A 57,671-nucleotide genomic window follows, 5' to 3' on the forward strand; every position below is an offset into this window, starting at 1 on the left:
TGAAGGTGCAGTATCTGCACTCTGACGTTGACACGTTGCGCCGTGTGGAGCTTCTGCGTGAGCTGCGCCTGGGTACCTTTGATGTGCTGGTTGGTATTAACCTGCTGCGTGAGGGCCTGGATCTGCCCGAGGTGTCCCTGGTTGCGATTCTGGATGCCGATAAGGAAGGCTTCCTGCGTTCGACCACTTCGCTGATTCAGACCATTGGTCGTGCGGCGCGTAATGTGTCCGGTCAGGTGCACATGTACGCCGATAAGATTACGGATTCTATGCGCGTGGCGATTGATGAGACGAACCGCCGCCGCGAGATTCAGCAGGCGTACAACCGTGAGCACGGCATTGACCCGCAGCCTCTGCGGAAGAAGATTGCCGATATTACGGATGTTCTCGCCCGCGAGGAAGAGGACACCCGCGAGCTTCTGCAGCAGCGTAAGAGCGGTAAGAAGGGCGCCCGCACGGTGAGCGCGGGTGCGAAGACCGGTTCTGCGACCTCGTCGAAGATTGCCACGAGCACCCCGGAGTCGGAGGAGCTTCTCGCCCGTGCGGAGGCGCGCGTTCGTGCGGACGGCCTGGCGGCGGCACCCGCTGAGGACCTGCTGGATTTGATTGAGCAGATGAACGAGCAGATGCGTGTGGCGGCGGAGAACCTGCAGTTTGAGTTGGCGGCGCGTCTGCGTGATGAGCTTGCCGATTTGAAGAAGGAGCTGCGCCTGATGAAGGAGGCGGGTCACGCCTAAGCCCGGTGTTCTAAGCCCGGCGTTTAGGGGCCGACGTGGGTTTTTCGCCATGAGGTAACTCATTGTTCATGAAGTTCTACTGAGTGCAGATACATGCTGTACACTATCAAGGTGTTTTACGTGTCAAATAACACCTTGATGCTTCCGAACGATAAAGAAAAATCTGTGACTATTTCGAATAACTCTTCAGACGCACACACCATGGGAGCTCGTTCCGTTACCCGCCGCAACCTCACCCGCGGTGCGCTCTGGGCTCTGCCCGCTATTGCCGCCTCCACGGCGGTACCCGCATTCGCTGCCTCGGCTGATGATTGCAAGACGGTACACGGCCCGGACTTCACCCAGGTCGGCGGCTGGATGATCACCAACCCTGCCAGTGGCGCCCTGCAGTCGCGCACCAAGAACAAGCCCGTGACTGCGCCGGAGACCGGTCAGGCGTGGTGGTCCATGGAGAATGCAACCTCCCCGAATCCCGCAACGATTCGCCTCATGTCCGTGTACGAGGCGACTCACGGCCCCGAGGGCGACCTCAACCTGAACTGCGGTGAGTTCGTGATGACCTACAACGTCTCCGCCCTGGAGGCGACGACCGGCACCACGCACCTGCACCCGTCCATGGACATTTACCTTTTCTCGCCCGAGGGTGAAATCATTGACCGTCAGGTCTTCACGACTGACCCGACCGGCAAGGCAACCGTCATGACCCGCAACGGCAAGACTCAGACCGTTCAGGGTCAGGTCATTCCCTTCGCGTCGAGCGTGAATGATAAGGCGACCGGCATCTCCGCGCGTTTTGCGTTGCGTGGCAATACGCTCATGGAAGGCATGTACCAGTTCGAGGTGGTTATTACCGTCCCGACGATTCGTGAGAACGGCACGCTTGATACGAACAAGCAGGTCAACGCGATTGCTTTCACCCCGCCGACCTTCAACATGGTCTCCTAATTGAATGAAAAGTAGCCCTCCCCGTAATAGTTCACGGGGAGGGCTACTTTGATGTGGGCTTGCTGCGCGGTGTTGATCTGTGCGGTGCCGATCTACACCGTGCCGCTCTACATGTTGTCAAACTCATAGCGTCGCCAGCTAGACCCCCAACTAGACAGCGCGTATTCATCACCCAGAACACCGCATCCGACGGGATAACCCCGCCGGATGCGGCGTTTCGGTGCACCTAGCTCCTGAAAGTCCTCCCGGAGGGGCTCCTGTGCGAAAACCTCAACCTGCTGTATAATCGTTCACCGAGCAAGGGAGTATCCCACCAATCGACTCATCGTCAGCACGTTAGCCGAAGGCGCCTAACCGGTGAATCGAGCCGACCTCCATTTAGGCCGGCGGGAGAGACTTGTGGTCCTGTACGCACACCACAAGAAAGGCTCCCCATGGAAGTTACCGGGTTGCAATGGTTGGTTACTATTCTCATCATCGCGGGTCTGTTGGCCTTCGACTTCGTGTTCCACGTTCGTAAGGCGCACGAACCTTCCGTCAAGGAAGCGGCCATCTGGTCGAGTATTTACATCGGCATCGCGCTGCTGTTCGGTCTGTATATTTTCGTGACGAACGGCCCCTCCGCCGCCACCGAATTCTATGCAGGCTACATCACCGAAGAAGCTCTCTCGGTCGATAACCTCTTCGTCTTCATGATTATTATGGGCACCTTCCGTGTCGCCCGTGAGAATCAGCAGAAGGTCCTGCTCTTCGGCATCGTCTTCGCGATCCTGGCGCGCGGCACCTTCATCTTCGCCGGCGCAGCGATCATCAACTCCTTCGCCTGGGTGTTCTACATCTTCGGCCTGGTCCTGCTCATGACCGCAGGTAACCTGCTCAAGGACGAAATCACCGAAGGCGACGGCGACGACGAAGCAGACAACATCATGGTCCGCCTCGCCAAGAAGTACCTGAAGACCAGCGACCACTTCGACGGCGACAAGCTCTTCACCATCGAAAATGGCAAGCGCGTCATGACCCCCATGATGCTCGTCATGGTCGCTATCGCCGGTTCCGACCTGCTCTTCGCACTCGACTCGATCCCCGCGATCTTCGGCCTCACCCAGTCCGTCTACATTGTGTTCACCGCGACCGCGTTCTCCCTCATGGGTCTGCGCCAGCTGTACTTCCTCATTGACGGCCTGCTGGACCGCCTCGTCTACCTCTCCTACGGCCTGGCGACCATCCTCGCGTTCATTGGCGTGAAGCTCATCCTGCACGCAATGCACGAGAACAACCTGCCGTTCATCAACCACGGCGAGCCCGTGCACGTGGTCGAAATCAGCACCGAAATGTCGCTGATGGTCATCGTGGGCGTTCTGATCATTACCGTGCTTGCCTCGCTGCTCAGCCCCAAGGGCCGCGCGCTGCAGACCATTCAGCGTGTTCAGGCGCTCTCCGAGAAGTACCTGGCACTGCCCGAGGATGCACCTGCCGCCGAGCGTGCGGACATCACCGCCCGCTGGCAGAAGGAAACCGAGAAGCTCAACGCCATTCCCGCCAAGCTGCGTGACGAGCTGATCGAGAAGGAAGACGAATACCATGCCCTCGTGATGCGTGCCCGCACCGCACAGGATGCGCACTCTTCCTCCAAGTAGTTACTGAGCGTGCAGCCTCACCAGGCTGGCGCTAACACTAAAGCCCCTCACACCGGATCAACCGGAGTGAGGGGCTTTAGCTATATCAGAGATATTTCAGAAGAATTACTGGTTGTGAACCTCAGCCAGCATGTTCTTCAGGTGACCCAGAATGGTCAGCGAGTCAGAACCGAAACCGTCGTGGTGGTGGGTCTTCGAGGTCCACACCTGAGTGTTGCCGACCCAGCGAGCGGTCTCCATGGAGTGCTCAAAGTCCACGTACACGTCCGGGTTGTACGCCGCAGCCACCACGGGAACCTCGTTCTTGTGCAGCTGTGCGTGGTCGTACAGGCGACCCCAGTCCTTCTTCTCAGCCAGCAGGTTCGCAACCTCAGCCAGCGGACGTAGCGAGGGATCCTCCTCGTAGTACCAGGGGAAGATGTGCTCGCCGGTGAAGAGTAGACGGTCCGCATCCGGTGCGAACTCGGGGCGGGAAGCCGCCACACGAGCAGCAGACCAGTTGGTCGGCGCGGGGGAGGGGGACAGCTCGTAGCCGGGGATGCCGGGCAGAACGCCGTCAGCGGGGCCGTCAGCGTAAATGGTCTCGTGCATCAGGGCGTACAGCGGGTTCGCCTGGAAGGTCACCTCGGCACCCATGGCGGTCAGGAACTGATCGGAGAGGTGGTCGTTACCCTCAGCGAAAGCGGTCTCCAGGAAGTAGTGCAGGCCGCGCTCGCGCCAGCGGCCACCCAGGAAGTGACCAGCCATCTGGAAGCGGTGATCGGTCAGACGCTCACCGGTGGGCAGGTACTCCTTGTGGGTGCGCAGGTGCTCAGCAATGCGGGTAGCGAGCTCAGCGTCCTCGGGGAACCAGCTGTAGTACTCCTCAACACGTTCCTTCATGCGGTCGAAGGTGTGCTGGTAGACGTTGTCCACGGAGGTACGAATCGGCGCCAGGCCCGCGGTGATGCGCGAATCGCGCAGGGACTGCGGAGCGAAGGACAGGTACGAGAGGGTCAGGAAGCCACCGAAGGACTGACCAATGGTGGACCAGCGCTTGTCGGCACGGTCAGCCAGCAGCACCTCGCGGACAGCCTCCGCGTCAGCGATGATGGAGTCCGCACGGAACAGCTCAGTGTACTCAGCCTGAACCTGCGGGTCACCCACAGCGGTGATGTTGCGGGCAGACAGCGGGGAAGACATGCCGGTACCGCGCTGATCCAGAAGAACCACGCGGTGAGTCTTCGCCAGCTCAGCAATCCAGCCGCCAATGGAGCCGGTCTTCGGCGAACCGAAACCGGGGCCGCCCTGCAGGTACACAATGTAAGGACGCTTATCAGCCGAAACGGTCAGAGTCTCGTTGGTGCTCACAACCTCGCGGGCGAACACGGTGATGGTCTGGTCCGCGAAACGGGAGGAGAGAGCGGCATCCTTGCCCTTGGAGAAAATCAGACCGTGGGTCAGGGGAACCTGGAACCAGTGGTCGGTAATCTCGTAGCCGTCGTGCTTGACGACCGAACCCTTACGGTACTCAACCTTGGGAAGCGAAGAAACGGTCAACGGTGAACCTTCTTTCATTCAAATAGATAGATACTCTGTATTCTAGCCCACTACGGGCAACATCTGGGCAGAGCCTCGGGCGGAGTCTCAATTGGAGCCTTAGAACTCGCCCACGCTCAGAATCTTCAGCACCGGGTAGCCCGCCTCATCGGAGGCCGCCAAATCAACCTCGGCACGAATACCGAAGTCAAAGTTATCTTCGGGGTCGGCGAAGCTCTGCTGAACCTTCCACACGCCCGGGTGAGCGGCGGTGTCCTCATCCATGCTGACCAGGCGAGGCGAGCGCGCGTCGGCGTCCGTGTAGATATCGTCGTAGGTGTCGAAGTAGTCGTCCATGGCGTCCGCCCAGCGGTCGGCATCCCAGCCGCACCACTCGTCCAGGGCGCCCAGGGCGCGGTCACGCTCGTCAGCGAAGAGCTCCACACGGCGGAAGAGGGCGTTGCGCACCATCACGCGGAAGGCACGCAGGTTCTGCGTCACGGCGGGAGGCTCTTCCTCCTCGATGGAGGCGTGCTCGGCCGCAATGGTCGCGGTGTCTTCGCCGGCAGCCAGCTTCTCCCATTCGTCCACCAGGGAGGAGTCGGTCTGGCGTACCAGCTCGCCGAGCCACTCGATGATGTCGTCGAGCTCGTCGGTCACGGCAGAATCGGGGATGGTGTGGCGCAGCGCCTTGTATGCGTCAGAGAGGTAACGCAGGAGCACGCCCTCGGCACGTTCGAGCGAGTAGTACTGCACGAAGTCGTTGAAGCCCATCGCGCGTTCGTACATGTCACGCACGATTGACTTGGGGCGCGGCTCAAAACGTGCCACCCACGGCGCGGACTGCTTGTAGGTCGTGTACGCCTGATCGATGAGCTCCGCCAGGGGCTGCGGGTAGGTGACCTTGTCCAGCTCGTTCATGCGTTCGGTGTAGTCCACACCGTCCGCCTTCAACTGTGCCGACAGTTCGTTCTTCGCCTTGCGTTCCTGCGCGTACAGCACCTGGTTCGGCGAATCTAGGGTCGCCTCGATGAGGGAGAGCGCGTCTAGCGCGTAGCTGGGCGATTCGGGGTCGAGCAGTTCCAGCGCGGCGACCGCAAAAGCGGACAGCGGCTGGTTCAAGGCAAAGTTATCCTGCAGGTCCTCGGTCAGGCGCAGGTAGGAGCCGTGCTCGTCCGGGGTGTTGGTTCGCTCAATCACGCCGCCGGTCAGAAGCTCCTTGTAGATGCCGATTGCCTTGCGCAGCAGCTCGCGGCGGCGCGCGGGGCTCTCGTGGTTCTCCTGAATGATGCGGTACGCGGCAATGACCGGGTTCTCCGGGCGGTGCATCAGGTTCAGCAGCATCGAGTGGGTGATGTCGAAGGAGGAGGTCAGCGGCTCCGGGGCGGCCTCTACCAGCTGGTCGAAGGTCTTCTCAGACCAGCCAACGAACCCTTCCGGCGCCTTCTTACGCTTGGAGGACAGCGACTGGTTAATGCGCTTGGTGTCGTCACCGAACTTCGCCTGAGCCTTAGCCAGCAGGCGAGCGTTCTCAATATCGTGCTCGGGTGCCTGAACCACCACGGTGCCGGCGGTATCAAAACCGGCGCGGCCGGCGCGTCCAGCGATCTGGTGGAACTCGCGGGCACGCAGACGGCGGCTACGGGCACCGTCAAACTTCGACAGCGCCGTAATCAGCACGGTACGGATCGGCACGTTAATACCCACACCCAGGGTGTCGGTACCGCAAATCACCTTGAGCAGACCCTCCTGAGCCAGCTGCTCCACGAGGCGGCGGTACTTGGGCAGCATACCCGCGTGGTGAATACCGATACCGGCACGCACCAGCTTATTCAGCGCCTTACCGAAGCCCGGACCGAAACGGAACTTCGCAATCAGCTCCGCGATGCGTTCCTTATCTTCCTTCGAAGCAATAGCCACCGACAGCAGCGCGTTCGCCTGCTCCAGCGCCGCCTTCTGCGAGAAGTGCACAATGTAGACCGGAGTCTGCTTGGTCTGCACGAGCTCCTGCACCGTCTCCTGAACCGGGGTGGTGGAGTAGTAGAAATGCAGCGGAATGGGACGCTCAGAGTGCGCCACCAGGTCGCTCTCGCGGCCGGTCAGTGCCGTCATCTCCTCCTGGAAGCGAGTCGTATCGCCCAGGGTCGCGCTCATCAGCAGGAACTGCGCCTGCGGAAGCTCCAACAGGGGAAGCTGCCACGCCCAGCCGCGCTGCGGGTCGGAGTAGAAGTGGAACTCGTCCATAATGACCTGGCAGAGGTCCGCATCCTTGCCCTCGCGCAGGGCAATATTGGCGAGAATTTCCGCGGTGCAGCAGATAATGGGCGCCTCCGTATTAATGGCGGAGTCGCCGGTAATCATGCCCACGTTTTCGGCACCAAAAATATTAATCAGGTCAAAGAACTTCTCAGACACCAGCGCCTTAATGGGGGCGGTGTAGTAGGAGCGCTGACCGGTCGCCAGGCCCGTAAAATGCGCGGCAACAGCCACAGTGGACTTACCGGAACCGGTCGGGGTTGCCAGCACCACGTTATGTCCGGCGGCAATGCTCAGAACGGCCTCGTCCTGGGCGGGGTACAGGGTCATGCCGCGGGTCGAAATCCACTCGGTGAAGGAATCATAGATTTCTTCGGCGGTGAGGGGGTTGCCCTTAAAATCGCGTCGATTGTAGTCGCCGGGATTCTCGCCCAGCGTGGAAGAAAGAAAATTCAAAATACTCATGAGGATTCCAGTCTATCGGGAATAGCGCGGGCGCGGGGGCGTTATCGTTACGAGGGAACAACAGGGTACTCGCGGAGTGCTTGCGGGGTGTTCACTGCATCTTTGCAGGGTGGTTGCGGTTCCTTCGCGGGGCGTTTATAGGGCGTTCGGGAGGCGCGGTGCCGCGCTAACGCGGGAATTCCCCAAATTCGTGTAGTGTAGAACAAAGCACTAAAAGTGCAGTGGTGCAAAAACCTGGTGCTCAGAAGGTCGAAAACGTAGGCCTCCAAGCCGCATAGATTACCGCGTAGATGCAGAATCCGCCGATTGATGTCGGTGCATGTTGAGCGGCTGATACAAACTCCAAAATACGTTGCATAAATGACGACACGCCCATCTATGGTGCAAATAGTGTTGCGTGCCACATTGATAAAGGAATAGGGTAAGAGAAAGGAGAGACGTTGAATGACTGAATACAACGCTGACAAGGCACAAGAAAACGCCGCGCGTGAAGAAGCTACGCATGAAGAATCCATGCATAACAAAACCACGCAGGAAAAAGCCGCTCAGAAGAAAACTGCGCAGAAAAAAGCTGCACAGGAAGTAACCGGTAGCGAACAGCGCAAGGCAGAAGAGGAAGCCCTCAAAAAGCGCCTCGCCCTGCGAGTCACCGCACCCGGATACAAATACCCCTGGCACCGCTGGGCAATCCCCGTCCTGGGTGAAACCACCGCGGGTACCGGCGCAATCCTGATTCCCGTCATGGTGGGCCAATTCATCAACCAGCACATCGCCGGCAAAGCCCCCGATGCCTGGCCCATGTTCTGGGTAGTAGTCGCAGCCATCACCTTCATCGTGATCAACGAGTTCTTCGGCTGGGGCACCTCCATGACCCTCAGCGCGGAACTTAGCCGCGACTGGCGTATCTACATCAACCGGCTCATGGGGCGCACCCGCGCTGGCGTAGACTCCGGCGAAGCGGTCACCGTCATGAACAAAGACGTACGCCGCATTACGGATGTCTACTTCTCGTTGCCGCTATTCGTCAACGCCATGATCATCGCGATCCTCGGTGCCGTGCAGCTCTGGCTCATCAACCCCGTCACCGCGATTGTCACCCTCATCGGTACGCTCATCGTGGTCGGCGTGATTGCCTGGTACTCGTCCTTCCTCGAATCCAAGATCGGCGAATACCGCGAAAAGGACGGCGAAGCCTCCTCACGCGCCTCCGACATCGCCACCGGTCTGCGCACCATCGCCGGTCTCGGCGCCGAAGAGCAGATGCGTGAACGCTACCACCGCGGCACCGACGAAGTCTTCGACAGCTACATGCGCTATGAAAAGACGCACCGCTGGATGTACCTCATCCGCGCGCTGCTCGGCGGCGCCGTGACCCTGCTCGGCATCGGCTTCGCCCTCACCGGCCACGTCGAAAACGGCCGCTGGGTATCCGACACCCCCGCCGCGTCCCTGGTGACCGTCGCCTCCATTATCGCGATGATGGGCGGCCCCATCTGGATTACCCAGAACTTCCTCACCGCATGGCGATACGCCAAGATTGCGCTCGCCAAGGTTGCCCGCCTCGAAGGTCACGCGGGCGTACGACAGGGCGTGCTGAAGAGCCCGCGCACCGACGAGGAAATGGCGCAGCTGGCACGCGCCGAACAGGCAGTCGAGGCGAGCACCCTCGAGGTGCCCGTACCCGTCGCCCCCGCCGGTGCAAGCAACCCGCGCATCGTGTACGTCAACCCGCGCGACTACAACCTCACCGCGCAGGACTACGCCGAGGCGCTCGCCCGCACCCTGCGACGTGGGGGAGAGGACCTCAAAGACGCAACCGGCCGCCGCGTGTTGCTGAGCGAACCCAACCCCATGATTTTCGCCGGAACCCTGCAGGAGCACCTGCGCCTGGGCACCGTGCCGAACCTCGACGAGGAGCTAGCACAGGCAAAGGATGAGGAACTGCTGAAGATTACCGACTCCCGCGAAATCGCCTACCGACTGGGCGGACGCAACCCCGAAGACTACTTCGCCGCCCGCATCACCAGCGAAGGCGCGAACCTCTCCGGTGGTCAGCGTCAGCGTCTGGCACTCGCCCGCGCACTCGCACAGGATGCGCAGGTGCTGATTCTGACCGAGCCGCTGAACTCCGTGGACGAACCCAGCCAGCGCTACATCTACGATGCGATGGAAACCCAGGTCGGTAGCGACCGCCTGCCCGTCGGCTACCCCGGCCTGCTGCAGGATTTGGAACAGGTCTACATTATCTCCACGACCGCGGAGACGACCCGCCGCATGGAACGCGACGGCTACCCCGTCGCTCAGGCAGAAACCCCCGCAACCACTCAGAATCAGGAGGTGAACTAGCATGGCAAAGCAGCTCCCCATCGAAAGCCCCGCCTACGTGGCACGCCGCATGTGGAACTACCTCGCAGCGCATAAGGGGCGAGCCCTCTACACCTTCGTCATCTACATGGTCAGCACCCTCATGGGTGCGGTGGTGCCCCTGCAGATTGGTGCCACCGTGGACGACGTGGTGGCGGGCAAGTTCTCCAGCTACCCGTGGCAGCCGATTCTGATTATCCTGGCGGCGTTCATCGTGCAGGCGATAACCCTCATGGTCTCCTCGTACAGTGCGGCGCGACTGGGTGCGCTCGTCACCCGTGACGCCAACCAGGACACCCTCGACGGCACCCTCGACCTGGACGCACGCACCGTGGAAGAAGCCGGCAGCGGTGACCTGCTCACCCGCGTGACCGACGACCTCTCCTCGGCGGCGAAGTCCGTCAGTGAGGACCTGCTCGGCGCGATTTACGTGGTGCTGTACTTCATTATCTCCACGCTCTCCCTGGCGTTCGTGAGCCCGGCAATGGGTCTGATCATGCTACCCATGATTGCCGGTCTTGCCCTCATCATGTCGAAGATGCTGCCGCTCATGGCGGCACGCAACCAGACCGCCCAGGAGCGCGTGAGTGACCTCAACAGTGTGCTGACCGAGAACATTCGCGGCACCTCCACGATCCGTGAGCTGGGCGTTCACACCGCCCGCGAAGACGCCTTCGCCGGTGAGAACAAGCGCCAGTTTGCCGCGCAGTTGGGCATGGTGCGCATCCGCCAGCTGTACTTCACCGTGGACGCTATTAACGCCTGGATCCCGACGGTTCTGTGCATGCTCTGGGGCGCCGCCTGCGTGGCTCTCGGCTGGGCTTCCTGGGGCGCCGTAGCGACCGCCTCGGTCATGGTTTTCAGCCTGCGAACCCTTGCCGACATGCTGAACCACCACGTCAGTAGCCTGCGCATCATGCTCGTGAACATGGGCCGCGTGTTCGGTGTGGTGTCCTTGGCGAAGAAGCAGCGTGAGGCGCGTGCACAGCACCGCGCTGAAGCGTTCGCCGCCGTCTCGGATGAAGCCGTGAAGGACCCGCAGTACGCCATTGACTGCATCGACGTCTCCTACGGCTACTCGCCGGACGCCCTCGTTCTGGAAGGCATCAACCTGAAGATTCGCCGCGGCGAGGCGCTCGCCCTGGTGGGTCGTTCCGGTTCGGGTAAGACCACCCTGGCGCGTCTGATTGGTGGTTCGCTGACCGCCCTGGAAGGCACCATCACCGTGATGGGCCGCCCGGTCGGTCACGGCGACTTCCCGACCGATGCCGCCGCCGATGGCCGCCCGCGCCTGCTGGTCTGCACCCAGGAAGCGCACGTCTTCTTCGGTACTCTCGCCGATAACTTTACGGTGGTCGTGCCGGATGCAACCGTCGAGCAGATGGGCGAGGCACTGGACGCTATCGGTGCCCGCTGGTGGCGCGACCTGCCGCAGGGCATGGATACTGTCGTGAGCGGCGCGGATTCGCCGCTGACCCGCGACCAGATTCAGCAGCTGGCGCTGGCACGTATTGTGCTTGCTGACCCGCACGCCGTGATTCTGGACGAGTCCACCACCCAGCTGGAGCTCGCGGACGCAACCGAGTCCCTGAGCGCCGTGCTGGCGAACCGTGCGGTGCTGATCATTTCGCACGATGCGCGTATCGCCTCGCTGGCTGACCGCGCGGTCCTGCTGCACGAGGGTAGGATCATTGCGGAGGGTTCACCGGCAGAGATTTTCGCCCTGACCTAAACCCGGCTGATAGTGCCCGGCTGATAGTGCCCGGTACCGTGTGAAGCGGTGCCGAGCACTACGTGTTTAACGGGTGGTTTCCGTACAAGGGTGCACTGAAATCGGCGGCGGGAGCACTCGCAAGAGTGCAAGACTCAAACGAAAATTTCGGAGAGATTCACTTGTTACCCGCAGAACTTTTAGCTACGGAGAATCATTGTGATAACCTGGCAGAGCGATATGGGGTGCCTTGAGACGCCCGCGACCCGCTAACCCGCCCAACTGACCGCCCAACGAAGGGCTACGGCACAGCGAAGAGCTACAGCACAGCGGGCGCACGAAACGGCGTAATAACACTCAAGGCTGAGAGAATCACCCATTGAACCTGCTCTAGTTCGAACTAGCGAAGGGATTATCGATCATGGCAGAGCAGCCTACCGCGCCCTCGTGCGCACCCACCTCCAACCCCTCGACCCTCTCCAACCCTGCACCCGGCGCGAGCGCCTCCGGAGCATCCGGGGTACCCCAGACAGCTCGGGTGCCGAGGGTTCTCTCCATTGCGGGAACCGACCCCTCCGGCGGTGCAGGTATCCAGGCGGACCTCAAGTCCATTGCCGCATCCGGCGGTTACGGCATGTGTGTGACCACCTCACTGGTCGCCCAGAACACGTGCGGGGTTCGTGAAGTGTTCACCCCGCCCCTGGAATTTTTGACCGCGCAGCTTGCCGCCGTTTTTGATGACGTCACGGTTGACGCCGTGAAAATCGGCATGCTCGGCGACGCAGACACGATCCGCACCGTCCGCACCTGGCTGAGCGAGCATCCGGTGCCCGTGGTTGTGCTCGACCCGGTCATGATTGCTTCTAGCGGTGACCGCTTGCTGCAGGCGGAAGCGGAGCAGGCGCTGCGCGATCTCGTGCCGCTCGTGAATGTGATTACCCCGAACATTCCGGAGCTTGCCGTGCTCTGTGAGAAGGAGCCCGCTCAGACTTTCGATGAGGCGCACGAGCAGGCGGCGAACCTTGCGGCGGCGACCGGAACTACCGTGATTGTGAAGGGCGGCCACCTGTGTGGTCAGGACGCCGGTAACACCGCGGTCTTCCCGGACGGCACCTGCGCGCACGTGCGCACCCCGCGTCTGGACAGCCGTAATACGCACGGCACCGGATGCTCCCTGTCCTCTTCGCTGGCAACCCGCCTGGGCGTGGAACTGCTCCAGCACACCGAAGCTGCAGAACACACCGCAGAGCAGAGCGTTCTGACCAGCGAAGACACCCACCGCGCCCTGCAGTGGAGCACCCGCTGGCTCCACGAAGCCATTGCCGCAGGTGCCGGGCTGCAGGTCGGCTCCGGTGAGGGCCACGGTCCGGTGGACCACGCCGCCCGTGCCCGCCGCCTGGAGGCTGCCGCCTCCGCGTACCCGTGGCATCACCTGCTCGCCACCACCGACTCTGAGGGCAATACTCTGGACGGCACCAGCCCGGAGCGTCTGCTGCCGGTCAGCCCCGTGCCCGCCGGTGAAGCTGTCGTAAAGCCCGCCGGTCCCTGGACCGCCGCCCTCTGGGCAGCCGGTGGCGAAACCTGGCACCAGATCCTGGACCTGCCCTTCGTGCGTGCCCTCGGTGACGGCACCCTCGACGAGGATCTGTTCGCCTTCTACCTGGACCAGGACGCCCTCTACCTGCGCGATTATTCGCGTGCGCTCGCGACTCTCTCGGCGCGTGCCGATACCGCTGAGGCGCAGGTGCACTGGGCGGCTGGCGCGCATGAGGCGATTGCCGCCGAATCGCAGCTGCACGAGGGCTGGTTGGCGAACCGTGCGCGCCTGGGCGGTCCTTCGCCGATTACCATGGGGTACACGAACTTCCTGCGTGCCTTCACAGCTGGTGAGGACTATGTGGTCGGCGCTGCCGCTATCTTGCCCTGTTACTGGCTCTATGAAGAAGTCGGTGCCGTGCTCTCCTCGCAGAACCACGCGGACCACCCGTACGCGGAGTGGCTGAGCCTGTACGGTGGCGAGGAGTTCGCTGCGGATGTGGCGCGTAGCCTTGCGGAGGTTGAGCGTGCTTTTGAGGCGGCTTCACCGGCTCAGCGTGTGCGTGCGGCGCGGGCGTACCTGTCGGCGTGCGTGTACGAGCGTGAGTTCTTTGACCAGGCGCACCGAGCATTGCGTTAGAAGACTAGCTCTGCGCTAGCTGACGGGCGCTGCGCTAGATGACTAGCTCTGCGCTAGCTGGCGGGCATTGCGTGAGGGGGTGCACCGCAGCCAGCTCGCAGGTGCTTTAGGTGCCGGTTTTTGGGCTGAATACCGTCCCGGCATGGCGTGAGATGGGTGATTGATGCTTCACTCAAGCTACCGCTGGTTCGGGGGTTGTGCCGGTTATGCTTAAGGCGTCGGTGAAAACCGTTTGCGGCAGGATTCCGGCCCTCACCCAACTGGCTGATGTACCTGCCGCGCCCGCACCTCTACGGCGTGTAACCGACCAGTTTGGCCCGTCGCAACCACCTCATCCAACCCCCGCGGCGGGCCAAACGCCTTCCTTCTAGCGTTCGCGAAGAATGTTCGGCATAGAAATATCCCGTGCAGATACTCTCATCTGCACGGGATATTTCTATATGTCTAACCATTGCGAATCAGCCGCCGCAGCTAGTGCGTCAGGCTAGTACATCAGGGAAGGGGAGTAGGGCTAGCTCTGAGTTGCCGGGTTTAGTTCTGACCTGCCGAACCTAGTTCTGATTTATTGAGCTGAGCTCTGAGCCTCAGCTTCATTCTCCGCATCTTCATTTTTCTCGGTCCGGAACCCCAGCCAGAACGCTCCAGCTGCCAAACACCCGGCAAACCACAGAGAGATACTACCCACCAGCTGATCTAGGAGAGCCATCGCAATCACACCGGCGACAAATCCCCCGACCACCAGGGAGTAATCTAAAGCCGTCATCAGAGCACGTCTGCGGGTGCGGCGTCCTTCGTCCTCAGGCAGGGCGGGGGAAGTATCCGCTGACGGGTGACGAGCCTCAACACGCCTTCTATCAACACGCTCCCTCCGGGTGCTGCAAGCATTAGCTATAGCACGGGTATAGATGGCGCCGGCCATGTACCATGCGCTTAACATTTTGCGCCAATTTCCGCTGGTCATAAACAGGGAAAATGGGTTCTCACCAATACGCGTGTCTGCAAGTGCATGAATGAGCATGCCAATAGTGAACGCTAACGCCCCCACCTGGACCCCGTGCTCGCTCACCCGATGAATCAGAGGAGTCACAAAACAGACGAGGAGGAAGGGCACCAGAGTAAAAATGCGCCAGTGTTTCAGGTGTGCCCTCTGCCCCAAAAGATCGTGCAGAAGATGACCGCCCAGGTACCCCAGGCTAAAGAAAATCACTGAGAGCCAACGCAGGTGAATAGCGTGCTGCGAACTGTGACTCATATCAGCAATGAGAAGGATAAAATTACCGGTCTGAGTGGCAACCAAAGCTTTGTAATGAATATGAGAGAAAACATCTACCGCTCCACCCAGGGATGCTAAGAGAAGCGCCATAATCCGCCCGTGGCGGTGCGGAGTTGGAATCCTGGAAAGAAAAAGTGCAAAGCGGGTAGTCATCGTGGTCCTCGGTGGTGAAAAAAGATCCGGGCATGCAAAAACCTCGAGCACCTATGGTACTCGAGGTTTTTGTGATAGGCACGTAGGTGCCTCAGAAGGTGCAAGGTCTACAGTCTACTTGCTCTCGCCCTTGAGCGCACCCACGAGCGGACCAATGACGTCCATGGGCAGCGGGAAGACCACGGTCGAGTTCTGGTCGGCACCCAGCTCCAGCAGGGTCTGCAGGTAACGCAGCTGCAGGGAAGCGGGGGACTGGCTCAGAATGTCGGATGCTTCCTTCAGCTCGCTGGAGGCCTCCAGCTCACCGCGTGCCGAAATGATCTTTGCGCGGCGCTCACGCTCAGCCTCAGCCTCGCGAGCCATGGCGCGCTGCATAGCCTCGGGAATCTCAACGTCCTTGATTTCAACGAGCTCCACCTGAATACCCCACGGCTCGGTGCGCGAACCGATGATGGAACGCAGGTCCTCGTTCAGGTCCTCGCGGTGTGCGAGCAGGGTGTCCAAGTCAACGCGGCCGAGCAGGGAACGCAGGGTGGTCTGCGCGATCTGGCTGGTGGCAATCGGGTAGTTCTCAACCTCAAGCACCGCGTTCTTGGCGTTGGTCACGCGGAAGAGGACCACGGCGTTCACGCGGGCGGGAACGTTGTCCTTGGTGATGACTTCCTGCGGGGGAATGGTCAGGGTGATAACACGCATATCAACGCGCTGCAGGGAGTCAACGAGGGGGAAGACGACGTTCAGGCCGGGCTTCAGCTCCGAACGCAGGTGGCCGAAGCGGAAAGAGATGCCACGCTCGTATTCGGGGATGACGCGGAACATACGAATCAGAATAAAAAGAACAATGACGGCAACTGGGATGAGGATAGTTGCCAAAGTGACGGGATCCATGGTTTTCCTTCACAAATATTGGGGGAGGACGGTATGTGTGCCCACCTGCCCGCGCCTCGTACGGTGCAGGTAGTAGGGGGTGCCCGGTAACCGGGCTGCGTGTGGGGGAGTTTAGGGAGGGGAATTTTCCGTCCCGGCGTACATCGCGGCGGTCGGTGCTTTAGCGGCACCCCGCATGGAAAACTCAAAAGAGGAACAAAAGAGAATTCCACACGGGGTAGCCGCCGAAGCTAACAGACGGGACCAGCCAGCCGGTCAGCCGCCGGAACGGAAAAACTTGTGCAGCGCTACTTCTTCGCCATCTGCTCTGCCAGCTTTTCAGCAGTCTCAACCTCAGCCAGGTTCTGCTCCTGCAGGACCTCGTTCGTGGTCTTGTGCAGTCGCTTAACCGAGGTGCCGGTGCCGCTCCATGCGGGGCGGTCCGGGTCGAGGGCAGAGGTACGAACCGGCAGGGTTGCATCCGCAATCATCTGCTTGCGGGTCTGCTCGGTACGGCGCTTACGCTCATTCGACACGCCACCCCACTTCGCCGCGAAACGGTCCATCTTCACGTTCACCGATTCGTCAGCGGTGGATGCGTGAATATGCTTCGGATCGTTCTCGAAGTTCGCGGGGGAACGCATGAGCTTCACAGCCAGCGGGTAGGTCAGCGACAGGCAGACCACCGCGGCGGCACCCTCCACCAGAAGCTCCAGCGGGGAGTGCCAGACGATGGCGGCACCAATCAGGATGACCACACCCAGCAGCGAGACAGCAACCGCCAGTCCGCGGTGGAAACGACCCGACTCGGAGTAGGGCCATTCATCCACTTCGCGGGTGAGCTCGCGGCCGTTCGCCGAGACGGTGCAGCTGTCCTTAATCGGGCAGGTGTTGCACACGCTGGGCTTGGCGCGGTAACGCATCACTCGGTTATCCGAGTCGAATGCGGTCGCCCACAGCCACTGGTCTTCGGGGCAGAGCCACGCGTCGCTCTCTTGGTGGTAGGTGAACCCGAAGGTTCGCGCCGCCACCATGCGCTGGCTGGTGCGCTTGGCGAGAATATCGAAGCCCCAACCCACGGCGACCAGGCCGAGCGCGTACACGCAGGCCAGCCACACGAGGAAAGAAACTCCAGCAATCTGCTCAGGCATGGTTAGCCTCGACGATCGCTACGGTAGGGGCTGGTCTGCTCGGGCAGTTCCTCGGCAGCCTTAGTGCCGGCGAACTCTGCGATGCGAGCGTCCTCAACCACCTCGTACAGCGGGGGCTCGGGCAGCTCAAGGACGGTTTCCTTAGCGTTCTTGGAGAAGATCTCCTTGAGAGCCAGCAGCGCCAGCTTGATCAGCGGGATGATGCCGACCAGGAAGATGACGTCACCGGGCATACGCATCCAACCCATCACGGCGGAAGCGCCGTCGTGGATGAACGCGAAGGAACGAGCCTCGTAGTAGCCCTCACCAACGGACTTGTACAGCTGAGCGATACCCAGCGGCAGCAGCGAGATGAAGGACATCCACAGCAGACCAATGTTCAGGGTCCAGAAGGAGAACTTCAGACCCTTCTCAGGCCACTTGTCCTCAGGGATCAGGTAGCGCAGACCAAACACCGCGAACGCGATTGCGAGCATACCGTACACACCCATCATGGATGCGTGTGCGTGGTTTGCGGTCAGTGCCGTACCAATCTCGAAGTAGGACACGATCGGCAGGTTAATCAGGAAGCCGAACACACCTGCGCCGAGGAAGTTCCAGAAGCCCACAGCAATCAGGAACATAACAGCCCAACGGTGCGGGAAAGGCTTGGTGCGGTTGGAGTACTGGCGAGCACCCAGCTGCATGAAACCCCACGCCTCAACGGTCAGGAAGGTCAGCGGGATAACCTCAGCAGCCGAGAAGAACGCACCGAATGCCATCTGCTCGGAGGGGGTACCGACGAAGTAGGTGTGGTGCAGAGTACCGATCACACCACCGACGGAGTAGAGCACGGCGTCCATCATGATGATGGAGATTGCGATGCGCTCGCGGACCACACCGAGCAGCACGAAGATGTACGCCACCATGACGGTGGTGAACAGTTCGAGGAAGTCCTCCACCCAGAGGTGAACCACCCAGAATCGCCAGAATTCGGCGACGGTCACGTGAGTACGCTGACCTGCGAGCAGGCCGACCGCGTAGAACATGGGGATGGCGAGGCCGGAGAAGAGGAACAGCCACGGCAGGGAGGTCTTCTTCGAGCCCTTCAGGCGAGCGGAGAGGGTACGCCAGACGATGACAATCCAGATGAACATACCCGCGGTGAGCAGGATCTGGAAGAATCGCGGCAGGTCCAGGAACTCCCACTGCTGCGAGAAGAAGCCGGTGAATTCCTTGGGGATGAGGCCCTTCTGAGAGAACCATTCGTTCAGCAGCGAGCCGAGGACCACGAAGACCACGGCGCCGATGAGAACGTAGGTGAGCAGACCCTGCTTCTTGGGTTCGCGGCGGGTAATCAGCGGGGCGATGAAGATACCGCCCGCCAGGAACGCGCCTGCAGTCCAGAAGAGGGAGAGCTGAAGGTGCCAGGTTCGGGATACCGTGTAGGGCAGCAACTGGCCCATGTCGATACCGAAGAATCCGGTGAGTTCTTCACGGTAGTGCTCGGTGAGCGCACCCACCAGAGCCTGCAGGAGGAACAGCACCAGGATCGTTGCGAAGAGCAGGCAGGCTGCCTTCTGCGAGGGAGTCAGGCGAACTTCGTCGGGCTGACGGAAGTCGAGGACGGGTGCCTCTTCCGCGTGCCAGCCGATAGCGCGGGACCAGCGGCCGTAGATGGCGAACATCAGACCGGTACCACCGATGAGGGCAATCAGGGAGAGTGCCGACCAGACCATCAGATCCGCGGTGGGCTTGTTGTCCACGTTGGGTTCGGAAGGCCAGTTGTTGGTGTAGGAGTAGGGCTGGTCGGGGCGGTCTGCCGCCGATGCCCATGCGGTCCAGCCGAAGAATGCGACGAGGTCGTGCAGTTCTTCGTCGTTCTTAATGGCGTCGGGGAACAGGCCCTGCGAGGTGTCACCCTTCATGAGGGTTTCACGGTAGTGCTTGAGCATGAGCTGGTAGCCCTTGGTCTCACCAGCGGACCAGGTGATGGTCTTAGTCTGCTCGTCGTACTTGTTCTCCTTGCGCCACTCGTTCTTGACGAGTTCGCGGGGGTCCTGCTTGCCCTGTTCACGGTACTCCTTGACGGCAGCATCGGTGGTCAGGCGCAGGTATTCTGCAGTGTAGTCGGGGCCGAGGTAGGCACCGTGACCGAGCACGGATCCGTACTGCTGCAGGCCGCGTCCCTGGAACAGTTCCTGACCGTGCAGGATCTGTTCTTGGGTTGCGATAGTTTTGCCGTCGTTGCCGACGATTTTATCGGGGAGCGGCATGGAGAGTGCGTAGGTGCGCATTGCAAGGACTGCCATAATGGTGAAGCCCAGGAGCATCACAAACGCAACAGCCTGTACCCAGCCTTTTCCGGCATAGGCACCGACCGTGTCTGAGCGGCGGGCAATCTTTGCTGCCTGCGCACGCGAGACGGGTTTTGTAGCCATAGTGTATGTCTCCAGTGTGCGTGGAATTTGTAGGTGGAGTGGTCCCGACGCACATCCGCTGGAGGGGCGGCTCACTATGTTCAGGGTGAATCGTCCTTGAGGGAGGTGCGACAGCCCACCCTGCTCTCATTTTTGCATATTAAATGCGCATTTACGAAACTTTGCTGACGTAGCGTCATAATGTGACACGGCTATTTGGCGGGGAAATCAGTAATCATCAGGCGGAAAACCTGAAATATTACGTTGAGGTTGAACCCTTAGCTTCCGTGCCACCTCCCCGCCGGTAATGGGGGAGGATGCGCCGGGCTGGAAGCCGCGCAGACTCCCTCAATCGGGGCTTTTACTCAGGCTCCTACTCGAGCTCCCGCCGGGGCACTTACAGGAACCTGGGTGGGAGGCGCATCCCAGCATGTGGAAGGGGAGCGCGGCACCCCTCACGTGCCTACACTCGGGTGTGGAATAATAAAACCCGACGCTACTAAACACAGTACAAATTTTTTGCGGCACAGGTTACCGCAGTACAGATTTTGTGCTCTTTGGCGGCGTATATTCAGAAGGGGCCACTCACCCCGCATCCACGGCGGACCGCCGCCACAGCCCGCAATCTATCGGCACCTCAGGAGAGTTCACGTGCTTCTCTACAAATCCACCCAGAAAGCAGTCACCGGAATCCTGCGCACCGTCTTCCGCGCCCGCGTGACCGGACTCGAAAACTTTCCCGCCACCGGCCCGGTGATTGTCGCCTCTAACCACCTGTCCTTCCTGGACTCCATCATTATTTCCGCGATGATGCCGCGCCGCGTGGCGTTCCTCGCGAAGGCTGAGTACGTGAACACCCCCGGCCCGCGCGGCAAGATGATGAAGGCATTCTTCGAAGCCGTGGACATCATTCCCGTGAACCGCTCCGACCGTTCCGAATCGCTCAAGGCACTCGACATTGCCCTGGAGAAGCTGCAGGAAGGTAAGGTCTTCGGCATTTACCCCGAGGGCACCCGTTCCCGCGACGGCTACCTGTACCGCGGCAAGATTGGTGTGGCGTGGCTGGCGCACATGACCGGCGCGCCCGTGGTTCCGGTCGGCCTGATTGGCACCGACCGCCTGCAGAAGCCCGGCTCGAACATGATTTACCCGCGCCGCTTCACGATTCGCGTGGGTAAGCCGCTCTACTTTGAGAAGACCGGCGAGAAGATGACCGGCAAGCAGCGCCGCGTCACCACCGACACGATCATGAATGAGATTGCTCAGCTGTCCGGTCAGGCACGAAAGCACGAGTACAACGTTTCGCCCTCAGCCGCACGTGACGCAGGCTAGGGCACGCCCCGCCTATACCGCGTAGACTTAAACCGCGCATTCACGCACCGCCCCCTCGCTTTGGGGGGAGATGGGTGCAGGATGCGCGGTTTGTCGTATGCGCGAGCCTGGGATGACCCTGGCAGCCCAGCAGAAAGCCCGCGCCGACCCCCGTAGAGAACCGCCGTAAAGCCCAGTAGAGCGAGGAGAAAGTACCCATGGCAGAGCCTTCCAGCTACCGCCCCGCCCCCGGCGAAATCCCCACCGACCCGGGCGTTTACCGTTTTCGCGATGCTGACGGCCGCGTCATCTACGTGGGTAAGGCGAAGAACCTGCGCAACCGCCTCAACAGCTATTTTGCGTCGCCGCAGACGCTGAGCCCGAAGACCTACGCAATGGTGCATACGGCGGCGAGCGTGGAGTGGACCGTGGTGGCGAGCGAAATGGAGTCGCTGCAGCTCGAATACACCTGGATTAAGGAGTTTTCGCCGCGCTTCAACATTGCGTTCCGCGACGATAAGTCGTACCCGTACCTGGCGATTACCGTCAATGACGTGTACCCGCGCGCCATGGTGACCCGCGGCGAGCGCCGTAAGGGCGTGCGCTATTTTGGCCCGTATTCGCAGGCGTGGGCGATTCGTGAAACCCTGGATGCGCTGCTGCGTGTGTTCCCGGTGCGCACCTGCACGAACGGCGTGTTCAACCGCGCGAAGAATAGCGGCCGCCCGTGCCTGCTCGGTTATATCGATAAGTGCGCGGCGCCGTGCGTGGGCAAGATTAGCGCCGAGGAGCACCGCGAGTTGGCGCGCGGGCTGACCCGGTTTATGGGTGGTGGCGCTGAGAAGCATATCGCCCAGTTGACCGCGGAAATGAAAGCCGCCGCAGCTGATATGGACTTTGAGCGCGCCGCGATTCTTCGCGACGATATTGCCGCACTGACTAAGGCGTTTGAGCGTAACGCCGTGGTGCTTGGCGCGACCGTGGATGCCGACCTGTTCGCCTACGCTGAGGACAATCTGGAGGCATCCGTTCAGGTGTTCTTCGTGCGCGGCGGCAGGATCCGCGGCCAGCGCGGCTGGATCGTGGAGAAGGTCAACGACAGCACCGATGCGCAGCTCATTGAGCAGCTGATCGCGCAGGTGTACAGCGATATTGCGGCGAGCCTCGCCTCCCAGAAGGACGCCGAGAAGAGCCTGAACAGCTACGATATTCCGCGTTCCGTGCTCGTGCCGGTGGAGCCCGAGAATAAGGAGCAGCTGGCGTCCTGGCTGGCGGAGGTGCGCGGCGGGCCCGTGGAGATTAGCGTTCCGCAGCGCGGCGACAAGGCAGAGCTTATGAAGACGGTCGCCGAGAATGCGCGCCAGTCGCTGACCCTGCACAAGAGCCGCCGTGCCGGTGATTTGACCACCCGCAGCGCCTCCCTCGTGGAGCTGCAGGAGGCGCTGGAGCTACCGGACCCGTTGCTGCGCATCGAGTGCTACGACATTTCGCATGTGCAGGGCACGAACGTGGTCGCGTCCATGGTCGTCTTTGAGGACGGCATGCCCGCGAAGAACGCCTACCGCACCTACAGCATTACCGGCGACGCCGCGCGTGACGATACCGCCAGCATGTACGACGTCATTACGCGCCGCTTCAAGAGGCACCTGGCGCAGCAGGCGGAACGTGAAGCTGCGCCCGTGCACTCCGGCGAGATTGACGCCTCCACGCCCGAGCCTGCGAAGTTTGCCTACCCGCCGAACCTGGTGCTCGTGGACGGCGGTCCGCCGCAGGTGGCTGCCGCATCCGCCGCGCTGAGCGACCTGGGCATTACGGACGTGTACGTTGCCGGCATCGCTAAGCGCCTGGAGGAACTGTGGCTGCCGGACGACGACTACCCGGTCGTGCTGCCGCGCACCTCGCAGGCGCTGTACCTGGTGCAGCGCATCCGCGATGAGGCGCACCGTTTCGCTATCACCTTCCACCGTTCCAAGCGTGGTAAGGCGATGGTCGCCTCCGCCCTGGATGAGGTGCCCGGTCTGGGCGAGGTGAAGCGTTCCGCGCTGATTAAGCACTTCGGGTCGGTGGCTCAGATGAAGCAGGCGAGCGCCGAGGAGCTGACGGCGGTGCCGGGTATTGGTCCGGCGTTGGCTCAGAAGATTCTGGCGGCGCTGACCTAATCCTCTGGCTGGCGCTGGCCTAAGTGCCTGCTGGCGCTGAGTGAAGGCCCGCCCGGGGTGTGAACGCAGCACTCCGCCTCGTAATGGCGCTTAACAAACGTGTCATAATTGAAGGAAACCGTCATCATTACGAGCGCGCTATCTTCGCGCGCCCTCAACCAGTAGAGTGGAAACCGTGAGTAATAACCATCTGCGCCTATTCACCAGCGAGTCGGTGACTGAAGGCCACCCCGATAAGATTTGTGACCAGATTTCTGACGCCATCCTTGACGGCATCATCGCCCAGGACCCCGCAGCGAACGTTGCTGTGGAGACCATGGTGACCACCGGTCAGGTGCATGTTGCTGGTGAGGTGACCACCTCCAGCTACGTCGAAATCCCCTCCATCGTGCGCGAGACCATTTTGGGTATCGGCTACGATTCCTCTACCCGCGGCTTCGACGGCGAGTTCTGCGGCGTGTCCGTCTCCATTGGTGAGCAGTCCCCGGACATTAACGCCGGCGTGTACGAGTCCCTCGAGGTCCGTCAGGGTATTGCTGCTGACGAGTACGACCGCCAGGGTGCGGGCGACCAGGGCATCATGTTCGGTTACGCATCCAACGAGACGAACGTGCTGATGCCCGCCCCGATTTGGCTGGCACACCGCCTCTCTGAGCGTCTGACCAAGGTCCGTAAGGACGGCCTGCTGACCGAGCTGCGCCCCGACGGCAAGACTCAGGTGACCCTCGGCTACGATTCGAACAACGTGCCTGTCTCCGTGGACACCGTCGTTGTTTCGAGCCAGCACACCGCAAGCTACGACCTGGCTGACCTGCGTGCGGACATTGAGAAGCACGTTATCGCACCGGTTCTGGGCAGCGTCGAGCTGGATTCCTCCAACGCCAAGTTCATTGTGAACCCCGCTGGCCGCTTCGTTCAGGGTGGCCCCGTGGGTGACGCGGGCCTGACCGGCCGCAAGATCATTGTGGACACCTACGGTGGTTCGGCTCGTCACGGTGGTGGCGCGTTCTCCGGTAAGGACCCGTCGAAGGTGGACCGTTCCGCAGCGTACGCAATGCGTTGGGTTGCGAAGAACATTGTGGGTGCCGGTCTGGCTGACCGCGCCGAGGTTCAGGTTGCGTACGCTATCGGCCAGGCATCGCCGGTCGGTCTGTATGTTGAAACCTTCGGCACCGAGAAGGTCGACCCGATCAAGATTGAGAAGGCTGTGCATGAGGTCTTCGACCTGCGCCCGCTGGCAATCATTAACGAACTGGATTTGCGCCGCCCGATTTACAAGAAGACCGCAGCTCACGGCCACTTCGGTCGTACCGAGCCGGAATTCACCTGGGAGCGTCTGAACCGCGTGGATGCACTGCGTTCGGCAGTGTCCTCCTCCTAATATCTGTCAGGGTAGAGGAGCACGCTGATTCGGGTGACTCAGAGCAGTTCTGAATCGAACTCTTCAGCACCGTTGGGTGCTCAGCAGGAATCCCTGCAACAGCTTGACCTGTTGCAGGGATTTCCTGCTCTTCGTGATGCCCTGATTCCGGCTGCCCCGGAGCCGGTGAACGTTGCCGCCGAGTTGGAGGCGAGCGGCGTGCCGAACCCTGTGGCGCGTGTGCGTGTGGATAGCACTCTGCCGCAGGTGGACCGCACGTTTGATTACCGTGTGCCCGCCGAGCTGAGTGAGGATGCGGTGCCCGGCGCCCGCGTGCGTGTGCTGTTCAACGGCCACGAGCTGACCGGTTACATTGAGGAGCGCGCCGCCACGACTGATTGGACGCGCACCTCGCTGCTGCCGCTCAAGTCGGTGCTGTCGCGTGTGCCCTCTGTTGCGCCCGAAATTTTTGCGCTTGCCGAGGCGCTTGCTGACCGTTACGCCTCCACGGTGGCAAACGTGCTACGTCTGGCGGTGCCGCCGCGTATTGCCGCGCTGGATAAGAAGTATGCGCCCCTTCTGCCGGGTTATGAGTCGGATTATTTGGGCGATTCTGCTCCGGTAAGCACTTCCGATGCTCCCGAGAGCGCGGCTTCCGAGCATGTGGCTTCCGAGAGCACGGAATCTGGGCCTTCTACCGCCTCCGCTGCCTCCAGCGCCGCTACTTCCATCGCTACCGACCCGTACGCGTGGCTTGCCACCCCCGGCGCTCCCGCACCCTTCGTGCTGGACTCGCCGGCGCTGAACCCGGACGCGCCGGATGCCGCCTCCGTCTTCTCCGATTACGAGAACGGTGCGGAGTTCATTGAAGATGTCGCTGCCGGTGCCGCGACCCGCGCCGTGATGACGGTTCTTCCCGGCCACTTGGAGCATACGTGGGCGGATGTTTTGGCGACCGCACTCGCGGCTGCTGCTGCCAGTGGTCGCGGCGCTATTGCGGTGGTTCCGACCGCTAAGAACCTGGATCTTCTGGAGGCGGCGCTCGCCGAGCGTCTGCCGGCTGACTCGTTTGTGCGTTTGAGTTCTGATTCGACTCCGCATACTCGCTATCACGGGTTTGTGAAGGCGCGCTTGGGGCAGGTGCCGGTGGTGATTGGTACCCGCGCTGCCGCCTACGCGCCGGTGGCGAACCTGGGCCTGGTGGTGTGCTGGGATGACGGCGATTCTTCGCTGGTGGAGCAGCGCGCCCCGTATTGTCATGCCCGTGATGTGTTGCTTCTGCGTGCTTCTGCTGAGAATACTGCGGCGCTGTTTGCCGGGTTCAGCATGAGTAGTGAGGCGGCGCGTCTGGTGCGTACACGCTGGGCGTCTCATGTGCGTGCGCCGCGTGCGTTGGTGCGTGATTTTTCGCCGCGTATTTTTTCGACGGGTTCGGAGTTTGAGTTGGCGCGTGACCCGTTGGCGGCGATGGCGCGTATTCCTCACCTGGCGTTTGAGCATGCTCGTCGGGCGTTGGCGCGTGGTCCCGTGTTGGTGCAGGTGGCGCGTAGCGGTTATATTCCGTCGTTTTCGTGCGAGCGTTGCCGCATGCCGGCGCGTTGTGGCGAGTGTAGTGGGCCTTTGTCGGTGGCTTCGGGTTCGTCGGTTCCGTCGTGTTCGTGGTGCGGTCATTTGGCGCAGCAGTGGCGTTGTTCTGAGTGTGGTTTTACGCATTGGCGTTATTCGGCGGCGGGTGCGACTCGTACTGCTGAGGAGCTGGGTCGTGCGTTCCCGAATGTTCCGGTGATTTCTTCGGCGGGTGATCATGTGCGGGCGTCGGTTGGTCCTGAGCCTGCGTTGGTGGTGGCGACTCCGGGTGCTGAGCCGGTGGCTTTTGGCGGCTATGCGGCGGCGCTTTTGTTGGATGCCGATAAGATGCTTCGTTTTGATTCGTTGCGTGCCCCGGAGGCGGCGTTGCGTCGCTGGTTGAATGCGGCGGCCTTGGTTCGTCCGGCGGCTCTTGAGGGTACGGTGGTGACGACTGCTTCGCCATCGCCGGTGGAGCAGGCGCTGGTGCGTTGGGATCCGGCGTGGTTTGCTCGCCGGGAGCTGGAGGAGCGCGCTCAGACGGGTCTGCCTCCGGCGGTTCGTACGGCTGCGGTGACCGGTGCGGAGGCGGATGTTCGCGCCTTTATGGAGGAGTTCTTGGGCTCTTCTGCGCTGCCGGAGCGGGTGCGTGAGCAGTTGCGTATTGTGGGTCCGGTTCCGCTGGATCAGGGGTATTTTGCCTGGTCGGAGTCTCTTGAGGAGGATTCTGAGGAGGCGCCGGTTCAGGGCGATTGGCGTACCCTGATGTTTTTCTCGTATGGCATTGCTCAGCAGGTGACCCGCGAGTTGCGTGCTACGCGTGCAACGATTGCGGCGTTGAAGAAGAACGTAGGGGAGCGTCCGGTTCAGATTCGTTGTGACGGCCTGGACGTGCTGTGATTTTCTAGTCGTGCTGTAGTGTTCTAGTGAGGGGCGGTTTTTTGCCCCGGGTTGGGCGTTGAGCACGCGGGTTTGCGGGCGCGCTGTGCGCAGAGGCGAGGAGGTGAGAGGTATGTCGAAGGTGCCTCATCTGCTGAAGGGTAGTGCGCTGTCTGATGGTGAGCAGCGGCGGCTGGCTGAGTATGCTTCTGCGCATCCGAAGAGTGCCCTGCACCGTAAGGGTCAGCATCATGATGCGGCGGTGCTGCTGATTCATGGTATTGGCTATCAGAATCACGGCGAGACGCTCGCGTATTTTGGTAAGCCGGTGGCGGATAGCGTGCAGACCCTGTTGGCGCTGAATACGGGCGCGGATGCTGCCGCCGCCTCTGAAGATGCCCCCGCCGCGGAGGCTTCTGCGCGGGTGCGTGTTGAGGTGATTCCTGACGGCGATACCCTTCCGCCTGCCGCTGAGGTGAACCCGCTGAGCCACCATAGCGAGTTGACGTATTCGTTGACGATTGAGCGCACGGAGTACCCCGCCGACCCGGTTGAGGAAAGCCCGGAGGTTGAAGAGAACTCCGCTCAGGAAGAACCAGCCGAAGCCTCCGAGCCCAAAGAATCTACAAGAATCAGTCTGCCAAAAGTAGAACTTCCGAAGGTAGAGCTGCCCAGGGTGGAACTTCCCAAGGTTGAGTTGCCCAAAGTGGAGTTACCCAAGGTGGAACTGCCTAAAGTAGAGCTCCCTAAGATTGAGCTGCCGAAAATTGAGCTTCCCAAGGTAGAACTCCCGAACATCGATTTCCCGAACATCGAGCTACCTAATCTTGAGCTTCCGCGCCTGCCTCAGCCGAAGCCTCGCCCGGTTCGCACAATCACACGCCGCAGCCTCCTCTTTCAGGAGGGCTTCTGGCGGCCCAGGCATTACCGCCCGTTGAAGGAGCATTTGCCCTGGTTGGTGTCGGTTTTGCCGCTGTTTTTGATGTTCTGCTTCTACTATGAGCGCCCCGGCGTGACCTGGCGTGAGCGTGCCGGGCACCTGTTGCGTTCTATGGCGCGGTTTGTGAACGTGGCGCTGTGGCTGGTGTTGGCGGCTATGGCTGTGATGACTTTCCGTGATGCTTTTGTGGCGTCTCTGGGTACTCCGCAGGGTGCATTTACGGGTCTGGCGGCGGTGCTCGGCCTGGGTATTGTGGGCTGGGTTTTGGCTCGTCGTGCCCGTGAGCTGTGGGCGCTGGTGAAGGCTATTCCGACGCAGCTGATTCAGACGGCGACCAGCCCGGAGTCGCGCGATTTGGAGCGTATTTATGCGCGTCTGGATCGTCAGCTGGACGATTTGAGTTCCCGTAGCGATGCGGTGGGTATTATTGCTCATTCGCAGGGCGGATATTTGAGCTATGAGTTACTGCGTCGTCGTGCGGCGGCGGGTAAGAAGCCGATTCGTTTCTTCTACGGCCTGGGTAGTGGCGTGGTTCCGATTAGCATTATCGCTAGTGACCGCAACGACATTCCGGGGCCCCTGGATGCTGCGGGCAGCTACCGTAACCGCGCCATGCTTCTGTGGGTGAGCGTGGTTGCGGCGTTCTCCTGGCTGGTGGAGGCGTCCCTGCTGTTTGGCCCGTACCGTTCGCTACTGCACTATACGATGCTGGTACCCCTGGCGTTGAGCGCGGTACCTCTGGTGTTGAGCATTGCGCCGCTGGTTGCGAGCATGCTGGGCACCCTGAAGGGTAGGGCGCGTATTGTCCGCAAGAGCGCCCGGGACAGCGCCTCCGAAACTCCCTCCGCAAAGAGTCCGGCTGATGTGCGTCTGGCGGATGCGCGCCTGGTCAACCCGTACGGCACGCGCGCCTACGTGAAGTGGCTGATTCCGTTGCTTTTCGTGCACGGCGTTTTCATGCTGTACGCGGTATTCATGCTGCTGCTGGTTCAGCTACGTGTTGAGGGCTCGGTCCCTGAGCTGACCGCCGCCTCCGTGGCGTTTTGAGGTGCGCTAATTCTGGTGCTCATGATGTCGGTGCGTAGCGCCTGCCACCTGTATGTGCGCGCCTACGCGCCGATGTTGCAGGATCTTGATGTGGCTGACCGGTGCGAGATTTCCGCTCGTGGTGACAGTATTGGCAGGTCGAATATTACTCAGCCCGCCGATGTAGACGTCAGCTTTGTGACCCTGCCGGGCCCGTCGGTGAATAGCCACATGCAGTATTTTGATGCGTGTTCGCCGGTGCCGTTGATGCTTGCGCACCGCCTGGTGCCGCACATGATGCCGGCGGGTGAGCAGGCGCAGAAGGCGGCGGCTTTCACCGATATTGGTACGGAACTGAACCACGGTTTTGCGCGCGTGAAGAAGTGGATGCGCACCATGCATTACGGGCTGTATGCGGTGCTTCTGCTGATGCTGTCGGTGCTACTGAATGTGGCGTCGCCGGTGAGCCTGTCCGCGTTGACGGGGCTTGATACGTCGCGTCTGCATTCGGAGGGCTTTGACCGTCTGGTGGCGGATGCTCAGCAGCTGCGTGAGCAGGCGGGTTCTTCGGATCTGTTGCTGTGGATTCTGGTCGGCATTTTTGTGGTGGAGGCGCTGCTGATGATGGTGCTTTCGCCGTGGACTCAGCGGCGTTTGCAGCGTGCGTTCATGATGCACAAGGTGGACCGCACAGGTCAGCTGAGTGAGTTCAATCCTTTGCCGATGGTGACGGCTCTTCTGGGTCTTGACGGTGAGGATGAAGACGCTGAGGATACAGAGGAACATAACCCCGCAGGGGAGAAAAAGCAGGAGAGTAAAGCAGGGCAGAGCGCTGTAGTTTAGGGCGCTTAGGCGGTGCCGTGGAAGGGTATCCCAGAATTTTTATGCATTCGTGTGCACCTAAGATTTGCTGGGGTTTGGCTGATTCTAATTGGCGTAGTCTCCGTATCCGCGGTAATATATTCAGCACTGCGGATACTATTTCGGTGCTTGTCGAGGTGGTGTTGGCAGTATCTATCACTCAACTTCGCGCACGCTTCACAACCGTGCGCACCAACGAAAGATGAATACTGGTGACTCAGACTATGATCGCCCCCGCATACGAACCTGCATGCGGCGGGTCTGCTTCTGTACACAATTACGGCGTCATGCACCCGGACCCCGTGTTGCTTTCCGACATGACCAGCGCAGAACGAGGAGCTGTTTACCGCTACTTGGCGCGCTTCGCTGAGCTGGATGACGCAAAGATTTTCTACGCGTACGGTCACGCTTACGAGCTGGCTCGTAAGGACGCTGAACGCGGTCTCTACGCAACTATGGCGTAGCCTGCATAATTAGCTTTGGAAATGCTGCTGCACTCTTTGTGGGTGCGGCAGCATTTCTGCTTTTCGGGCTGGCTTTCACGCTGGCTTTCGGGCAGGTTTCAGTTCGGTTGGAGACTCGGCGGTCCCATGCCGCTATGATGCCCCTGATTTCTTCCTGACAACCGGGGACGTGTCCACTATGGGGGCGTTCCCTGATGGTTCTTGAACATTGATTAGCTCTTGGGTAGTTTAGAGGTGTCACAACCACTACTGCGAAGAGACTTCCGATGATTTCCGTAGGTTCTTTTCGCGGTGTTGCCTCCGGTAGCGTCTGCATTGTTGCGGCGCTGCCCTAAGAAACGCCCTAAGGAAAGGTTCTCGCCGATGAGCTTCACCAATATTGCCTATGATTACGAGCCGGAATTTGGCGATTCGGCACCGAGCCGCGACAACGGCATTACTCACCCGGACCCTGTTCTGCTGTCCTCGATGACGAAGGCTCAGCGTGGCGCGGTGTGCCGTTACCTGGCTCGTTTTGCTGAGCTGGATGACGCGAAGATTTTCTACGCGTACGGTCACGCGGATGAGCTGGCCGCGAAGGAAGCGGCTCGTACCGGTAGCTTTGCTACGGTCTAAGGATTCCTGCTCCGGTGTGATGCGGTGAGGCTGCACCTTCCGGATGCGCCCTCAGGGTGCCCGAGCTCTGCGAGGGCAGGTTCCCTGCGTAGGCGCGGAGGAAGTGTGTAGCGAACCGCCGCTGTACATCGTTTGCTGTATGCCGCGTACGCCACCCGGCGACCACAAACTAAATACGAGAATGCCGCCGCACCCTCCCGAGTTTCGGGGGAGTGCGGCGGCATTTCTTTGCCTAACGCAGGCCTTAGAGCCCGCGCACGACCTCCAGCAGTTTGAGCGCCGAGTCGCGCCAGGAGTAGCGGCGTACATCCGACAGGCCGTCAATAATCACGCGTTCACGAACGGCGGTGTCCTCCAGGGAACGGATTGCCTTCACCCAGTCGGCGGCGTGCGCCTCCGGGGCACCGTCAACCGGCGCGAACACGGCGTGCGGCGCAATCTCACGGAAAATCGGGATGTCACTAATCACCGCGGGGCAACCGGCAGCCTGTGCCTCGACCACGGGCAGGCCGTAACCCTCCTCGCGGGAGGCGGTCACCAGGGCGTGCGCCTGGCGGAGTAGCTGCTGGTACTCCTCGTCGCTCACGCCGTTGTGCACCTCCACGTTCTCACCGATGAGGCGTTCGTCGGTGAGCTGCACCAGGCGCTGCGGCGGCATCTTTGACAGCAGGTGCAGGCGGTAATCCGGCAGGGAACGCATCGCCAGTAGTAGCGTTTCAACGTTCTTGTACGGCATGAACGAACCCATGTACACCAGGTGCTTGACGGGCTGCTCTTCGCGGGTGGTGGCGCGTTCCAGTGCGGTTTGGCGGGAGACGACGCTGCCGGGCTGCGGGGCGTTGGGCACCACGAACAGCGGCTTGGTGGTCAGCTCGTGCTCACGAATCAGTGAGGCGGTCGACTCCGAAACCGTCACGACTGCGTCGCCGTGGTTGAGCAGGAAGCGCTGCGGGGTGTAGGTCTTGTGGAAGAGTCGCCAGCCCACGCGCACCGGTGCGGGCAGGAACCCGGGCGGGGTCGGGTGCGAGTAGTAGATCAGGTCGTGCAGGGTGAGGATCAGCTTGAATTTGCGTCCGGTGGAGCCGATGGTCTGCATGGGGGAGAACACCACGTCCGGCGCATACTTATTCAGCTGTAGCGAGGCGGTCGGTTCGAGCGGGCCGGTGGGCGAGCAGATCTTCACGTGCGGCAAATCGGGCAGCATATCCAGCTGACGCTCATCGCTGATGATCATGGTCAGGTCGAGGTCGGCGGCGGCTTCGTCACCGGTGTCAATGAGGGTTTTGAGCGCGCCCAGCAGGGACGCAGTGTAGCGGCTGATGCCGTCGTGGAAGCCGATACGGGTGTATCGGGCGTCAACCATGAGTTTCATGTTGGTTCCTTACTTCTCGTTCCCTGAGTGGTCGGCGGCGAAATCGGCGATGAGTTCCGCAGCGCGGCGAGGGGTTTCGTAGTGGATGAGGTGCCCGACTTCGGGGATGATGTCCAGGCGCTCGCGGGCACCGGTCGAAGTAGCGGGCAAGCTGCGGGAGGTCAGCGTTGCGTACATGGCGCGAGCCGTTTCGGGGGTGCCCAGGTCGTCGTCTTCGGCAACGAGCATCTGCACCGGCACCCGAATGGCGGCGGCGTATTCGGCGGCGGCGTGCGTAATGGACGCTTCGTAGGCGCTGAGCACTCCGCGGCGGGAGCCGAAGGAGCCGAAGTAGGCGGCGTGCTGGCCGTTGATGAATCGGCGCATTGCCTTGTCTTTGGTTCGCATCATGACTTCGCTGGAGGCGCGGGTAATCAGCTGCGAACGCAGCAGCGGGTAGCCGATTTTTTCGGGGAGTGCCGCGCCGGCGCGGTAGTAGAGGGAGGCGAGGCGGGAGGCGACGCGCTGGCTGCCTTCGAGGGCGGGCTCGCTAATCGGGTTGATGAGCGAGAGGAGCGCGAGCGAGTTCGGGTGTGCGGCGGCGAAGGCGCTGGTGACGATGGAGCCGAAGGAGTGGCCGACCAGGTGCAGCGGTAGGGGCTGTGCATCCTCGCGGGCGGGGTTAGTGTGTTCCACGAAGTCGTTTAGCCACGCCACGTACGCGTTGATGTTGTCTCCGCCCTGAGCATTTTCGGGCAGGTCTGCGGAGCGGCCAAAGCCAGGCAGGTCGGGGCTGATGATGCTGACGTTCGGGATGAGCTTCAGCAGGTAGTTCGCGATGATTTCGAGGCCGTGGTGGTCGCCGCGGAAGCCGTGCACGAGTAGCACGGGGTAGGAGCCTTCGGGGAAGGTTCCGTCGTTCATGCCTTTGCCGTACTGCCAGTAGCGGGTCATGACCGCCTGCGCGCCGTCACCAATGAGGGCGTCGTGGCGGGTACCGGGAATGAGCGGGCCGGGCACACCCTCAAGAACTGAGGTGTTGGGGGAGTCCGGGGTAACGGTGGAGGTCATGGGTACCTTTCGCGGGTTGGGTACTGGGACGGCAAAGTCCCGTTCTTAATTCTAGGGGAGAAGCCTGAAAGGGCTCTGAAACCCGCCTGGCGCATCGGTGGTTGGGCGGGTGATTGCGCAGGTAATCGCGCGGGTGGTGCCGTCCATTTGGTAGTCGAGACAGTCTCAACTCTGGCGCGGTGCGGGTTTCGCGTTACACTTGGAGGGTTAAGTTTTTATCAACCTGTCTTTATTTAAGGAATCGCTGTGTCTGCTCAGGTAGAGACCGAACGCAACGAAAATGCGTACGACTTCCGCGCTATGGAAGCCAAGTGGCGCCCCTACTGGGACGAAACGAAGGTTTTCCAGCCCACCGGTGACGCCCCCAAGGGCCGCAAGTATGTGCTGGATATGTTCCCGTACCCCTCCGGTGACCTTCACATGGGTCACGCAGAGGCATTCGCTATTGGTGACATGAACGCCCGCTACTTCAAGCAGTGCGGCTACGATGTTCTGCACCCGATTGGCTGGGACTCCTTCGGCCTGCCCGCTGAGAACGCAGCCATTAAGAACGACACTCACCCCAAGGAGTGGACGTACAAGAACATTGAGACTCAGGCTGAGTCCTTCAAGCGTTACGCTATTGCCGCTGACTGGAGCCGCCGCCTGCACACTTCGGACCCCGAGTACTACAAGTGGACTCAGTGGCTGTTCGAGCAGTTCTACAAGAAGGGCCTGGCGTACCGTAAGGACTCCATGGTCAACTGGTGCCCCAAGGACCAGACCGTGCTCGCGAACGAGCAGGTTGTCAACGGTGCGTGTGAGCGTTGCGGTACTACCGTGACTAAGAAGTCGCTGAACCAGTGGTACTTCAAGATCACTGATTACGCACAGCAGCTGCTGGACGACATGGAGCAGCTGGAGGGCAAGTGGCCCGACCGTGTTCTGCTCATGCAGCGCAACTGGATTGGTCGTTCTGAGGGTGCTGAGGTGCGCTTCGAGATTGAGGCGACCGAGGATCAGCCTGCTGAGTCCTTCACCGTGTTCACCACCCGCCCGGACACCCTGTACGGCGCAACCTTCATCGTGGTTGCTGCGGATGCGGCGTTCGCTGAGCAGATCGTGGCGCCCGAGCACAAGGCTGCCCTGGAGCAGTACCGCGAAGACATTAAGGCACTGAGCGATATTGACCGCCAGTCCTCCGACCGCGAGAAGACCGGCGTGTTCACCGGCCGCTACGCGATTAACCCGCTGACCGGCGCGAAGCTGCCCGTCTGGGCTTCTGACTACGTGCTCGCTGACTACGGTACCGGCGCGATTATGGCTGTGCCCGCGCACGACCAGCGTGACCTTGAGTTCGCCCTGAAGTTCGACCTGCCCATCGTGAAGGTCCTGGACGTTGAGGGTGCTGAGGACCCGGCTACCAGCGGCGTTGCCGCAGCTGGTGACGGTGTGCTCATCAACTCCGGCGAGCTGACCGGCCTGCCGAAGGCTGAGGCGCTCGCTAAGGCTATTGAGCTGGTTGAGGCTGCCGGCACCGGTGAGGGTAAGGTCATTTACCGTCTGCGTGACTGGCTGCTGTCCCGCCAGCGTTTCTGGGGTACCCCCATCCCCGTGATTCACTGTGAGGATTGTGGCGAGGTTCTGGTTCCTGAGGATCAGCTGCCGGTGCTGCTGCCCGATAACCTGCGCGGTGAGCAGCTGGCTCCTAAGGGCCAGTCGCCCCTGGCCGCCGCTGATGACTGGGCGATTGTGCCTTGCCCTGAGTGTGGCAAGCAGGCTCGCCGTGACTCGGACACCATGGACACCTTCGTGGATTCCTCCTGGTACTTCCTGCGTTACGTTTCCCCGAACTACGACAAGGCTCCTTTCGACCCGCAGGCTATGAGCGAGTGGGGTGCCGTCGACATGTACGTTGGCGGTGTGGAGCACGCTATTCTGCACCTGCTGTACGCACGCTTCTTCACCAAGGTTGTTCGCGACCTGGGCCTGATTAAGCACGATGAGCCGTTCAAGGCGCTCATGAACCAGGGTCAGGTGCTCAACGGCGGTAAGGCTATGTCCAAGTCGCTGGGTAACGGCGTGAACCTGGGTGAGCAGCTCGACAAGTTCGGTGTGGACGCTATCCGCACCACCATGATTTTCGCGTCCCCGCCCGAGGATGACGTGGACTGGGCGGATGTTTCCCCGTCCGGTTCGCAGAAGTTCCTGGCTCGCGCATGGCGTGTGGCTCAGGACGTCACCAGCGAACCCGGCGTTGATGCAACCACCGGTGACCTGGAGCTGCAGAAGCTGATTGCTCGCACCGTGCACGAGGTTCAGGGCCTGCTGGATAACGGCAAGTTCAACGTGGTTGTTGCTAAGACCATGGAGCTTGTGAACGCTACCCGTAAGGCTATTGACTCCGGTGCTGGTGCGGCTGACCCGGCTGTCCGTAAGGCTGCTGAGACTATCGCTATTCTGCTGTCTCTGTACGCACCGTACACCGCTGAAGACATGTGGCACGCTCTCGGCCACGACACCCCGGTTTTGACCGCGGGCTTCCCCGAGGTTGACCCGGCTCTGCTGGTGGATGATACCGTCACCGCTATCGTGCAGATTAAGGGCAAGGTCAAGGCTCGCCTGGAGGTTGCGAAGGATATTTCCGAGCAGGAGCTTCAGGAGCTGGCTCTGGCGGATGCCGCTGTTCAGCGTTCGATTGGTGATGCCGAGATCCGCAAGGTGATTGTGCGTGCGCCTAAGCTCGTGAACATCGTGATTTAAGCTCTTTAGATAAAGAAGTTTTTTAGATAAAGTACAAGCCCCGCTGTGGCTTCGGTTCGTTCAACGGAACGAACCCGGAGGTGCGGCGGGGCTTTGCTGTACTGCAGTAGTGATGAGTGCCATAATGTTCAGGGAACGCTAGGAGAGGGTTCGTCATCGAATCACGCACTGACGAACCGGAAGAAGGGCCGGAATATGGAGCGAGAGAACAAAGCAGAGAACCGCATTGCCGTGGTGACCGATAGCGCCGCCGCCCTCGACCCCGAGCTCGTGCAGCGCCTGAGCGCTCGCGGTAATTTTGTGCTCGTTCCGATGCCGGTGACTATTCGCACGCCCGGTTCACCGGATCGTCAGCTGCAGGATTTGACCGCCGCCGAGGTGGATGAGGCGATTATGCTTGCGCACGTGATGGGCCAGACGGTGAGCACTTCCGGGCCCGCGCCGGGCGTGTTTGCTGATGTGTATGACGATTTGGCGTCGCGAGGTTTTACGCATGTGGTGTCTGTGCACCTGTCCGGTGAGCTCTCGGGCACGGTGGAGGCGGCACGCACCGGTGCCCGCCTGAGTCGCCTGGGTTCTACGGGTGTGAGCGTGGTGGATAGCCGCACGGTCGCGGGTGCATACGGTCATGCGGTGGTGCGTGCCTTGGAGGTGCTGAACTCTGCATCCGCAGGCGCGAGTGTTGAATGTCCGAGTCCCGCGCAGCTGGTGGACTACATTCAGTCCGTCTGCGAGCAGTCCACGCTCTACTTCTATATCCCGACCCTGGATGCGTTGCGCCGCGGTGGCCGTGTTTCCCCGGCGTTGGCGATGGTGGGTCAGATGTTCCAGATTAAGCCGATTGGCACGATTACCGAAGGTAAGCTGGCGTATGTGGAGCGCCCCCGCACTGCGGCGCGCGCCCTAGAGCGCCTGGTGGAGGTGACCGTGCAGACCTGCCGTGAGCATCAGCATGCGGCGGCGCTCAGCTCTGCTTCAGTGGGCTCTACTGCCGCCGACCCCGCTAGTTCTTTGCTTGCCGCATCCCCGCGCGGTGAGGTGGTTGCGGTGCATCATGTGGGCAATGCGGCGCAGGCGCTGCAGCTGTATGAGCAGGTTCAGCAGATGCTGGGGGAGAGCTCCCTAGTTCATGATGCTGCCGTTTCTTCGGCGCCGGAGTTTTTGGTGAGTGCGTTGCCGCCGGTGCTGTCGGCTCATTCGGGGCTGGGTGCTGTGGCGCTGGTCGTTTATTAGGATCGTGTACTAGCCGCCCCTGTCGCGACACGAAAGCTGTGTACCGGGGCGCATTTAACCCGTTTTAAGGCTGTGGTGTGTCTTACGTTGGGCTCATCTGTTTTCACGTGAGAAATTGCACTGCGTGCGAGCGCACGGGGCGCCATTGAAACCCATTCGCAGGTGAAAGGGTATTTTTTACCCTCAGATTTTGCCTTGATATGGCGCGGTTTTTAGCAAATGTGCGTTTCATGTGTGTTTATGTTGCCGTGACCGTATCGCAACATTTTCTAAAGGTGAACACAACGCAAAACAACAGAAAACAACGGGTTTTTGCCGGTTTTTATGGCATAACTCACAAAAATTTCTCGATAGAACACACCAAAACACACATAAACTAGGGTAGGATTATTACCAACAACGGCGGAACGCACCGGGCAACATAGAGCACGGACGAATCCGACTAAACCAGAGCCCACAAGGCATCGGATTTGTACACCGCCACCAACGCACTGACAAGGAGATACTCCAGTGACTGTACGCGTAGCAATCAACGGCTTCGGCCGCATCGGCCGCACCTTCTTCCGCGCAGCTCAGACCGAGGGCGTCGGCTTCGAGATCGTCGCAATCAACGACCTCACCGATGTTGAGACCCTGGCACACCTGCTCAAGTACGACTCCATTATGGGTCGCTTCGGCGCAGAGGTCGAGGTCAAGGAAGGCGCGCTGGTTGTTGACGGCAAGGAAATCAAGATCCTCGCTGAGCGTGACCCCCAGAACCTCCCCTGGAAGGACCTGGGCGTTGACGTAGTCCTCGAGTCCACCGGTTTCTTCACCGAAGGCAGCAAGGCAAAGGCACACATCGAGGCTGGCGCTAAGAAGGTTATCCTCTCCGCTCCCGGTAAGAACATCGACGGCACCTTCGTCATGGGCGTGAACGACGACCAGTACGATGCAGCTAACCACCACATCGTCTCCAACGCATCCTGTACCACCAACTGCCTCGCTCCGATGGCTAAGGTCCTGAACGACGCATTCGGCATCAAGCAGGGTCTGATGACCACCATCCACGCATACACCGCTGACCAGCGTCTGCAGGATGCTCCCCACCGCGACCTGCGCCGTGCACGCGCAGCAGCTGTGAACATGGTCCCCACCTCCACCGGTGCAGCAGCAGCTGTTGGCCTGGTTCTGCCCGACCTGAAGGGTAAGCTGGACGGCTTCGCAGTCCGCGTTCCCACCATCACCGGCTCCATCACCGACCTGACCTTCACCGCTGAGCGCGAGGTCACCGTTGAGGAAGTCAACGCAGCAGTCAAGGCAGCAGCTGAGGGCCCCATGAAGGGCATCATCAAGTACAACGAGGATCCCATCGTGTCCAAGGACATCGAGGGTGAGCCCATCTCCACCGTCTTCGACGCACCGCTGACCAAGGTCATCGGCGACCAGGTGAAGGTTATCGCTTGGTACGACAACGAGTACGGCTACGTTGCACGCCTCGTGATGTTCACCAACAAGGTTGTGGCATCCCTCTAAGCCCCAATAGGCTTGCGACGCTCATCAAGTGTAAGCGTCACCCCGCGTAACTAACGCATAGTGAACCCCGGCACCACCGCATCAAGCGGGGGAGTCGGGGTTTGCTGTACCAAGACCCTGTGTAAGGGTCTTAATAAAACCCCAAAAACGTATAAACATACTATTTTCCGTCGCCCTTTTTGGGTCAAAAATACCGTAAGAAAATAGCTGATAGAGAGTGTGAATATCCGCGATATTCTGCGGAGAAACACCATCTAAAAACTATTTACTAGGCTGTCAATCACCCTAATGTTCGGTATGATGGAAACGGTATATAAACCCACCTATCCAGGAGGAATTCCTATGGCTAAGGCACTGTCCGAACTGCTCGAAGAAGGCGTCGCAGGCCGCCACGTTCTCGTCCGTTCCGACCTGAACGTACCCCTGAAGGACGGCGTTGTCACCGACGATGGCCGCGTCCGCGCATCCCTGCCCGTCATTGAGAAGCTCGCCAAGGCTGGCGCACGCGTTATCGTGACCGCGCACCTGGGCCGCCCCAAGGGCAAGGTTGACCCCCAGTACTCCATCGCACCGGCAGCTGCACGCCTGGCTGAGCTGGCATCCGTGCCCGTGAAGGTTGCAACCGACCTGGTAGGCGAGGACGCAAAGGCTAAGGCAGCAGCCCTGGCTGACGGCGAAGTTCTGGTCGTTGAGAACGTCCGCTACGACGCACGCGAAACCTCCAAGGATGACGCAGAGCGCGGCGAGTTCGCTGACGAGCTGGTCGCACTGACCGGCGAGAACGGCGCATACGTGAACGACGCATTCGGTGCGGTTCACCGCAAGCACGCTTCCGTCTACGACGTTGCTAAGCGTCTGCCCGCATACCTGGGTGACCTGGTGAAGAAGGAAGTTGACGTTCTGGCTAAGACCCTGAACGACCCCGAGCGTCCCTTCGTTGTGGTCATGGGTGGCGCTAAGGTTTCCGACAAGCTCGCCGTGATTGACAACCTGATCGGTAAGGCTGACACCATCCTCATTGGTGGCGGCATGGGCTACACCTTCGCATACGCACAGGGCTACGAGGTTGGCCAGTCGCTGCTGGAGAAGGACCAGGTCGACAACGTTCTGCGTTACCTGAAGGAAGCTCCCGAGAAGGGCACCGAGATCATCACCGCAGTGGATGTTGTCTGGGCTGACGCATTCTCCGCTGACGCTAACACCGAGATTCGCCCGATTGAGGACCTGACCGGCGGCAAGCTGGGCGCAGAGGCTGAGGGCCTGGATATTGGCCCCAAGACCGCTGAGATTTTCGCTGAGAAGATCAAGGGCGCAAAGACCATCTTCTGGAACGGCCCCGTTGGCGTGTTCGAGATTGCTCCCTTCGCTGAGGGTACCCGCGCAGTGGCTCAGGCTATCGTTGAGTCTGACGCGTTCTCCATCATTGGTGGTGGCGACTCCGCTTCTGCAGTCCGTAACCTGGGCTTCAAGGATGAGCAGTTCGGCCACATCTCCACCGGTGGTGGCGCTTCCCTCGAGTACATTGAGGGTAAGACCCTGCCCGGCCTGGAGGCACTGGGCGCCTAATCTGGGTGCACAGATTTAGTACACGGTTTTAGTGTAGGGAACCCCCGTCGGGGCGGTACTTCGGTACCGTTCCGGCGGGGGTTTCTGCATGCCCGCTCATGCCCGGATAGTCCTGCGCGGGCAGGGGGCGGGGCTGTTTCCTGGCTATATGCTGTGGATTCCCTGGGTTTGGTGACTCTAACCGGGAGGGATAGAGGTAGCTTTACTAGACTAGAAATGTAGAGGTTCCCGGCGCTCACTGGGCGGTACCCATACGGTTACTGCGGGGGAGCGAAGCAGGGGGCGCACGCACCTCCACAGGCAAACAAATACAGACAAGCGAATACAGGCGGGCGAAGACGCCCAGATGCTGAACCCAACCGCCCCGAGCAGCCCAGAACCACCTCGGCAGCTCGTGAAAACGGCAACTAATGCACATCGAATCCAAGGAGGGAAAGAATGACCGTCAACGCTCAAGCGCTCTTTGACGAAAAAGACTACACCGGAACATACCCGTACGTTGCCGATGGCGTGATTGGGCCCTACACACCCGCAAACCGGGACCACCCCGCCTACTCGGCACCCGCCCCGGGCGTGAGGTACACGCCGAATGCTTACAAGGTGTCAAACCTGCGCCCCTACCTGGGCTACTACTACGCCTGCCAAAACTACATGATTCTCGCCTCCGAACCGGCAGTTCTGCGGATCGACAATATCAGCGAAGAAATGTTCTTCCCCGCCATTCAGGACCTCTACGAAGAGGGTAAAGGCTGGGTCATCACGCCTGCCTCTAAGGTTCTGACCATGAACCTTCTGGAGGGGCAGCCGCGCCTCATCGACGAGACGCTAAAAATTGTGGAATGGAACGTGCGGTTCGATATTCTTCCCGAAGCTCAGGTCTACCGCAAAGACACAAACCAGGTGTACCCCATCACCGATTTTGATACGCGCGGCCTGATCCGAGACGGCGCAATACACGGGACTCTACGTACACAATTCACGAATGAGTGGAGGCCCGTCCAATTCATCCCAGAAAATAGTTTGAGCTAGGGGAGGGGAGAGCAACATGACGAATAACTTTGGTGGACCCGGATACGGCGGACCCGGATACAACGAGCAACGAGCGCTCATGAGGTCTATGATTTCTCGCGCCAAGTTTATACGAGCGGGCGTGTTCGCCGGTGCCGCCCTCGTCGCGATAGGTTTTGGCTGGGGCACTAAACTGCTCAATGGGACAGGCTCGGAGTCCCAGGCCGATAAGAAGCGTGACCAGGAATTTGTACGCCTGGAACCCACGGAGAAGTACGATGAGCTCCGTACCTTGGGGCCTTCCTCCGGGCCTCTCGTCTATACGGCGTTTGAGCGTAAGGGGCGCTTCATTCCTGCCACCGAGGCGCAGGCGGCGCAGAACGTGCCGTACCCTATTCAACAGCCCGGAATGGATAACTACGACCGCGCTGGCCTGTACGCGTTCTTGGCGTACTACTTCGCGTCGATGAATTACTTCTACCACACGGGCGATACGGAGCCTCTTTCTAAGGTCACGGACCCGGAAAAGGTGCTGCACCCCGAAATTCTTCGCCTGTACAGGGAGAAGCGCGGGTGGGTTATTTCGGCTGATAAGAATGTGCTGAGCGCCAATGTTGCTGATGATTTTATCGCGGGTGAAAAGGCTAAAAATACGAGCCGAAAAATCCTGGTGAGCACCCTGTACACGACTAAGGCTAAGGACCTTGCGTTTTACGTTAAGGAGACGGGGGAGAAGCAAGATATCCGCAAATATTTGAAGTATCTGGGGCGTTTCTCGCTGGCTGTGGAGCATCTGCGTGGGCAGTGGGTGATTGTGGTTGACCGCGACGGCTACAGCAACCGCAACACCTATGAGCCGATCTACCCGCAAGGATTCGGGCAGCTGTAGATTCTCTAGAAACCGAGGAAGTGCATCCGCAGGGGAAGCCACCATGAGGCTTCCCCTGCACCCGTTTAAATGGCTACAGAACCCGCAAAACGGCAAGGGTCGAAAGAAACCGATGAACGCGGGGTGAGAATAGTCAAGGCACAGCATAAAACCGCGCCGAACCAGTGAAAATATGCCGCCAACCCTCTAAAATAGAAAAGGAAAATTCCGAACAACAACCCCGCCCGGCATACCGTGCGGGAAAGCTAAGGAGCGAACTATGTCGCGTAAGCCCCTCATCGCAGGCAACTGGAAGATGAACCTCAACCACGCAGAGGCAGTCACCCTCGTCCAGAAGCTCGCATGGACCCTCGACGACGCAAACTTCAACTTCTCCGCAACCGAAGTAGCCGTCTTCCCGCCCTTCACCGACATCCGCTCCGTGCAGACCCTCGTCGAAGGCGACAAGCTGGACATCCTCTACGGCGGCCAGGACCTCTCCGTCCACGACTCCGGTGCATACACCGGCGAAATCTCCGGCGCATTCCTCTCCAAGCTCGGCGCAACCTTCGTGCTCGTCGGCCACTCCGAGCGCCGCACCTACCACCACGAAAGCGACGAGCTGTGCGCAGCAAAGGTCCAGGCAGCTTACAAGCACGGCCTGACCCCCGTCCTCTGCGTCGGTGAGCCCCTCGAAATCCGCGAAGCAGGCACCCACGTCGAGTACACCCTCGAGCAGCTGCGCGGCTCCATCGCAGGTCTGACCGCAGAGCAGGCAGAGACCCTGGTTGTTGCCTACGAGCCCGTCTGGGCAATCGGCACCGGCAAGGTCGCAACCGCAGACGACGCACAGGAAATGTCCGCAGCAATCCGCGCAGAAATCGCTAAGCTCTACTCCGCAGACGTTGCAGAGAAGGTCCGCGTTCTCTACGGCGGCTCCGTCAAGTCCTCCTCCGCACCCTCCATCATGGGCAAGGAAGATGTGGACGGCGTGCTCGTCGGCGGCGCATCCCTGCAGGCTGACGAGTTCGCAGCAATCGCACGCTTCGACGCATAAAACCCCGACGCACCACAGCGTCTCATAGCGTTACAGCGCCCGGCGGGTACCCACCCGACCGGGCGCTGAACCATTTAACCGCCACCGGAGATAGCAGTGGGATGTACGAGGCGGGCGTAAGAGCCGGGTGCATGAGTCAGGCGTAAGAGGAGGGTGTATGAGGCGGGGGAGAAGAGCCGGGCGCGTTCGCCCCTAACCGCAAAACCCGCCCAGAATACGCCGACCCCGCGGTTTGCCCCGTACACTTAACGGCATGTTCAGCTTTGGTTTTTCCCTGGTCATCGCGGCCCTCGTCGGCATGATCCTCTACAGCTACCTGCGCAACCGCAAAGTGAGTGCCCCGCGCCTACCCGGCAACGACGGTGGCAACATCGGCTACGCGGGCGGCGCAGAATACCAGGAACCCTCGCCTGAATACCAGTACTTCGAGAGCCGCCGAGAAGCATTCCTCGACCAGCTCTACAGCCGCACCTCCTCACCGGAAATCCCCGTCACCCTCACCCTGCGCGACTGGGTAGACCAGGGCTTCTACGCTGAAGGAGGCGCCTACTGGGCAGCCGCGCAGCAGTTCACCTACTACCTCATCGACGGCGGATACGTGCGCGCCTACGACACCGAAGGCGACGAACTCACCGCCCAGCGTGTGCTCACCGACCGCCCCGCAGCACTGCAGCTGACCCCCAGCGAATACCAGCGCCGCAGCAACCGCGCCGCGTAAAAAGCCGCCTCAACGTGACCGAATGGCGGCTGTAGCGTATAGTTAAACCCGTCTGTCTGCACCCCGCAGCCCAGGCACTCCACCAGAAGACAACGAAGGAAGGTCCCCATGGACGTCATCATGAACGTACTCATGGTCATCATCGCCATCACCAGCGTGATCGCAGTGATGCTTGTGCTGCTCAACCGCGGTCAGGGCGGCGGCCTCTCCGACATGTTCGGCGGCGGTATGACCAACTCCCTGAACTCCTCCGGTATGGCATCCAAGAACCTGATCCGCCTGACCGTCACCGTGATCGTCATCTGGGTTATCGCAGTGGTCCTGTACGGCCTGGCAATGCGCTTCAACGGCCAGATTGTCGTCTAGCCAGCCTCTAAACCAGAGCCCACGCCCACCCCATTGAGGGTGAGCCAATAGAGCTTCTCCCCGGCACTTCTCAACCGAGAATGCCGGGGATTTTTTATGCACCAAACGGCAATGACGAAAGCGGTAGCGGGGCGCGAATCTTTCCGGCATGATAGGACGTATACACCACATACGAAAGGCAAAGAAGCCATGAGCGCCTACACCCTCGACTACACGTACACCGCACCGTCAGCCCTCATCGACGGCGCCGACTCCCGCGCGCTCAGCCTCGCCACCAGCGGCGGCAGCACCCCCGAAGGTGCCGCCTCCCACCCGTACTTCTTCTCCGGGTTCCTCGAACGAGCAGACGTCTACGCCACCGCGCTACTGGTCGTCGCCAGGGTCGCCCGCACCCGCTTCTACGTGCCGCCCAGCTCCCTCGCCGGAGCCCTACGTGCCGCAGACCCCGTCGTCACCAGCACCGCCGAAGGCCTACGCTTCGAATCGTTCAGCGCCTGCTGCGGAGTGTACGCGCGCCTCGACGTTGACTCCAGCGCACTCGACGCCAGCCACAGTGCCGTAGGCGTCACCAACGTAGACGTCAACCCGCCCCTGCGCGCCGCGCTCGCCTCCCTCAGGGCAGGGGAGCCCATTCACCTGAATGTCGGTGACGACGGGCTGCTCACCACCACCCTTGACGGCTCCGTCATGGAAGAAAAAGTGCCGCTGCCCATCCGCTGGCTCAAGGGCTTTGCAGAAACGCAGATGCTCTCATCCCGCATGAGCCCCGTGCACAGCCTGGACGCTGCCGCCGCCCGAACCTTCATCCACTCCCTGCCGCGTAACTCCAGCACCAAGGCGGTCCTGTGGGCGACCCGCGCGGTGCGTTCCCTGCGGCTTGCCACCCGCGCCACCGCCGGATCCGTATGCGTGGCGGGCCCCGAGCGTCTGCGCGTGCTTGAGCCGCTCATCCGCCACATTCAGCGCCTGGACGCATACAGTGAGCCCGTGACCGCCGGTAACGCGCCCGTGCCCAGCGTGTGGGTGGCGCACCTGCCCGGCGCACGCCTGAGCATTGGTTTGAGCCCCGAAAAGTCACGCGGGTTCTCCGGTGAGGGATCCGTGCTGCAGGCGCTGTCTAACCCGAACACCGCCCAGAACGCTGACATGCTCAGCGTGCTGCTCTCCTTCGAGCCGCGCATTGACGTGCCCGTCATGTCTGCCCGCGCAGGCCTGGACGAGGCGGCAACCCGCGACGCCCTCGCCCTGCTGGCTTCCTCCGGTCAGGTTGGTTTTGACGCGCACGCTGGCGAGTATTTCCACCGCCCGCTGCCCGTGCATCCGGAGGCGCTGACCGCTATGCACCCGCGTCTAGTCGGTGCGAAGAAGCTTGCCGACTCCGGCGCTATTGAGCGGGTCGGGGCGGGGGAGCACGGCACCGGCGAGTACAGTGTGCGCAGCGGCGAGAACACGTACACCGTGATGCTGCCCGCCGACCCGTACGCCGTGGAGGGGTACCTATGCTCCTGCCCCTGGTGGTTGAAGTACCGCGGTACGCGCGGCCCCTGCAAGCACGCTCTGGGGGTCAGTATTCTCTACCGCGAACACGCCGCCGACTAGACACACCACGCACCGCACTAAAAGACGACGCCCCAAAAGCTCGCCTCAGCTTCCACCCGAAAGACCACCATGAACGCACGCCCCGAAACGCACACCTTCCCCGAAGGGGTCATCACCGAGCCGCTCCCCGGTGAAGTCATCCACCCGCTCCGCAAGCAACAGAAAACCTGGAGCGGAATCATGCACTTCAACCGCAACCTCGCCAACATCCTGGCGGTCGGCGGCACCCTCGAGCAGATTTACCGCCGCTGGCAGTACTTTGACATTATCAGCACCCCGTTCGGCTCCGAGGTCGGCAAAAATAAGCCCGGAACCGTCACGCAGGACCGCGTTAAAGCCTACGCAGAGTTCGGCTGGTTCACCGGAAGTGTTGCCATGCGCCTAGCTGAGCTCTACGGCGGGGCGCGCCTCGAACACAATGAGGAATACTACACTGCCCTCATCAACTGCGACCGCGAGCTGATTCTCCCGCTACTGCGCGAGGACGAACAGCTCCGCGAAGAACTCATCTGGGGCATGCTCGCCGTCGAAGGTAACCGGAACGTATCCCTCACCCAGCGCGACTCCTACAAGCCCGGGCAGAAGGAGAACAACCCCGGCTGGTCGTGCGCCCTCATCGAAGCCTCCGAAACCGGGCTGATTAGCCGTGACCGCCTGATTGACGCGCTCCTGAGCTCCCTCATGAGCGACTTTCCGGCGTACCGCGTTGGCTGGTTCTCACGACTGGTCACCGGTCTCAAACTCACCGCCGAAGAAATTGCGGCACGTCAGAGCGAATTTCTGACGCTTTTCTCCTCGCCCATCGGCCCGAGCGTAACCCTCGGCGTGCAGCATATTCACCGCCTCTGGAGCAAAAACCCGCAGGCGCTGGACGCTGCCGCATTCGCCTACGCGGCACCCGCCGTGTGCGCCGGAACCAAAGCGAACGCACTCAAAATCCTGAACATGCTCCAGGCGCTGTACCGGGAGGGCGCCCTCGACGCTGCCGCCTGCGAAGATGCGGTCGTCATGGCGCTCAGCCACACCCACGCGCAGGTTCAAGCCGCCGCCCTCAAACACCTCGAAGAATGGGTGCAGGCGGGTGCCGCAGACAATGCGAGCGCCGACGCTATCGTGTTCGCCGAGCGTGCCCGCGAGCTCTACCGCGACTACCGCTCCCAGCTGGATCCGCTCGTTGTGGCGCAGATTCAGGGCTCGCCGCTCCTCGAAGATGGGTACAGCCCGGAGAATAGCCGGGGGAGCGGCACGGAAGACGCAGCCCTCACTGAAGCTGCTGACATTGAGGCCGCCGCCGCGGAGGTGCTCGCCGCCTCCCGCACCGCAATCCACCGGTACTGGGACACCCCCGTGCGCCCCGTGACCGCATCTGACGTGCAAGAACGCGCCCGCGCAATCCTGCACCATCAGGTCGCACCCTGCGCCGCCCCCGACACTCTCAACGAAGCGGACCAGCCCGAAACGCACGCCGGATGCGAGCTGGAGCTGGAACTGCTCACCGCCTACCTGCTCAGCACCGAAGGCACCGCGCAGAGCCCGAACCTGCTCGAACAGCTTGTTCCTATCTGCCTGAAAAAGCTGAACCACTGGGGCCTGGAATGGTTCGAAATGCGCGCGCATTTGACGGTTCTTGCCGCCGCCGGGAAGCTGCGTGAGCGCCCGAAGGCATCGGAGATGACCCCGAAGGAAGACCCCGGTACGGTGCCGAACCTGCACACCATGTACTCCCGCCACGCCGCGTTCTTCAGCACCGGATTCAAGGATGCCCTCGGTGCGCTGCAGAGCAGGCAGAGCTACACCCCGCTCGCCACCCCTGAGCTGCTTGGCGGGTGGGTGCATCCGGATACCCTGGTGCGCCGGTACGCCAAGAACCTGGCTGATGGAACCCCGATCCTGCGCCATGATTTCACGGCGGTGCTACTGCGTGTGCGTGTGCCGGAGGTGCTGCCTCCATACGCTACCGACGAGCAGCGGCAGGACGCACAGAGCCGCCGTGCCGAGGCGCTGACCCTGCTTGGAAGCCTCGAAGACCAATATGTGAAGAACGCTCAGGAGGACGCTCCGCGCTCTGCCCCTACACAGATCCGCGTGCTCCGCTCCGCCCTCGACGGCACCCTCGCCACCGGGCGCATCAACCCCTACCTGGAATCCATCACGGTATCCCAGAGGGAGAAAAGCTGGGGCCTTCAGCTGAACGGAGTGGCGCACGGCGCATCCACCCCCGAGCTGAATGCTTTCCGGGGCCTCGCCACCGCCCACCACGACGAAGAAGGACAGTACGCCCTGCTCTACCCCTCACAGGCAGAACCGCTGGCGTACTACTGCGCTAGCAGCAACTGGTACATCTTGGATCACAGCGCCTTCGACCGGAGCCTGTATTTGGCGTTGGCGGCGCACCCCGGCGTGTGGGGTCCCGCATGCGCCTTCGTGTTTGCCGCGGGATTCTCGGAGCAGCGCGTCGAGATTCGTTCCCTCGCCGTGGAAATCATGCACCGCGTGCTGGATGACCAGCTCAGCCTCGAGGATGCCACCGCAGGCTTCGTGAACTTTGTGCCGCTGGCGATGCTGAACCGTTGGGCGCTCGCCCTCACCGACTTCGCCCAGCTGGATGCGCGGGCGGCGGTGCGCTTCTTCGCGCGCCTCATACCGCACCTGGATACCGGTGCGAACTCACTCGGTAAGCTGCTGGGCGCTTTCAGCCAGGCGTTGGCGACCCTCGACCCTGCCACCCGTGCGCAGCTCGTGGATGAGCCGCTGCGTGCCTGGTTGGGTACGCTGACCGGTTCTTCGCAGAAGGCGCGGTACGCCCGGAATATCCTCAAGCAGGTGCAGGGCTAACCGCCCCGCCCGCACCCGTTCAACGCTTCCGTTCAACTCTTCACAACCATTCACCATCAACTCCGAAAGCAGGTACCAATGACTGATACCGCCCAGCCGCATAACCCCAGCGAGCGCACCCTCGAAGAGCGCCGCACCGCCCTCAAGGCCCTCATGGCGGCAGAATCAACTGACGTGCAGGAATACCACGCCGTCATCACCGGCACCACCGAGGAGGAACGCGCCTCCCTCGCCCGAACCCTCACCCCCAGGAGCGTCATCGGTAGCGACCATATTAACCGCACCCCGCTCGCCGCGTACGTTGCCGGGGCGCTCGTGCGCACCCCCGACGGCGACCCGTGGGAATATCACCGTTCCGCCGGTCGCGCCATGCGCACCCTGCTCTGGGAGGGGCGCCCGGATCAGCAGCTGATTGATGCGTTCCTGCTCGGCGCCACCGAACGACCCGACGAGTGGATTCTGCGTTTCATTGAGGGGTTGCCCAACTCCTGGGCGCGCTCGAAGAAAATTTGGGAAACCTGCTATACGCTGCTTCGCGCCCGCAACCTGAGCTGCGAGGCCCCCGAATACCTGGTTCTTTTCCTGCACGAGGCCCTGCCCTGCGTGAAGAAGGGCAGCGCGAGCAATCACGCCCAGCTCAAGACCTTCTTTACCCGTGACATGACCCTGCTCGACCAGGAATTCTGGGCGGTCTTCCGCACCGAGGGGGTGCTCTTCAAGGGCTACGGCAACTACATGGGTGAAAGCGCGGAACTGTGCCGCCTCATGGGCGAATACTTCGACATTCGCGACGAGATTCTGGACGCCCTGCTACGCGGCCTGACCAGCGATTTCAGCGCATTCAACTCGGCTGCGTTCCACTCCGTCTACACCGACCTGCAGCCCACCGACGCAGAAAACCGGGCACGCTTCGGGCAGCTCATGGCTGTCCTCACCGCGGAACCCAGCGCCTCCGTCGGATTCGCTCAGACCATGCTGCAGAACGTGCTCAAAGCCTGCGCACCCGCCGCCCTGCAGAAGACCCCCGACCTGCAGCCCCTCGAACAGGTCGACCTGGAACAGCTCATCGACGCACTCGGCGCGAACCTCTACCGCACCGAAAAGAAGATTCAGCGCGGCGCCCTGCGCCTGCTCAAGCTCATCGCCACCCAGTACGCCGGTTTGAGCAAAGCCAAGCGTAAGAAGGCGCAAACCGCCGAGCAGCTGGCGCTCGCCAACTACGTTGCCGACCGCGTCCTCGAAGCCTACGAGGTGCTGCCCCTGGAACTGCGCGGTGCCGCTGAAGCCTGCCTGCCCGAAGACCGCCTGCCCGAAGACCGCCTGCCCATGGCGGAAGAGGCGGAGGCGGCGGGCGCCTCCGTAGAGGTGCCGCCGGTGCTGTTGCCCGGCACCCCGCACCATGAGCCGTTCACCCCGATTACGGACGTGAACGAGTTCTGCGCCCTGCTGATTGAGGAATCGAACACCCATCTCGGTCAAATCATGGGGGCCGAACTCCCCGTTGCGAGGGGAGAGAACCTGGCTCGTCTTTACCACTTTGCCGCGACCGGCAAGCTTGCACCGGCGGATCAGCAGCAGCTTCGTACCCTGCTCAAGATTGCCCGCGAATATTACTACAACAACGTTACGTGTATGCCTGCCCTCTGCGCCGTGTTGGATACTAACGCCGAGGCCATGGGATGCAATTCCTGGGAGCTACCCGAGCTGACGCCGCTCCTGCAGTATTCCGACCGTAGTGAGATGGTCGCACGAGCTCGCCCGAGTAACGCGCTCCTGAGCAAGGAAGAGATGATACGTCTGACTATTCAGAATAAACACCATCTCTGGAATGCTGACTATAAGCCGTTGAAGGGTTACCGTGACCTCTATGAGATCTTCCGGGAACAGATGCGTGCCGTCGCCGCCGGGGGAGAGTACCACACGAAAGGACGCACGGTGCGTCTGCTGAGCGCACCACTACCCGCCCGTCAGCTTACCTACAGTGACTGGACTTATCGCACTGTTTCTGGCCTGGATATGCCCTGGAGCGGCTTCAACCGTGGTCTCGACAATGATCGAGTCTGGGAATACCAGGAGGCCAGCAGGTCGGGTCGTCTTCGCGAGGCCGGTTTCGAAAACTTTAACGTTGAGGAATTCGTGAAGTACCAGCCCATGTGGCAGGTCAAGGGTGACATCGTGGATACCGTGGATGAGGCACGCGAGGCGCTGAGCCGCGCAACCGCTGGCATGAGCCCCGAGGAAGCCATCGCCTACGAAGCTCTTAACACCGCCTTGATTCCCTTCGTGTACCTACTGAATCTCGATAGCGTCGATGGGTGGCGGGGCGACTATATTATCGTGCTCACCGAGTGGGCGTCCTGGCTGCTTCAGAACAACCCGGACCTGCTCTCGGCATACTTCCTGTTCGCCGCTTCGCAGTGCATTGAGGAGAAGACCATAACCCCCGTCCCCGTGCTGATGCGCGCGCTGAGGGATTCCACCGTGCAGGTGGGCGCCCCGACCTGCACCCTGCTCGGCTATGTGGCGAGCGCGAAGAACCCTGAGTACCGTCTGGCGGCGGCAGAGGCCATTGCGGCACTCTTTGAGGCGGGCCTGCTGGATACAGGAACCTTCGCAGAGACCCTGAAGTGGGCGTTGGAGGACGGGATGGTCCTTGCGAACCGCCTGGTGGCGACCCTTCGTGAGGTGTCGGGCATCGGTGTTCTGGCGGGTTGGCGTGTGCTGCAGGTTCTGCGTCTGCTCCTGCCGATGGTTGGTGGGCTGACGAAGGGCGGCGACTATGTGCGCCTGGCGGTGGAGCTTGCCGAACTGTACGGCACGCCGGTCGAAATTCCCGCCGAGCTGGAGCCGAAAATGAAGGGATCCACCGTGCTGGCGAAGAGCTTGCGTGCCCTGGCTGCGGTGACCCCGCGCGTCACTGAGGAGGCGCTTGCCGCCCGCGAGGCCGCGCTCGCCCTGCTCGAGTCAGGCTCTGAGGAAGCCCAGCGTGGCTGAGAAGACGTGGAGTGCCGAATACCTGCAGGAGTTTCTGTGGCGTATTGTGCCGGGTCGTTCCATGCGTTCTATGGATGATGAGGCGATTGCCGAATTCTTGAGGGAGCATCCGGAACACTGGGAAAAAATCTGGGCGCTGTTTACCGTGGAGGGTGCCATGCCCTCGAATGGTTTTGCGATCTGGTTTATTTATGATGCTCAGCTGACCATCTGCGGTCATGATTTGCTGGTGTATTTGGCGGAGCGTTTTCCGCAGTATCGCGCCCGGATTGAGGAGGAGTGCGTTCAGGCGTCGCTACGTGATTATGCGCCGCAGAACGCCCGCGTTTTCTCGCGTGCCTTTGAGGTGCTGACGGCTGTCCCGAAGGGTCTGCGGGGTGCTGAACGTAAGCAGGCTTTGGCGGAGCAGGCGCAATCCTATGCTCGGCACGGTACGCTAATTCCGGCGTTGTTGGCTTCGCCGGTGGCGACCACGGCTGCTGTGGGTGCGCAGATGCTGCAGAGTGTTCTGCAAGTCTGCGCGCCATCTGGCGGTTCTGCCCCTGCCGGTCTGCTGCCGCTGACTGCTGGTGAGCTTCAAGCCCTGGTGGCGGAGGCGCTACCTGCCGCCGCGCAGTTGCTGTTCCGGCGTGAGAAGAAGCTGATGACTGCCGGTTTGAAGGTGCTTGAGTTGAGTGTCCGGGCGGTACCGGAACGTGCCGGGGAGGTGTCTGCTTACGCGCAGGATGCTGTGGAGGTTCTTCCTCTGGAGCTCAAGGACCGCGCCCAGAAGCTGTGCCCTGGCACTGTGTCCAGCCAACCCGGCTCGATTCAGCCTGGTTCGATTCAACCCAGTCCGATTCAGCCCGCCTCAGATCAGCCGCCCCATAGCGTGCAGATCCCGGATGTCTCTTCCCTTGGGCTCTCAGCCGCTGAGCTGAACAACGCCCTCAGAGCAACGCCGCAGGCTGGGTGCGCCTCCGAAGCCACCCGTGATGCTATTCTCGACGACCGGGACTGCGAGGAGCTACTGTTCGCCCTCTACCACCTCAACGAGAGGGAGCAGTCTGTCCGCCGCATCCCGGCGCTGCTGGCCTACCTGCACCGGGCGCATCAGGAGGGGCGGATCATTGAGTTCAGTCCTGTTTTTCAGAAGCACCTGCGCCGCTACCTGAGTCGTGCCTGGCATGACGGTCGCGACCAGTTGCGGTATCTGGCGTACCGTCTGCTGGTCCAGCATGTGCACGCCTCAGACCCCGCGGCGGTAGCGGAGCATGTGGGGCGTTTTCAGCCTTCTGATTTTTACTTTAGGGGGTACCCGCGGAAGGGTAGCGAATATTGGGCGTACCGGTCGCCGACGGCACTATTCCACGAGCAGCTTCGCGTTGCGTTCGGGGATCAGCCCTATAGCAGCGAGGGCGCGGCTGGGCAGGGTTTTGCGCCTCTGCTGGCTGAGCCGTTGCCTGCGGTGGAGCGCTCTTTTGAGCGTACGGTGATTCGTTTCAAGTCGTACCGTGAGGCGTTTCCGAAGGTTCTGCGTGGTGAGTATGAGGTGAATGATTCCACCTACGAGCTGTGGCAGGTGCCGGGGGAGGAACCCGCTACGGAACGGAGCACGTTCACGGCGGCGGCGTACACGGTGGCTGGTGCTTGCGCGGAGTATCCGGGGCGTTCCCTGGAACATACCGAGGTGCCGTCTGTTGCCCTGGTATGTGGCTGGTACGCCTGGGCGATGCGCCACAACCCGGACCTTCTGGCGGCGCAGTATAAGCCGCTGCTGAGCGTGTATCAGTTCTCCCGCCTTCACGGTTTTGAGGAGGTTCTGCAGGCGCTCGGTGCTGCTGAGCGTGCTCTGGGTGTGCCGTCGTATAACTTCCTGGCGTGGGCTTCTGTGGTGCACGCCGCGGAGCGTCGCGCATTGGCGGCGGAGACGATTGCATCCCTCATAGACCGCGGCAACTGGGACGCGCGCCTTTTCGCCAGCGAGCTCGGGTACCTTCTGGAACACGGCTGGTTCGGGGTGAATCGTCTAGTGCAGACGTTGAACGATGCCGCTTCGCTGAGCCCTTTGGCGGGGTGGTCTGTCTTCCAGACGGTGCGCCAAATCCTTCCGTTAGTTCCGCAGGTGAGGCAGGGTGCCCCCATCGTGAAGCTGGCGGTGGAGCTTGCCGAACTGTACGGCACGCCGGTTGAGATTCCCGCCGAGCTGGAACCGAAGATGAAGGGCTCCACGGTGCTGGCGAAGAGCCTGCGCGCTCTGGCGGCGGTGACCCCGCGCGTGACTGAGGAGGCGCTTGCCGCCCGCAAAGCCGCGCTCACCCTGCTGGGTGGAGAAACCTCGAGCGGAGACACCTCGGGCGGAGGCACCTCACCGGCAGGCACTGAAGGGTAGATCACGGTAGGGGAGTCATAGGGGAGCACCCCGTAACTGCGCCGCCGTATCTGCCCCCCCCCTACGCGCGCAACCCTGTGTACCCAACCTCGTGCACGAAACCTCGTGCACCCAACCGCACTCACCGCCCCGTGACGAAACGGCTTGACCACCGTCGCGGGGCGGGAGTACTCTATAGGTAATGGCGGATCATGAAGAGTCCTACTTTCTGAAATATCTTTTTCTTATATTTGTCGGATTCTTCGCTTCCCGCCATTTTTCTTTTAACCGCCGTTCCCACCGCGATGACGGGGCGCAGATGACTGGCGAGCCCCGCACGGAATGACGTAACCGCCTGTTTCCCGGCGAATACGCACCCCCGCAGGTCACCGATGACCAAACGCAACGACAACCCGCGCCCACGCCGCTACGATAAGAACATAAACACACCACCGACGGTGACAGTCGGGTGAGACCAACGGAAAGGACGACCCGTGACTACCCCCTACGACGCATCCCCCTACCTGCAGGAATCACCCTACCTCAACGAATCCGCATACCTTCACGGCGAAGCGCCCGAAGGCCTCAGCCCCCTCGTGCGCCTCATCCTGATGCGCCGCTACGGCGTGTACGTCTTCACCGACCTGTACGGCCCCTACTACCGCTCGAACTACTCGAGCATTAATGAGCGGCACCAGGCCGGTGTATTCGACACCGACCTGGGGCGAGTGTCCGCCCTGAGCAATTGCGGTCTGACCCTCAGCGAGGAATCCCTCGCCCAGGCGTTGAAGGTCAGCACCAACGAATTTGCCCTGTTCTTGACCATCTGGTCCTACGAGTACGGGTACCGCCCCGGCCGCGTGTTCCGCCGCGACTTTGATTTGCGCGCCCTGACGCTCACCGAGGAGCAGCGCTACACCGAGCAGATCATGCACTACCTCTCCAACCCGTACTACAACCCGGACGGCACGGAGCGCATCGTTGGCGGTCTGCCCGAGAACTACGTGCCCTACGAGTGGCAGCAGCCGCTGAGCCGCACCAACCTCATCGGTATGGAACGCAACCGCCGACCCCTGCAGATGGTCAGCGGCGTGCAGAACGCCCTAATCATGGCGGGTGCCCTCTACCAGCAGCTGCTCGGCCAGCAGCAGGTATACAACCAGACCGACCAGCGCGACCTGGTGGCGCTGCGCCGCTTCCTCGCCCAGCATGACGCCCTGCCAGCTGCCCGACCGGAGAACACCAGCCGCGAGAACCGCGTGTTCATCGCCGCATGCCTGCACCCCGAAGACGCTGAGCACTTGTACACCATGAAGGAGGCGCTCGCCCTCGCCGCCGCCTACTCGCGCCTGCGGTTCAACGGCACGGTGGGCGACCTGAGCCTGAGCCGCGCCCCGCGCCTGAAGTTACGCCGTAGCGAACGCACCCGCATCGCACACCTGCTCAACCGCATCATTGAAGCTGACCCGGTCGGTGCCCGCTACGACAGCGCGCCCGCAGCTGAAATGTACAAGCGCCTCGTCAAGGCGATTCACCCCGGAGACTACCCCTCGCTGACCGCGCTGAGCCGCTGGGCTGACGACCTGTACCGCGGTGAGGTGTACAGCTTCGAGTCGCTGGTGGACCGCGCCTACGCAACCCGGGATGCGCAGAACGTGGCTCGCCTGCTCTCCACCCGCCCGGGCGTTTTTGCGCGCCAGCTGGTGCGCGCCCTGACCGCTTTCGAGGCGCCGCGCTACGGCATTGACACCGCCCCGAGCCCCGGCCAGCAGGTCATCTTTGACGCGTTTGCCGCCGTGGCGCCGCGCGTTTCCGCGCCCATCCTGGTTCAGATTCGTAACCTGGTGACCCTGCAGCGTAACGCGCTCGCGAACCCGCCGAAGGAACGCCCCGCCAACCCGGTGGCGGTGCAGGAGGACCGGGAGCTCGCTGACAACGCGCGCCGCAACCCGGAGGGCGTCGCGAGGGTTCAGAACATCATGCAGAACGCGGGCATCCCGAACCCGCTGGGTTCGTTCTTTGGGGATAATTCCGGTCCGGAGAACCCGCTACCGTCCATTCCGGTCGGTTCCGAGAGCCCCGCGAGCCAGCGCGAGGAGCGCCGCAAGGCATCAGCTCAGAAGGATCAGCCTGCCGCCCCGCAGCGCATGAACCTGTCCAAGACCGGCATCGCCACCATGATTCCGGCGCGCGAGTACAGCCCGGCGGTGCTGGACCTGCTGGAACGCCTGGTTGAGATTGGTCTGTCCGGCCGCCTTGCCGAGACCAGCATCTACCTGCCCGAGCAGGTGGGGGACATGGTCATGCCGCTGAACACCCGCAGCGCCCGCCCCTCCCTGGACGGTATGGGCCGCTACAACACCTCGACGGTGCACCTGCCGCCCACCGGCGTGATCCGCCTCTTCTGCTTCTGGGATGAGGGCGTGGACATTGACCTGTCGCTGATGATGTTCGACGCCGAAGGCAACTACATGGACAAGATCAGCTACTGGTCGCAGACCGTGAAGAACAGCCAGGGCGCCATTTACGCGCACCATTCGGGTGACATTACCGACGGTACCGGTGGCGCCTGGGAGTACATCGACATTGAGGCTCGCAAGGCGCTCAAGGCGGAGGTGTGCTACCTCGTGCCGGTGGTGCAGCTGTACTCCGGCTTCGGGGAGGCACGCACCCTGGCCGCGGTGAACGACCTGCAGGCGGGCTTCATGGTGGTTCCCGCCGTGGGTGTGGGTGAGGTGCACGAGGTGAGCCAGGTGCACACCAAGTTCACCTTGCGCGCTGAGAGCCGCGGTGTGCTGCCGTTCATCGTGGATCTGCAGAACCGCGACCCGTACGACATCCCGGAGGAGACCGACGCCATCGTGAAGGTGACGGATATTGGTCTTGCCCACGGTATTAACGTGTTGCAGTCTGGCGCGAACATCACTGCCGTGCGTGAGCACTTTGACTGGGCGCAGCCTATGACGGTGCGCGAGTACCTGCAGCTGACCGGCGCGAAGCTCGCCCCGACCGCTGAGGAGGCGCAGCAGGTGCTGGAGGCGACGGTTCCGTCGTTGGCGGCACTGTACGTGGGCTTCGAGGCGGACGACTCGGAGGAGCCGCAGAGTCCTGCCGCCCCTGAGAAGTAGCGCGCGGCATAGAAAAGGGTGGAGCCCCGGATAGTCACCTATCCGGGGCTCCACCCTTTATCCAGTGCAGTTCAGAACCGAACCTTACGGGCGGTTCTCAGGAGCCAGCGACTCCTCAGTAGCAAAAATCAGGGTCTGCTTCTTACCGCGCGCACCCACCGCCGGGGTCTCCAGCAGCAGCTCCGCATTCAGGTCCTCAGCGTCCAGCTTGGCACCAGCCAGCAGGCGGCTGGTCGCATCCTGCTTATCCTCACCGGTGATGAGGAAGAAGACGTTGCGGGAATTGTTGATAATCGGCAGGGTCACCGACACGCGCTCAGCCGGCGGCTTCGGCGAATCAGAAACCATCACGGTCACAGCCTTACCGCCCTCAACCGGATCCTCCGGCAGACCGGTACCCAGCAGAACCTGCTTACGTCCCGGGAACAGGGACGCGA

Annotated in this window: 37 protein-coding genes and 1 riboswitch (2 of these 38 cut by a window edge); of the genes, 28 read left to right on the plus strand and 9 right to left on the minus strand. The window is 61.4% G+C overall.

From position 1 onward, the window contains the following. The 3 genes from uvrB to HMPREF2842_RS05535 all read left to right on the plus strand — a co-directional run. Positions 1–737: the 3' end of an excinuclease ABC subunit UvrB gene (gene uvrB / locus HMPREF2842_RS05525; RefSeq protein WP_049354746.1), read on the plus strand. 1,432 nt of this gene lie to the left of the window's left edge; 737 of the gene's 2,169 nt are visible here — the last part of the coding sequence; its start codon lies beyond the left edge, outside the window; it ends in the stop codon at positions 735–737. 165 nt (positions 738–902) lie between these two features. After that, positions 903–1,682 (plus strand): ornithinee aminotransferase, encoded by a 780-nt coding sequence (locus HMPREF2842_RS05530; RefSeq protein ID WP_246822943.1) that lies wholly within the window; start codon positions 903–905, stop codon positions 1,680–1,682. Between the two features lie 434 nt (positions 1,683–2,116). Next, on the plus strand, positions 2,117–3,319 hold the full coding sequence (locus HMPREF2842_RS05535; RefSeq protein ID WP_049346459.1) for a TerC family protein: 1,203 nt from the start codon (positions 2,117–2,119) through the stop codon (positions 3,317–3,319). 105 nt (positions 3,320–3,424) lie between these two features. Here HMPREF2842_RS05535 and HMPREF2842_RS05540 read toward each other — a convergent pair whose 3' ends face one another. Both HMPREF2842_RS05540 and HMPREF2842_RS05545 read right to left on the minus strand, forming a co-directional pair. Then, positions 3,425–4,876, minus strand: a complete 1,452-nt coding sequence (locus tag HMPREF2842_RS05540; RefSeq protein WP_049346461.1) for an alpha/beta fold hydrolase — start codon at positions 4,874–4,876, stop codon at positions 3,425–3,427. 81 nt (positions 4,877–4,957) lie between these two features. Then, positions 4,958–7,558, minus strand: a complete 2,601-nt coding sequence (locus tag HMPREF2842_RS05545) for a DEAD/DEAH box helicase (protein WP_070643194.1) — start codon at positions 7,556–7,558, stop codon at positions 4,958–4,960. 444 nt (positions 7,559–8,002) lie between these two features. On the opposite strand from HMPREF2842_RS05545, the gene HMPREF2842_RS05550 reads away from it, so the two are divergent. From HMPREF2842_RS05550 to HMPREF2842_RS05560, 3 genes are all read left to right on the plus strand, one after another. After that, positions 8,003–9,904: an ABC transporter transmembrane domain-containing protein gene (locus tag HMPREF2842_RS05550; RefSeq protein ID WP_070643197.1), complete on the plus strand. Its 1,902-nt coding sequence runs from the start codon at positions 8,003–8,005 to the stop codon at positions 9,902–9,904. 1 nt (position 9,905) lies between these two features. Further along, positions 9,906–11,654 (plus strand): ABC transporter ATP-binding protein, encoded by a 1,749-nt coding sequence (locus HMPREF2842_RS05555; RefSeq protein WP_070643201.1) that lies wholly within the window; start codon positions 9,906–9,908, stop codon positions 11,652–11,654. 210 nt (positions 11,655–11,864) lie between these two features. After that, positions 11,865–12,063, plus strand: a riboswitch (TPP riboswitch). Further along, the gene (locus HMPREF2842_RS05560; protein ID WP_246823202.1) at positions 12,055–13,809 is read left to right on the plus strand and encodes a bifunctional hydroxymethylpyrimidine kinase/phosphomethylpyrimidine kinase; all 1,755 of its coding nucleotides are present in this window, start codon (positions 12,055–12,057) and stop codon (positions 13,807–13,809) included. Its footprint overlaps the riboswitch before it by 9 nt. A gap of 562 nt (positions 13,810–14,371) precedes the next feature. Here HMPREF2842_RS05560 and HMPREF2842_RS05565 read toward each other — a convergent pair. The 4 genes from HMPREF2842_RS05565 to HMPREF2842_RS05580 all read right to left on the minus strand — a co-directional run bounded on the left by HMPREF2842_RS05565 (position 14,372) and on the right by HMPREF2842_RS05580 (position 19,673). Then, on the minus strand, positions 14,372–15,235 hold the full coding sequence (locus HMPREF2842_RS05565; RefSeq protein ID WP_083309214.1) for a YoaK family protein: 864 nt from the start codon (positions 15,233–15,235) through the stop codon (positions 14,372–14,374). A gap of 114 nt (positions 15,236–15,349) precedes the next feature. After that, entirely contained in the window at positions 15,350–16,123 is a 774-nt protein-coding gene (locus HMPREF2842_RS05570) for a slipin family protein (protein WP_005506196.1), read from the minus strand. Positions 16,124–16,410: 287 nt separating this feature from the next. Beyond that, positions 16,411–17,253: a transposase gene (locus tag HMPREF2842_RS05575; RefSeq protein WP_070643206.1), complete on the minus strand. Its 843-nt coding sequence runs from the start codon at positions 17,251–17,253 to the stop codon at positions 16,411–16,413. 2 nt (positions 17,254–17,255) lie between these two features. Continuing rightward, the gene (locus HMPREF2842_RS05580; RefSeq protein ID WP_070643208.1) at positions 17,256–19,673 is read right to left on the minus strand and encodes a nitric-oxide reductase large subunit; all 2,418 of its coding nucleotides are present in this window, start codon (positions 19,671–19,673) and stop codon (positions 17,256–17,258) included. 630 nt (positions 19,674–20,303) lie between these two features. Here HMPREF2842_RS05580 and HMPREF2842_RS05585 point away from each other — a divergent pair. From HMPREF2842_RS05585 to HMPREF2842_RS05615, 8 genes are all read left to right on the plus strand, one after another. Next, the gene (locus HMPREF2842_RS05585) at positions 20,304–20,984 is read left to right on the plus strand and encodes a lysophospholipid acyltransferase family protein (protein WP_049359481.1); all 681 of its coding nucleotides are present in this window, start codon (positions 20,304–20,306) and stop codon (positions 20,982–20,984) included. A 197-nt stretch (positions 20,985–21,181) separates the two neighbouring features. Next, positions 21,182–23,122 (plus strand): excinuclease ABC subunit UvrC, encoded by a 1,941-nt coding sequence (gene uvrC, locus HMPREF2842_RS05590; protein ID WP_070643210.1) that lies wholly within the window; start codon positions 21,182–21,184, stop codon positions 23,120–23,122. Positions 23,123–23,297: 175 nt separating this feature from the next. Then, the gene (gene metK, locus HMPREF2842_RS05595) at positions 23,298–24,503 is read left to right on the plus strand and encodes a methionine adenosyltransferase (RefSeq protein ID WP_070643212.1); all 1,206 of its coding nucleotides are present in this window, start codon (positions 23,298–23,300) and stop codon (positions 24,501–24,503) included. A 33-nt stretch (positions 24,504–24,536) separates the two neighbouring features. Further along, a complete protein-coding gene (locus tag HMPREF2842_RS05600) occupies positions 24,537–26,948 on the plus strand; it encodes a primosomal protein N' family DNA-binding protein (protein ID WP_049353129.1) in 2,412 nt (803 codons plus the stop codon). Between the two features lie 112 nt (positions 26,949–27,060). Then, positions 27,061–28,914, plus strand: coding sequence for a hypothetical protein (locus tag HMPREF2842_RS09360; protein WP_246823204.1), 1,854 nt, complete (start codon positions 27,061–27,063; stop codon positions 28,912–28,914). A gap of 21 nt (positions 28,915–28,935) precedes the next feature. Then, positions 28,936–29,736, plus strand: a complete 801-nt coding sequence (locus tag HMPREF2842_RS09365) for a hypothetical protein (protein ID WP_246823206.1) — start codon at positions 28,936–28,938, stop codon at positions 29,734–29,736. A 230-nt stretch (positions 29,737–29,966) separates the two neighbouring features. Next, positions 29,967–30,218, plus strand: a complete 252-nt coding sequence (locus HMPREF2842_RS05610; protein WP_049327135.1) for a hypothetical protein — start codon at positions 29,967–29,969, stop codon at positions 30,216–30,218. A 363-nt stretch (positions 30,219–30,581) separates the two neighbouring features. Beyond that, positions 30,582–30,833, plus strand: a complete 252-nt coding sequence (locus HMPREF2842_RS05615; protein ID WP_070634098.1) for a DNA mismatch repair protein — start codon at positions 30,582–30,584, stop codon at positions 30,831–30,833. A 244-nt stretch (positions 30,834–31,077) separates the two neighbouring features. On the opposite strand, the gene HMPREF2842_RS05620 is transcribed toward HMPREF2842_RS05615, so the two are convergent. Both HMPREF2842_RS05620 and HMPREF2842_RS05625 read right to left on the minus strand, forming a co-directional pair. Next, positions 31,078–32,205, minus strand: coding sequence for a glycosyltransferase family 4 protein (locus HMPREF2842_RS05620; RefSeq protein WP_005506156.1), 1,128 nt, complete (start codon positions 32,203–32,205; stop codon positions 31,078–31,080). A gap of 9 nt (positions 32,206–32,214) precedes the next feature. Beyond that, positions 32,215–33,255, minus strand: coding sequence for an alpha/beta fold hydrolase (locus HMPREF2842_RS05625; RefSeq protein WP_070643216.1), 1,041 nt, complete (start codon positions 33,253–33,255; stop codon positions 32,215–32,217). 300 nt (positions 33,256–33,555) lie between these two features. On the opposite strand from HMPREF2842_RS05625, the gene leuS reads away from it, so the two are divergent. The 14 genes from leuS to HMPREF2842_RS05695 all read left to right on the plus strand — a co-directional run bounded on the left by leuS (position 33,556) and on the right by HMPREF2842_RS05695 (position 57,234). Next, positions 33,556–35,997, plus strand: coding sequence for a leucine--tRNA ligase (gene leuS / locus HMPREF2842_RS05630; RefSeq protein WP_210398795.1), 2,442 nt, complete (start codon positions 33,556–33,558; stop codon positions 35,995–35,997). A 195-nt stretch (positions 35,998–36,192) separates the two neighbouring features. After that, positions 36,193–37,230 (plus strand): DegV family protein, encoded by a 1,038-nt coding sequence (locus HMPREF2842_RS05635; RefSeq protein ID WP_070643222.1) that lies wholly within the window; start codon positions 36,193–36,195, stop codon positions 37,228–37,230. 510 nt (positions 37,231–37,740) lie between these two features. Then, complete coding sequence (gap, locus tag HMPREF2842_RS05640; protein WP_070643224.1) at positions 37,741–38,745, plus strand: type I glyceraldehyde-3-phosphate dehydrogenase; 1,005 nt, start codon at positions 37,741–37,743, stop codon at positions 38,743–38,745. A 342-nt stretch (positions 38,746–39,087) separates the two neighbouring features. Beyond that, a complete protein-coding gene (gene pgk, locus HMPREF2842_RS05645; RefSeq protein WP_049353121.1) occupies positions 39,088–40,311 on the plus strand; it encodes a phosphoglycerate kinase in 1,224 nt (407 codons plus the stop codon). Between the two features lie 438 nt (positions 40,312–40,749). After that, positions 40,750–41,340 carry a DUF6318 family protein gene (locus tag HMPREF2842_RS05650; RefSeq protein WP_070643226.1) on the plus strand — a complete coding sequence of 197 codons (591 nt, stop codon included), beginning with the start codon at positions 40,750–40,752 and terminating at the stop codon, positions 41,338–41,340. Between the two features lie 16 nt (positions 41,341–41,356). Next, positions 41,357–42,208: a DUF6318 family protein gene (locus HMPREF2842_RS05655; RefSeq protein WP_070643229.1), complete on the plus strand. Its 852-nt coding sequence runs from the start codon at positions 41,357–41,359 to the stop codon at positions 42,206–42,208. 259 nt (positions 42,209–42,467) lie between these two features. Further along, positions 42,468–43,244, plus strand: coding sequence for a triose-phosphate isomerase (tpiA, locus tag HMPREF2842_RS05660; RefSeq protein WP_070634090.1), 777 nt, complete (start codon positions 42,468–42,470; stop codon positions 43,242–43,244). A 232-nt stretch (positions 43,245–43,476) separates the two neighbouring features. Next, on the plus strand, positions 43,477–43,962 hold the full coding sequence (locus HMPREF2842_RS05665) for a hypothetical protein (protein ID WP_246823209.1): 486 nt from the start codon (positions 43,477–43,479) through the stop codon (positions 43,960–43,962). Between the two features lie 108 nt (positions 43,963–44,070). Further along, positions 44,071–44,328, plus strand: a complete 258-nt coding sequence (gene secG / locus HMPREF2842_RS05670) for a preprotein translocase subunit SecG (protein ID WP_005506130.1) — start codon at positions 44,071–44,073, stop codon at positions 44,326–44,328. A 189-nt stretch (positions 44,329–44,517) separates the two neighbouring features. Continuing rightward, positions 44,518–45,927 carry an SWIM zinc finger family protein gene (locus HMPREF2842_RS05675; protein ID WP_049341296.1) on the plus strand — a complete coding sequence of 470 codons (1,410 nt, stop codon included), beginning with the start codon at positions 44,518–44,520 and terminating at the stop codon, positions 45,925–45,927. 69 nt (positions 45,928–45,996) lie between these two features. Next, positions 45,997–48,762 (plus strand): DUF6493 family protein, encoded by a 2,766-nt coding sequence (locus tag HMPREF2842_RS05680; RefSeq protein WP_070643231.1) that lies wholly within the window; start codon positions 45,997–45,999, stop codon positions 48,760–48,762. A 78-nt stretch (positions 48,763–48,840) separates the two neighbouring features. Then, on the plus strand, positions 48,841–51,756 hold the full coding sequence (locus tag HMPREF2842_RS05685; protein WP_070643233.1) for an endonuclease: 2,916 nt from the start codon (positions 48,841–48,843) through the stop codon (positions 51,754–51,756). After that, entirely contained in the window at positions 51,749–54,127 is a 2,379-nt protein-coding gene (locus HMPREF2842_RS05690) for a DUF7825 domain-containing protein (RefSeq protein ID WP_246823210.1), read from the plus strand. The genes HMPREF2842_RS05685 and HMPREF2842_RS05690 overlap by 8 nt, the downstream gene beginning before the upstream one ends. 473 nt (positions 54,128–54,600) lie before the next feature. Then, positions 54,601–57,234, plus strand: coding sequence for a TerD family protein (locus tag HMPREF2842_RS05695; RefSeq protein ID WP_070643236.1), 2,634 nt, complete (start codon positions 54,601–54,603; stop codon positions 57,232–57,234). 84 nt (positions 57,235–57,318) lie between these two features. Here the strand turns inward: HMPREF2842_RS05695 and HMPREF2842_RS05700 are convergent, their stop codons facing one another. Then, positions 57,319–57,671, minus strand: partial view of a 6-phosphogluconolactonase gene (locus HMPREF2842_RS05700; protein ID WP_070643238.1) — the 3' portion only. It continues 745 nt past the right edge of the window; the window shows 353 of its 1,098 coding nt (coding positions 746–1,098); its start codon lies off the right edge, out of view; it ends in the stop codon at positions 57,319–57,321.

Source organism: Rothia sp. HMSC069C10 (genome assembly GCF_001812205.1).
In the GTDB taxonomy this organism is placed as follows: domain Bacteria; phylum Actinomycetota; class Actinomycetes; order Actinomycetales; family Micrococcaceae; genus Rothia; species Rothia mucilaginosa.

Bases quoted from the DNA above. Each gene is read 5' to 3' on its own strand.
- HMPREF2842_RS05575 (WP_070643206.1), bottom strand. From the start codon at position 17,253: ATGCCTGAGCAGATTGCTGGAGTTTCTTTCCTCGTGTGGCTGGCCTGC.
- uvrC (WP_070643210.1), top strand. From the start codon at position 21,182: ATGGCAGAGCCTTCCAGCTACCGCCCCGCCCCCGGCGAAATCCCCACC.
- secG (WP_005506130.1), top strand. From the start codon at position 44,071: ATGGACGTCATCATGAACGTACTCATGGTCATCATCGCCATCACCAGC.
- HMPREF2842_RS05635 (WP_070643222.1), top strand. From the start codon at position 36,193: ATGGAGCGAGAGAACAAAGCAGAGAACCGCATTGCCGTGGTGACCGAT.
- HMPREF2842_RS05565 (WP_083309214.1), bottom strand. From the start codon at position 15,235: ATGACTACCCGCTTTGCACTTTTTCTTTCCAGGATTCCAACTCCGCAC.
- HMPREF2842_RS05615 (WP_070634098.1), top strand. From the start codon at position 30,582: ATGAGCTTCACCAATATTGCCTATGATTACGAGCCGGAATTTGGCGAT.
- HMPREF2842_RS05685 (WP_070643233.1), top strand. From the start codon at position 48,841: ATGACTGATACCGCCCAGCCGCATAACCCCAGCGAGCGCACCCTCGAA.
- HMPREF2842_RS05570 (WP_005506196.1), bottom strand. From the start codon at position 16,123: ATGGATCCCGTCACTTTGGCAACTATCCTCATCCCAGTTGCCGTCATT.
- HMPREF2842_RS05675 (WP_049341296.1), top strand. From the start codon at position 44,518: ATGAGCGCCTACACCCTCGACTACACGTACACCGCACCGTCAGCCCTC.
- HMPREF2842_RS09365 (WP_246823206.1), top strand. From the start codon at position 28,936: ATGATGTCGGTGCGTAGCGCCTGCCACCTGTATGTGCGCGCCTACGCG.
- HMPREF2842_RS05545 (WP_070643194.1), bottom strand. From the start codon at position 7,558: ATGAGTATTTTGAATTTTCTTTCTTCCACGCTGGGCGAGAATCCCGGC.
- pgk (WP_049353121.1), top strand. From the start codon at position 39,088: ATGGCTAAGGCACTGTCCGAACTGCTCGAAGAAGGCGTCGCAGGCCGC.
- HMPREF2842_RS05560 (WP_246823202.1), top strand. From the start codon at position 12,055: ATGGCAGAGCAGCCTACCGCGCCCTCGTGCGCACCCACCTCCAACCCC.
- HMPREF2842_RS05555 (WP_070643201.1), top strand. From the start codon at position 9,906: ATGGCAAAGCAGCTCCCCATCGAAAGCCCCGCCTACGTGGCACGCCGC.
- HMPREF2842_RS05550 (WP_070643197.1), top strand. From the start codon at position 8,003: ATGACTGAATACAACGCTGACAAGGCACAAGAAAACGCCGCGCGTGAA.
- leuS (WP_210398795.1), top strand. From the start codon at position 33,556: ATGGAAGCCAAGTGGCGCCCCTACTGGGACGAAACGAAGGTTTTCCAG.
- HMPREF2842_RS05680 (WP_070643231.1), top strand. From the start codon at position 45,997: ATGAACGCACGCCCCGAAACGCACACCTTCCCCGAAGGGGTCATCACC.
- HMPREF2842_RS05655 (WP_070643229.1), top strand. From the start codon at position 41,357: ATGACGAATAACTTTGGTGGACCCGGATACGGCGGACCCGGATACAAC.
- HMPREF2842_RS05620 (WP_005506156.1), bottom strand. From the start codon at position 32,205: ATGAAACTCATGGTTGACGCCCGATACACCCGTATCGGCTTCCACGAC.
- HMPREF2842_RS05535 (WP_049346459.1), top strand. From the start codon at position 2,117: ATGGAAGTTACCGGGTTGCAATGGTTGGTTACTATTCTCATCATCGCG.
- tpiA (WP_070634090.1), top strand. From the start codon at position 42,468: ATGTCGCGTAAGCCCCTCATCGCAGGCAACTGGAAGATGAACCTCAAC.
- HMPREF2842_RS05580 (WP_070643208.1), bottom strand. From the start codon at position 19,673: ATGGCTACAAAACCCGTCTCGCGTGCGCAGGCAGCAAAGATTGCCCGC.
- HMPREF2842_RS09360 (WP_246823204.1), top strand. From the start codon at position 27,061: ATGTCGAAGGTGCCTCATCTGCTGAAGGGTAGTGCGCTGTCTGATGGT.
- HMPREF2842_RS05625 (WP_070643216.1), bottom strand. From the start codon at position 33,255: ATGACCTCCACCGTTACCCCGGACTCCCCCAACACCTCAGTTCTTGAG.
- HMPREF2842_RS05540 (WP_049346461.1), bottom strand. From the start codon at position 4,876: ATGAAAGAAGGTTCACCGTTGACCGTTTCTTCGCTTCCCAAGGTTGAG.
- HMPREF2842_RS05650 (WP_070643226.1), top strand. From the start codon at position 40,750: ATGACCGTCAACGCTCAAGCGCTCTTTGACGAAAAAGACTACACCGGA.